At 72.5% G+C, this 56,604-nt stretch carries 51 protein-coding genes (2 of these 51 running past the window's edge); 28 read left to right on the forward strand and 23 right to left on the reverse strand.

The features are described 5' to 3' along the window. A protein-coding gene (locus BJY16_RS39170) for a carbohydrate-binding domain-containing protein (protein WP_185044576.1) crosses the window boundary here: on the forward strand, positions 1-730 show its 3' portion. 1,094 nt of this gene lie to the left of the window's left edge; 730 of the gene's 1,824 nt are visible here — the last part of the coding sequence; its start codon lies beyond the left edge, outside the window; its stop codon occupies positions 728-730. A 216-nt stretch (positions 731-946) separates the two neighbouring features. Continuing rightward, positions 947-2,008, forward strand: coding sequence for an LCP family protein (locus tag BJY16_RS39175; RefSeq protein WP_239176903.1), 1,062 nt, complete (start codon positions 947-949; stop codon positions 2,006-2,008). Positions 2,009-2,233: 225 nt separating this feature from the next. On the opposite strand, the gene BJY16_RS39180 is transcribed toward BJY16_RS39175, so the two are convergent. The 3 genes from BJY16_RS39180 to BJY16_RS39190 form a co-directional block, all read right to left on the reverse strand. Beyond that, entirely contained in the window at positions 2,234-2,845 is a 612-nt protein-coding gene (locus tag BJY16_RS39180) for an MBL fold metallo-hydrolase (RefSeq protein ID WP_185044577.1), read from the reverse strand. Between the two features lie 250 nt (positions 2,846-3,095). After that, positions 3,096-3,581 (reverse strand): hypothetical protein, encoded by a 486-nt coding sequence (locus BJY16_RS39185; RefSeq protein ID WP_185044578.1) that lies wholly within the window; start codon positions 3,579-3,581, stop codon positions 3,096-3,098. A gap of 46 nt (positions 3,582-3,627) precedes the next feature. Then, positions 3,628-4,362, reverse strand: coding sequence for a class I SAM-dependent methyltransferase (locus tag BJY16_RS39190; protein WP_203758871.1), 735 nt, complete (start codon positions 4,360-4,362; stop codon positions 3,628-3,630). A 77-nt stretch (positions 4,363-4,439) separates the two neighbouring features. On the opposite strand from BJY16_RS39190, the gene BJY16_RS39195 reads away from it, so the two are divergent. Both BJY16_RS39195 and BJY16_RS39200 read left to right on the forward strand, forming a co-directional pair. After that, complete coding sequence (locus BJY16_RS39195) at positions 4,440-5,387, forward strand: phosphodiester glycosidase family protein (RefSeq protein ID WP_185044579.1); 948 nt, start codon at positions 4,440-4,442, stop codon at positions 5,385-5,387. A gap of 5 nt (positions 5,388-5,392) precedes the next feature. Next, on the forward strand, positions 5,393-6,451 hold the full coding sequence (locus BJY16_RS39200) for a glycosyltransferase (protein WP_185044580.1): 1,059 nt from the start codon (positions 5,393-5,395) through the stop codon (positions 6,449-6,451). Positions 6,452-6,512: 61 nt separating this feature from the next. Here the strand turns inward: BJY16_RS39200 and BJY16_RS39205 are convergent, their stop codons facing one another. Then, the gene (locus BJY16_RS39205) at positions 6,513-7,961 is read right to left on the reverse strand and encodes an MFS transporter (protein ID WP_185044581.1); all 1,449 of its coding nucleotides are present in this window, start codon (positions 7,959-7,961) and stop codon (positions 6,513-6,515) included. A 92-nt stretch (positions 7,962-8,053) separates the two neighbouring features. Between BJY16_RS39205 and BJY16_RS39210 the strand changes: the two genes are divergently transcribed. The 4 genes from BJY16_RS39210 to BJY16_RS39225 all read left to right on the forward strand — a co-directional run bounded on the left by BJY16_RS39210 (position 8,054) and on the right by BJY16_RS39225 (position 13,077). Continuing rightward, entirely contained in the window at positions 8,054-8,632 is a 579-nt protein-coding gene (locus tag BJY16_RS39210) for a TetR/AcrR family transcriptional regulator (protein ID WP_185044582.1), read from the forward strand. Between the two features lie 53 nt (positions 8,633-8,685). After that, positions 8,686-10,128 carry a GGDEF domain-containing protein gene (locus tag BJY16_RS48795; RefSeq protein WP_185044583.1) on the forward strand — a complete coding sequence of 481 codons (1,443 nt, stop codon included), beginning with the start codon at positions 8,686-8,688 and terminating at the stop codon, positions 10,126-10,128. 226 nt (positions 10,129-10,354) lie between these two features. After that, a complete protein-coding gene (locus tag BJY16_RS39220; RefSeq protein ID WP_185046419.1) occupies positions 10,355-11,425 on the forward strand; it encodes an IS110 family RNA-guided transposase in 1,071 nt (356 codons plus the stop codon). Positions 11,426-11,859: 434 nt separating this feature from the next. Next, positions 11,860-13,077 carry an IS110 family RNA-guided transposase gene (locus BJY16_RS39225; protein WP_311775344.1) on the forward strand — a complete coding sequence of 406 codons (1,218 nt, stop codon included), beginning with the start codon at positions 11,860-11,862 and terminating at the stop codon, positions 13,075-13,077. Positions 13,078-13,146: 69 nt separating this feature from the next. Here BJY16_RS39225 and BJY16_RS39230 read toward each other — a convergent pair whose 3' ends face one another. From BJY16_RS39230 to BJY16_RS39240, 3 genes are read right to left on the reverse strand one after another with little or no spacing between them, the layout of a single operon-like run. Then, complete coding sequence (locus BJY16_RS39230; protein ID WP_185044584.1) at positions 13,147-14,256, reverse strand: 5-methyltetrahydropteroyltriglutamate--homocysteine S-methyltransferase; 1,110 nt, start codon at positions 14,254-14,256, stop codon at positions 13,147-13,149. 21 nt (positions 14,257-14,277) lie between these two features. After that, positions 14,278-14,766, reverse strand: a complete 489-nt coding sequence (locus tag BJY16_RS39235) for an SRPBCC family protein (RefSeq protein WP_185044585.1) — start codon at positions 14,764-14,766, stop codon at positions 14,278-14,280. After that, positions 14,763-15,101 (reverse strand): ArsR/SmtB family transcription factor, encoded by a 339-nt coding sequence (locus BJY16_RS39240; protein ID WP_185044586.1) that lies wholly within the window; start codon positions 15,099-15,101, stop codon positions 14,763-14,765. The genes BJY16_RS39235 and BJY16_RS39240 overlap by 4 nt, the downstream gene beginning before the upstream one ends. A gap of 54 nt (positions 15,102-15,155) precedes the next feature. On the opposite strand from BJY16_RS39240, the gene BJY16_RS39245 reads away from it, so the two are divergent. Both BJY16_RS39245 and BJY16_RS39250 read left to right on the forward strand, forming a co-directional pair. After that, positions 15,156-15,989 (forward strand): DUF1028 domain-containing protein, encoded by an 834-nt coding sequence (locus BJY16_RS39245; RefSeq protein ID WP_185044587.1) that lies wholly within the window; start codon positions 15,156-15,158, stop codon positions 15,987-15,989. Between the two features lie 146 nt (positions 15,990-16,135). Then, on the forward strand, positions 16,136-16,720 hold the full coding sequence (locus BJY16_RS39250; RefSeq protein ID WP_185044588.1) for a peptidase associated/transthyretin-like domain-containing protein: 585 nt from the start codon (positions 16,136-16,138) through the stop codon (positions 16,718-16,720). A 796-nt stretch (positions 16,721-17,516) separates the two neighbouring features. Here the strand turns inward: BJY16_RS39250 and BJY16_RS39255 are convergent. After that, positions 17,517-18,161, reverse strand: a complete 645-nt coding sequence (locus tag BJY16_RS39255; RefSeq protein ID WP_221503267.1) for a response regulator — start codon at positions 18,159-18,161, stop codon at positions 17,517-17,519. A gap of 998 nt (positions 18,162-19,159) precedes the next feature. Then, a complete protein-coding gene (locus tag BJY16_RS39260; RefSeq protein WP_185044590.1) occupies positions 19,160-20,407 on the reverse strand; it encodes a sensor histidine kinase in 1,248 nt (415 codons plus the stop codon). Positions 20,408-20,517: 110 nt separating this feature from the next. On the opposite strand from BJY16_RS39260, the gene BJY16_RS39265 reads away from it, so the two are divergent. Together BJY16_RS39265 and BJY16_RS39270 are read left to right on the forward strand one after the other, a co-directional pair. After that, positions 20,518-21,261 carry an ABC transporter ATP-binding protein gene (locus tag BJY16_RS39265; protein WP_185044591.1) on the forward strand — a complete coding sequence of 248 codons (744 nt, stop codon included), beginning with the start codon at positions 20,518-20,520 and terminating at the stop codon, positions 21,259-21,261. Continuing rightward, a complete protein-coding gene (locus BJY16_RS39270) occupies positions 21,258-23,552 on the forward strand; it encodes an ABC transporter permease (RefSeq protein ID WP_185044592.1) in 2,295 nt (764 codons plus the stop codon). Before BJY16_RS39265 ends, BJY16_RS39270 begins: the two co-directional genes overlap by 4 nt. Before the next feature lie 44 nt (positions 23,553-23,596). Here BJY16_RS39270 and BJY16_RS39275 read toward each other — a convergent pair whose 3' ends face one another. Then, positions 23,597-24,799 carry an EAL and HDOD domain-containing protein gene (locus BJY16_RS39275; protein ID WP_185044593.1) on the reverse strand — a complete coding sequence of 401 codons (1,203 nt, stop codon included), beginning with the start codon at positions 24,797-24,799 and terminating at the stop codon, positions 23,597-23,599. A gap of 151 nt (positions 24,800-24,950) precedes the next feature. Between BJY16_RS39275 and BJY16_RS39280 the strand changes: the two genes are divergently transcribed. The 8 genes from BJY16_RS39280 (at position 24,951) to BJY16_RS48800 (ending at position 35,639) form a co-directional block, all read left to right on the forward strand. After that, entirely contained in the window at positions 24,951-26,498 is a 1,548-nt protein-coding gene (locus BJY16_RS39280) for a long-chain-fatty-acid--CoA ligase (protein WP_185044594.1), read from the forward strand. A gap of 160 nt (positions 26,499-26,658) precedes the next feature. Then, positions 26,659-27,966 carry a GlnX family signal transduction membrane protein gene (locus BJY16_RS39285; RefSeq protein WP_185044595.1) on the forward strand — a complete coding sequence of 436 codons (1,308 nt, stop codon included), beginning with the start codon at positions 26,659-26,661 and terminating at the stop codon, positions 27,964-27,966. Further along, entirely contained in the window at positions 27,966-28,952 is a 987-nt protein-coding gene (locus BJY16_RS39290; protein ID WP_185046888.1) for a glutamate ABC transporter substrate-binding protein, read from the forward strand. The genes BJY16_RS39285 and BJY16_RS39290 overlap by 1 nt, the downstream gene beginning before the upstream one ends. Further along, positions 28,949-30,142, forward strand: coding sequence for a hypothetical protein (locus BJY16_RS39295; RefSeq protein WP_185044596.1), 1,194 nt, complete (start codon positions 28,949-28,951; stop codon positions 30,140-30,142). Before BJY16_RS39290 ends, BJY16_RS39295 begins: the two co-directional genes overlap by 4 nt. Beyond that, the gene (locus BJY16_RS39300) at positions 30,139-32,475 is read left to right on the forward strand and encodes a serine/threonine-protein kinase (RefSeq protein ID WP_185044597.1); all 2,337 of its coding nucleotides are present in this window, start codon (positions 30,139-30,141) and stop codon (positions 32,473-32,475) included. Before BJY16_RS39295 ends, BJY16_RS39300 begins: the two co-directional genes overlap by 4 nt. A gap of 17 nt (positions 32,476-32,492) precedes the next feature. Next, a complete protein-coding gene (locus BJY16_RS39305) occupies positions 32,493-33,725 on the forward strand; it encodes a PP2C family protein-serine/threonine phosphatase (protein ID WP_185044598.1) in 1,233 nt (410 codons plus the stop codon). A gap of 10 nt (positions 33,726-33,735) precedes the next feature. Then, complete coding sequence (locus tag BJY16_RS39310) at positions 33,736-35,001, forward strand: vWA domain-containing protein (RefSeq protein ID WP_185044599.1); 1,266 nt, start codon at positions 33,736-33,738, stop codon at positions 34,999-35,001. Continuing rightward, positions 34,998-35,639: a double zinc ribbon and FHA domain-containing protein gene (locus tag BJY16_RS48800; protein WP_185044600.1), complete on the forward strand. Its 642-nt coding sequence runs from the start codon at positions 34,998-35,000 to the stop codon at positions 35,637-35,639. Before BJY16_RS39310 ends, BJY16_RS48800 begins: the two co-directional genes overlap by 4 nt. Here the strand turns inward: BJY16_RS48800 and BJY16_RS39320 are convergent. Continuing rightward, positions 35,620-36,138: a snapalysin family zinc-dependent metalloprotease gene (locus BJY16_RS39320; RefSeq protein ID WP_185044601.1), complete on the reverse strand. Its 519-nt coding sequence runs from the start codon at positions 36,136-36,138 to the stop codon at positions 35,620-35,622. The two genes, BJY16_RS48800 and BJY16_RS39320, sit on opposite strands and share 20 nt — an antisense overlap. A gap of 120 nt (positions 36,139-36,258) precedes the next feature. Between BJY16_RS39320 and BJY16_RS39325 the strand changes: the two genes are divergently transcribed. The 3 genes from BJY16_RS39325 (at position 36,259) to BJY16_RS39335 (ending at position 40,863) form a co-directional block, all read left to right on the forward strand. Further along, positions 36,259-38,490, forward strand: a complete 2,232-nt coding sequence (locus tag BJY16_RS39325) for an ATP-binding protein (RefSeq protein ID WP_185044602.1) — start codon at positions 36,259-36,261, stop codon at positions 38,488-38,490. A 100-nt stretch (positions 38,491-38,590) separates the two neighbouring features. Beyond that, entirely contained in the window at positions 38,591-39,424 is an 834-nt protein-coding gene (locus BJY16_RS39330) for an alpha/beta fold hydrolase (protein ID WP_185044603.1), read from the forward strand. 179 nt (positions 39,425-39,603) lie between these two features. Continuing rightward, positions 39,604-40,863, forward strand: coding sequence for an MFS transporter (locus BJY16_RS39335; protein WP_185044604.1), 1,260 nt, complete (start codon positions 39,604-39,606; stop codon positions 40,861-40,863). Positions 40,864-40,911: 48 nt separating this feature from the next. On the opposite strand, the gene BJY16_RS39340 is transcribed toward BJY16_RS39335, so the two are convergent. Next, positions 40,912-41,709, reverse strand: coding sequence for an inositol monophosphatase family protein (locus BJY16_RS39340; RefSeq protein WP_185044605.1), 798 nt, complete (start codon positions 41,707-41,709; stop codon positions 40,912-40,914). Between the two features lie 100 nt (positions 41,710-41,809). Between BJY16_RS39340 and BJY16_RS39345 the strand changes: the two genes are divergently transcribed. The 3 genes from BJY16_RS39345 to BJY16_RS39355 are packed head-to-tail and all read left to right on the forward strand — an operon-like array spanning position 41,810 to position 44,592. Then, positions 41,810-42,427: a TetR/AcrR family transcriptional regulator gene (locus tag BJY16_RS39345; RefSeq protein WP_185044606.1), complete on the forward strand. Its 618-nt coding sequence runs from the start codon at positions 41,810-41,812 to the stop codon at positions 42,425-42,427. Then, positions 42,424-44,202 (forward strand): AMP-dependent synthetase/ligase, encoded by a 1,779-nt coding sequence (locus BJY16_RS39350; RefSeq protein ID WP_185044607.1) that lies wholly within the window; start codon positions 42,424-42,426, stop codon positions 44,200-44,202. The genes BJY16_RS39345 and BJY16_RS39350 overlap by 4 nt, the downstream gene beginning before the upstream one ends. 9 nt (positions 44,203-44,211) lie before the next feature. Continuing rightward, on the forward strand, positions 44,212-44,592 hold the full coding sequence (locus tag BJY16_RS39355; RefSeq protein ID WP_185044608.1) for a VOC family protein: 381 nt from the start codon (positions 44,212-44,214) through the stop codon (positions 44,590-44,592). Between the two features lie 3 nt (positions 44,593-44,595). On the opposite strand, the gene BJY16_RS39360 is transcribed toward BJY16_RS39355, so the two are convergent. After that, complete coding sequence (locus BJY16_RS39360) at positions 44,596-44,970, reverse strand: nuclear transport factor 2 family protein (protein WP_185044609.1); 375 nt, start codon at positions 44,968-44,970, stop codon at positions 44,596-44,598. An 80-nt stretch (positions 44,971-45,050) separates the two neighbouring features. Here BJY16_RS39360 and BJY16_RS39365 point away from each other — a divergent pair, with 80 nt between their 5' ends. Further along, the gene (locus tag BJY16_RS39365) at positions 45,051-45,569 is read left to right on the forward strand and encodes a TetR/AcrR family transcriptional regulator (protein WP_185044610.1); all 519 of its coding nucleotides are present in this window, start codon (positions 45,051-45,053) and stop codon (positions 45,567-45,569) included. A 1,522-nt stretch (positions 45,570-47,091) separates the two neighbouring features. On the opposite strand, the gene BJY16_RS39370 is transcribed toward BJY16_RS39365, so the two are convergent. The 4 genes from BJY16_RS39370 to BJY16_RS39385 all read right to left on the reverse strand — a co-directional run bounded on the left by BJY16_RS39370 (position 47,092) and on the right by BJY16_RS39385 (position 51,882). Next, entirely contained in the window at positions 47,092-47,445 is a 354-nt protein-coding gene (locus BJY16_RS39370) for an STAS domain-containing protein (RefSeq protein ID WP_185044611.1), read from the reverse strand. Continuing rightward, positions 47,442-48,272 carry an ATP-binding protein gene (locus tag BJY16_RS39375; RefSeq protein ID WP_185044612.1) on the reverse strand — a complete coding sequence of 277 codons (831 nt, stop codon included), beginning with the start codon at positions 48,270-48,272 and terminating at the stop codon, positions 47,442-47,444. The genes BJY16_RS39370 and BJY16_RS39375 overlap by 4 nt, the downstream gene beginning before the upstream one ends. 164 nt (positions 48,273-48,436) lie before the next feature. After that, the gene (locus BJY16_RS39380; protein ID WP_185044613.1) at positions 48,437-49,126 is read right to left on the reverse strand and encodes a HEAT repeat domain-containing protein; all 690 of its coding nucleotides are present in this window, start codon (positions 49,124-49,126) and stop codon (positions 48,437-48,439) included. Beyond that, positions 49,123-51,882: a DEAD/DEAH box helicase gene (locus BJY16_RS39385; protein ID WP_185044614.1), complete on the reverse strand. Its 2,760-nt coding sequence runs from the start codon at positions 51,880-51,882 to the stop codon at positions 49,123-49,125. The genes BJY16_RS39380 and BJY16_RS39385 overlap by 4 nt, the downstream gene beginning before the upstream one ends. Before the next feature lie 85 nt (positions 51,883-51,967). On the opposite strand from BJY16_RS39385, the gene BJY16_RS39390 reads away from it, so the two are divergent. Beyond that, entirely contained in the window at positions 51,968-52,693 is a 726-nt protein-coding gene (locus BJY16_RS39390) for an HAD family hydrolase (protein ID WP_239177857.1), read from the forward strand. Between the two features lie 4 nt (positions 52,694-52,697). Here the strand turns inward: BJY16_RS39390 and BJY16_RS39395 are convergent, their stop codons facing one another. From BJY16_RS39395 to BJY16_RS39420, 6 genes are all read right to left on the reverse strand, one after another. Further along, the gene (locus tag BJY16_RS39395) at positions 52,698-52,883 is read right to left on the reverse strand and encodes a hypothetical protein (RefSeq protein ID WP_185044615.1); all 186 of its coding nucleotides are present in this window, start codon (positions 52,881-52,883) and stop codon (positions 52,698-52,700) included. A 48-nt stretch (positions 52,884-52,931) separates the two neighbouring features. Then, positions 52,932-53,831, reverse strand: a complete 900-nt coding sequence (locus tag BJY16_RS39400; protein ID WP_185044616.1) for a diacylglycerol/lipid kinase family protein — start codon at positions 53,829-53,831, stop codon at positions 52,932-52,934. Positions 53,832-54,020: 189 nt separating this feature from the next. Next, entirely contained in the window at positions 54,021-54,989 is a 969-nt protein-coding gene (gene tatC / locus BJY16_RS39405) for a twin-arginine translocase subunit TatC (RefSeq protein WP_239177856.1), read from the reverse strand. Positions 54,990-54,998: 9 nt separating this feature from the next. Continuing rightward, on the reverse strand, positions 54,999-55,367 hold the full coding sequence (gene tatA / locus BJY16_RS39410) for a Sec-independent protein translocase subunit TatA (RefSeq protein ID WP_185044617.1): 369 nt from the start codon (positions 55,365-55,367) through the stop codon (positions 54,999-55,001). 136 nt (positions 55,368-55,503) lie between these two features. After that, positions 55,504-55,746: a hypothetical protein gene (locus BJY16_RS39415; protein ID WP_185046891.1), complete on the reverse strand. Its 243-nt coding sequence runs from the start codon at positions 55,744-55,746 to the stop codon at positions 55,504-55,506. Positions 55,747-55,796: 50 nt separating this feature from the next. Continuing rightward, positions 55,797-56,604 carry the 3' portion of a helix-turn-helix transcriptional regulator gene (locus BJY16_RS39420; protein ID WP_185044618.1) on the reverse strand. The gene runs 149 nt beyond the window's last position, so 808 of the gene's 957 nt are visible here — the last part of the coding sequence; its start codon lies off the right edge, out of view; its stop codon occupies positions 55,797-55,799.

The following is a 56,604-nucleotide window of genomic DNA, read 5'->3' on the forward strand; positions in this document are numbered from 1 at the left end:
GCTCGACGTCACCACGGCCACCGAGGGCCTCGAGGCGGCCGACTTCATCCTCAACGCGGGCACCGTGCGCGTGCACTCCAGCGACGACGGCATCAACGCGGCCGGCGGGTCCGGCACCACGACCGACACCGGCGGCAACCCGGACGGCGGCTTCGGCGGCGGGCGCGGCGGGGGCGGCGAGGAGGTCGGCCCGTACAAGTGGACGGTGAACGGCGGCACGCTGATCGTCGACGCGGGCGGCGACGGGCTGGACTCCAACGGGACCGCGTCGATCACCGGCGGCACCGTGGTGGTCAACGGGCCGGAGGGCAACGGGAACGGGGCCCTCGACGTCAACGGCACCTTCACGGTCAGTGGCGGGACGCTGCTGGCGGCCGGCAGCGCGGGCATGGTGGTCTCCCCGAGCACCGACTCCGAGCAAGGCTGGCTCTCCGCGTCGCTGGACAGCCCGGTGGCGGCCGGCACCACGATCCAGATCGCGGACCGTGACGGGAACCTGGTCGCCACCTACGTCACCAGCAAAACCGCGCAGAGCGTGGTGTTCTCCTCCTCCAAGATCACGAGCGGGTCCACCTACACCGTCCACACCGGCGGCAGCGCGAGCGGCAGCAGCACGGGTGGGCTGGCCGCGTCGGGTTCGCTCGGCTCGGCGACCAAGATCGCCACGGTCACCGCGGGGCAGGCCGCTGCCGGGGGCGGCGGGTTCGGGGGTGGGCACGGTCCACGCTGATTGCGGTACGCGACGGGCCGCTCTCGCCACGCGGGAGAGCGGCTCCCGGCGTACCCCGATCCGCTCGTGATCTGTCGGCCGCAACCCTCGCGGACCGCAACCGATGGCCGCCTCCGTCGCGCGAAACGGTGCAGGCGTCGCGATGCCGCCCGCCGGAGCCGGTCGGCGTGCGACCATCCGCTGGCTGGACAAAAGCGGATATTCGGGAGGACACGGGTGGGAAGGATCGGGAAACGCCGCACACCGTTGTGGGCACGGCTCGGAGTGGCGGTCGGCAGCCTCCTGCTGGCGCCGGCGCTGGTCGTGGGGCAGGCGACGCCCGGCCTCAGCGGACCGAGAACGATCGCCGGACCGTTGAACCTGCTGCTGGTCGGCATCGACCCGCGCGACGACCACACCGCCCCGCTGGCCGACTCGATCGTCGTGGCGCACGTCCCGGCGGACCGGCACGGGATCGTCCTCTTCTCGATCCCGCGGGACCTCGTCGTCACCATCCCGGCGTTCGCGAAGTCCGGCACGCCCGCCCAGCGCAGCAAGATCAATGCGGCGATGGGGCTGGGCAGCCGGCTCGGCGGCGACCGGTACAGCGCCGCGCAGGGCTACGAGCTGCTCGCCCAGACCGTCGGCGAGGTCACCGGGATCCGGCGGTTCGACGCCGGCGCGGTGCTCAACTTCGGCGGCTTCACCAGGATGGTGCAGGCGGTCGGCGGCCTGTCCATGCCGATCGACCAGACCGTCGTCTCCGAGCACCGCAAACCGGACGGCACGCCGCGGGACCGGCTGGCCGAATGCCCCGGCCACGACAACTGCCACCGGCCCTACATCGGGCCGCAGAAGATCTACCCGAAGAGCGACACCCCGGTGCACTTGGAGCCGTGGGAGGCGCTCGACTTCGTCCGGCAGCGCTACGGCCTGCCCCGCTCCGACTACGACCGGCAGCGGCACCAGCGCCAGTTCCTGAAGGCCCTGGCCAAGAAGATGAAGCGGAAGATCCTCAGCACCCCGGACGGCCTGGTCCGGACCACCACCGCGATCGGCGACTCGCTGACCTTCATCGGTGGCGGCCATCGCCTCGCCGACTGGGCCGCCGAACTGAAGGACCTGCACCTCAACGCCATGACCGGTGTCGGCCTGCCGGGCGGCCCCCTCTTTGAGAACGGCGTCTACCGCGGCGAGCAGCTCTCCCCGGCGGTCACGCCGTTCTTCACCGCGGTCGCCACCGACACGGTCCCGCAGTACCTCCTGTCCCACCCCGGCGTGGTCACCCTCGACAGCTGACCCCGCTCCCACCCCGGCCCGCACCCCGCTCACGGCCCGGCCGGCTGTGCCCCACGGGTGTCTCAAGGGTCTTGAGACACCCGTGGGGCACAGCCGAACAACCGCAAGACGCGCGGGCGGTCCGGACCATGACGCGCCTCGCGGCCGGTCGGCTGGCTCCCACGGGTGTCTCAACAGTGTTGAGACACCCGTGGGAGCCAGCCCGGGGCCGCGAGCGGGTGGCGGTCAGGCCGCGGGCTGCTCGGCAGCGATGGTGGTGTCGGGGCCGTGGCCGGTGTGCACGACCGTGTCACCAGGCAGCGGGAACAGCTTGGCGCGGATCGAGGCGACGATCAGGTCGGCGTCGGAGTAGGAGCGGCCGGTGGCGCCCGGGCCGCCCTGGAACAGGGTGTCGCCGGTGAAGACGCAGCCCAGCTCGGGGGCGTGCAGGCAGACCGCGCCCGGGGCGTGGCCCGGGGTGTGCAGGACGGTCAGGGCGGTGCCGGCCACCTCGACGCGGTCGCCGTCGGCCAGGTCCTTGTCCCAGGTGACCTCGGTGCCGTGGGTGAGCTCCCAGAGCGGCCGCTCGGCCGGGTGCAGCAGGATCGGGGCGCCGGTGCGCTCGCGCAAGGCCGGGGCGACCCGGACGTGGTCGTCGTGGGCGTGGGTGCAGACGATCGCGGTGACCCGCCGGTCGCCGACGACGGCGAGGATCGCGTCGACGTCGTGCGGGGCGTCGATCACCACGCACTCGGTGTCGTCGCCGACCACCCAGACGTTGTTGTCGACGTCGAAGGTCTGCCCGTCGAGGCTGAACGTTCCGCTGACCACACCGTGATCCACTCGCGCCTGCTGCATGCCCCCGATTCTGCCCTGCCGCCGGCGCCCGGTGCGGGCCGGCCGCGCGGAAGTCCGGGGCGACGGCGGAAAGCGCCGAGCCGGCCGCGCGGAAGTCCGGGACGACGGCGGGAAAGCGCCGGGCCGGCCGTGCGGTAGTCCGGGGCGACAGCGGGGAAGGCGCCGGGCCGGCCGCGCGACAACGCGGGGCGACCGCGCGACAGTGCCGGGCCGGCCGCACTGTCGCGCGGCCGGCCCGGAGCGGAGCGGATCAGGCGGCGCAGGCCGCCTTGAGGTCCTTGATCGCCGCGTTCAGCTCAGCCTTGCTCGGCGCCTTCTTCGGGTTCTCGTTCCACGCCTTGTCGAGGTCGTTCATGGCGGCCTCGACCTTGCCGGCCGCCGCGGCGACCGTCTCGTTGGCGCCGATCGAGTAGGCGGTCATCGCGGTCGAACCGGCGATGTACTGGGCGGAGACCGCGATGTAGCCGGCCGGCGGGCCGATCTTCTCGGCGCTGGCCGCCTTCTTGACCGTGTCGTCGACCGCCTTGAGCAGCTCGGTGCACGCCTTCTTGGTCGCCGCGTCGGCGGTGGCCGCCTCGGTCGGCGCGGCCGAGGTGGCCGTGGCGGCGGCCGCCGGGGCGGAGGCCGCGGTGGCGCCCGCGGCCGGACCGGCCTCGGACTCGGTGGCCGGGTCACAGGCGGTGAGCGCCAGGACGGCCAGGACGGACGGAACGATTACCCCGTGGATACGTCGCACTACATTCCTTACTTTCAATGGCAATTCCGCCGGAGAAGGTAGCAGATCATCGCTCGGCCAGCAGCGAGAAGGCGTTCGGCAGCCGGCCCTCCCAGGCGGCCGCCCGCAGGTCGCCCCAGCGCCAGAACGGCTCGGCGTACTCGGCGAGGTGCCGGATCGTGAAGCCGGCCCGGATCAGGGTGGTGACGATCTCGCCGAGGGTCCACTGCGTCTCGACGGCGCCGTTGGCCGGGAAGGTGTCGTTGACGAAGGACCGGGTGAAGTAGCTGCGGTCCGGGCGGATCCGCGGCTCGTCGGTGTCCCAGGTCCACAGCGGCACCGCCGGATGCCCCTCGTAGATGAACAGATGACCGCCGGGCCGCAGCACCCGGTGCAGGTCGCGGGCCCAGGCGTCCAGGTCGCGCATCCAGATCAGCGCGCCCTTGCCGGTGTAGACCAGGTCGTAGTCGCCGTCCTCGACCGGCAGGCCGGGCAGCGTGCCGACCAGGTAGCGGACCGGCAGGCCGGCCTGGTCGGCGCGGCGCTGCGCGGCGGCCACCGCCCGCGGGCTGTAGTCCACCCCGAGCACCGACCGCGCCCCGGCCCGGGCCAGCGCGATGTCGTCGGCGCCGTCGCCGCTCTGCGGGTGCACCACCGCCGGCGCGGCGGCCAGGATCTCGGCGAGCACCTCCCGCTCGGCCGGCCACAGCGCCTGCTCGCTCAGCGCGAAGGCGAGGATCTCGTCGGATTCGTCCTCGTACTTGCCGGCGACGGCCTCCCAGGCCTGCTGTGTCTGGTCCACGCCGCGGACGGTAGTCGACAGAGGGTGGACGGCCGCAACACAGTTACGGCACAAGGAAGGCCGCTTCACTCGGCGTCGTGACCAGTGCGAACACTTCCGAGAAGCGACTGTCCCGACGCGGTTTCCTGGGCGGTGGCCTGGGCGTTCTGGCCGCCGCCGCGGGTGCCGGCGGATGGGCCCTGAATCGTTATGTGATCGACCACGTCGAGGTGTCCGGCGCCTCCGCGCTGACCGCCGCCAACGTCGTCGAGGCGCAGGCTGCGGGCGACGGCACGGCGACCGCGACCTCCTACACCAGCGACACCGCCGCGATCGCGATCAGCACGGTGAGCACCGGCTCGGGCAGCGACAAGGTGACCTGTTTCGTGGCCGACATCAAGATCAAGGACGCGACCATCGTACGGTCGGCGTTCGCTAACGATCAGTTCGGCGAGAACATCACCGCGAACCCGTCGGTGATCGCCACGAGCGTGCACGCGGTGCTCGCCATCAACGGCGACTACTACGGGTTCCGGGACACCGGGATCGTGATCCGCAACGGGGTGAAGTTCCGGGACGCCGGGGCGCGGCAAGGGCTGGCGTTCTACGCGGACGGCACCGCGAAGCTCTACGACGAGACGGCGACCAGCGCGGACGAGCTGATCGCGGCCGGGGTGTGGAACACCCTGTCGTTCGGGCCGGGGCTGGTCGAGGACGGCAAGGTGCTCGACGGGATCGACCGGGTCGAGGTGGACACCAACTTCGGCAACCACTCGATCCAGGGGAACCAGCCGCGCACCGGGGTCGGCCTGATCGACGCCAACCACCTGCTCTGGGTGGTGGTCGACGGGCGCAGCAGCGGGTACAGCCGGGGCGTCACGATGACCGAGTTCGCGCAGATCTTCGCGGACCGGGGCGCGCAGGTGGCGTACAACATCGACGGCGGCGGGTCGTCGGCCATGGTCTTCCGGGACAGGCTGGTGAACAACCCGCTCGGCACGGGCCAGGAGCGCGGGACCAGCGACATCCTCTACGTGGCCGGGTGATCGGGATGCTCGTGCTGATCCCCGCCTACCAGCCGGACTCGCGGCTGGCCGACCTGGTCCGCGCGCTGGACCGGCATCACGTGCTGGTGGTGGACGACGGGAGCGGTCCGGCGTACGCCGCGTTCTTCGACGCGGCGCGCTGGGCCGGCGCCGAGGTGATCACGCTGGACCGCAACCGGGGCAAGGGGTTCGCGCTGCGCGCCGGCTTCACGCACGCCGCCGCTCACTACCCCGGGCACGACGTGGTCTGCGCGGACAGCGACGGCCAGCACCGGCCGGCCGACATCGAGGCGGTGGCCGCCCGGGTCGGGGTGACCGAGGCGGCGATGGTGCTCGGGGTGCGCCGGTTCACCGGGCCGGTGCCGGCCCGCAGCCGGTGCGGCAACGCCGCGACCCGGGTGCTGTTCCGGCTGGTCACCGGCCTGGCGGTGACCGACACCCAGACCGGGCTGCGAGGTTATCCGGCGCGGATGCTGGGCTGGCTGGGGCAGGTGCCCGGCGACCGGTTCGAGTACGAGCTACGGCTGCTGCTGCGGGCGGCGCGGGAACGGCTGGCCGTCGACGAGGTCGGGATCGCGACGGTCTATCTCGACGGGAACCGGTCGTCGCACTTCCGGCCGCTGCGCGACTCGGCCCGGATCTACCGACCGCTGCTCGGGTTCGCGGCGTCCTCCCTGCTGGCCTTCGCGGTGGACGTCGGGCTGCTCGCGGCGCTGGCGGCCGTCACCGGTCAGGTCACGCTGTCCGCGGTGCTGGCCCGGCTGGTCAGCGCCACGCTGAACTACTCGGTGAACCGGTCCGCCGTCTTCGCCCGGGTCCCGCACCGCCGGGCCGCGCCGCGCTACGCCGCCCTGGCCCTGCTGTCGCTGACCGCGAACGTGCTGCTGCTCGGCTGGCTGACCGGCGTCCTGGGTTCGCTGCTGCCGGCCAAGCTGCTCACCGAGGCCACGTTGTTCGCCGCCGGGTTCGCCGCGCAGCGCGCGTTCGTCTTCGGTCAGGGCCGCCGGACGCGAGACGGGCGGACGGTACCGGTGCGCGACGCCGCCGTGGCCCGGAACGGGTGATGCGGCCGGTGCTTGGCCACCGGCCGCATCACGTTCCGGCTTACCCAGGAGGCGGCGCCGGTTACTCCGGCAGGGCGGCGTCGGCCGTGGCCGAGTGCTTGGGGATGAGCAGCGCGAGCCCGGCGGCGAGCACCGCAGCCCCGGCGCACAGGCCGAAGAGCAGCTGGTAAGCACCGAGGGTGGGCAGCTCGTGCCCGCCGAGGTCCATCGTCTTGGCGGCCAGCACCGCGCCGCCGATGGCGCTCGCCAGGGAGCTGCCGACGCTGCGGAACAGGGCGTTCAGACCGTTCGCCGCGGCCAGCTCGGAGAGCGGGGTGGCGTGCGAGATCAGGCCGGGCATCGCGGCGTAGGCGATGCCGGTGCCGGCGCCCGCGATGGTGGCGCCCAGGATCACCTTGAACAGGCTGTCGGTCAGGACGATCCGGGAACCGAAGCCGAGCGCGATGATCAGCGAGCCGATGATCAGCGCGGTGCGCGGGGCGAGCTTGGCCGACAGCGGCGAGAGCAGCAGCATGATGATGCCGCCGGGCAGCATGCACAGGCCGCCGACCAGGATCGACTTGCCGAAGCCGTAACCGGTGACGGCCGGCATCTGCACGTAGGTCGCGGTGCCGATCAGCGTGGCGAACAGGGCGAAGCCGACGAACAGCGACGCGATGTTGGTGAGCAGCAGGGCCGGCCGGGCCGTGGTGCGCACGTCCACCAGCGGCGACGTGATCCGCAGCTCGACCAGCACGAAGACCACCAGCAGCACGGCCGCGGTGACCAGCAGGCCAATGGTCAGCGGGTCGCCCCAGCCCCATCTCGACCCCTGGGCGAGCGGGAGCAGCAGGGCCAGCATCGCGGCGCCGAGCAGCACGGTGCCGAGGTAGTCCATCCGGCCCTGGCCGGCCCGGGGCGGGTCGGGCACCAGGGCGACGATGCCGGGGAGGGCGAGGATGCCGCCGGCCACACAGATCCAGAACAGGAGGTGATAATCCGCGTACTCCGCGATCAGGCCGGAGAGCGGCAGGCCGAGCGCGCCGCCGACCCCGAGCATGGCGCTGATCAGCGCGATGCCGGCCGCCGAGTGCTCGCGGGGCAGGATCACGCCGACCAGACTGATGCTCAGCGGGACGGTGGCGACCGAGAGGCCGACGATCGCCCGGCCGACGATCATCGGGGCGAGCGAGTCGGAGAGCGCGCAGACCAGCGAGCCGATGACCAGCGCGCCGAGCGACACGAGCACCATCAGCTTGGTGCCGAACAGGTCGCCGAGGCGGCCGAAGGCGGGCACCGCGACCGCGCCGACCAGCAGCGTCGAGGTGAGCAGCCAGGCGATGCCGTCGCTGCTCGCCCGCAGGTCGACGCCGAGCTCCGACATCACCGGGACCAGCAGGGACTGGGTGAGCGACACCATCAGCGCGGCGGTGCCGATCACCAGCAGGACGATCAGCTGCTTGCCGGTCCAGGAGGATCTCGGCGGGGTGCCGGACTCCGCGGACCGCGCCACAGCGGCGGCTTGGGACATGAAGGCTCCTTCAAGCTTTCGTGGCAGACTGTGCCACGAGGCAGAGCCTGCCACGAAACTGTCGCTGAGTGGCGTCGGGAAGAATGCTTGAGATGGGGATCACCAGCCTTCGGGACCGCAAGCGCGAGCAGAACCGGATCGCCACCGTGCGAGCCGCGTGGACGCTGTTCATCGAGCGGGGCTACGACCACGTGACGGTCGGCGACATCTGCGTGGCGGCGGAGATCGCCCCGCGCACCTTCCACCGCTACTTCGCGAGCAAGGAGGACGTGGTCGCGGAGCCGGTCCGGGAGATGACCACGATCGTCACCGAGTTCGTCACCGGCGCGCCGGCCGGGCTGAGCGACCGGCAGGTGCTGCACGAGGCGATGGTCCGGGTGGCACGCTACGTGGTGGAGCGCCGCGACCTGCTGATCGCCCTGCGCACGGTGGCCCAGCAGTCCAGCCACCTGAAGGCCTCCCAGGTGGCGGTCCGCACCGACGTCGAGCCGGACGTGGCCGCTCTGCTCGACGCCCGGCACCCGGACGGCGAGCCGGGCCAGTGGCGGCGCCGGCTGCTGGTCGGCTGCACCACCGCGGCGTTCCGGGTGTGGTATGAGGACTTTCTCCGCGGCGACCTGCCCGACCCGATCGGCCACCTCGAGGAGATCCTGGCGGCGATCGGCTCCTGAGTCGCACCCGGGCGGATCCGGCCCGGTCACCGCACCGGTCCGACAGTTGCCGGGTGACGACTAGACGGCCGCCCGCATGGACCCTCGCGCTCGCCGCCGCCCCGGTGGTGATCGCGATCTACTACTGGCTGGTGGCGCTCGATCTGTGGCCGGGCGCCCAGGTCGGGCTCTACGTCAGTGCGAACGCCGCGTTCGCGGCCGCCTGCCTGGTCGTCGCGGCGCGCAACCGCGCCCTGCGCCCGGTGATGCTCTGCCTGGCCGCCGCGGCCGGCTGCGGGGTCGCCGCCGACCTGCTCTTCTACGTCCTGGCGCTGGTCCACGACGAGGTCGCCTACCCGAGCGTCGCCGACATCGGTTACCTGGCCGCCTACGTGACCATGGCGGCCGGCCTGCTGATGATCGTCCGGCGGCGCACGCCGGGCTGGGACGGCGCCAGCGGCATCGACGCGGCGATCGTCGCGGTCGGCGCCGGCTACCTGGCCTACGAGTTCCTGATCGCCCCGACCATCAACGTGACCAGCGGCAACCTGACCACGCTGGTGTCCGTCGCCTATCCGCTCGGCGACCTGATGCTGATCATGGTGGGGGCCCGGCTGGTGCTCGGCGCCGGTCCGCGCAGCCCGTCGCTCTACCTGATCGCCGGCTACCTGGGCTGCGGCCTGTACGCCGACACGGCCTACACGATCCAGTCACTGGACGGGACCTACCAGCCGGGCAACTACCTGGACGCCATCTGGATCGCCGGCAGCTACCTGTTCGCGGCGGCCGTGCTGCACCCGTCGGCAGCCAAGATGATCGCGCCGTCCCAGGTCACCACCCCGGACGCCACACCGGCCCGGCTCACCGTGCTGGCCATCGCCGCGATCACCGCGCCGACCTCGATGCTGGTCCAGTACGCCCGCGGCGGCGAACCGCACGTGATCGCCGCCGGGATCGCCTGCAACGCGCTGTTCCTGCTGGTCCTGGCCCGGATGGCGGGCCTGGTCCGGGCGCAGCGGCTGGCCGCGATCACCGACGGGCTGACCGGACTGCGCAGCCGGCGGTACTTCGAGGAGACGCTGCGGCACGAGGTGGACCGGGCCGCCCGGCACGGGGAGCCGCTCGGGCTGCTGCTGCTCGACATCGACCACTTCAAGAAGGTGAACGACACGTACGGGCACGGCGGCGGGGACCGGGTGCTGATCGAGGTCACCCACCGGCTGAGCCAGCTGGTCCGGCCCGGTGACCTGGCGGCCCGGTACGGCGGCGAGGAGTTCGCCATGCTGCTGCCCGGCGCCGGCCCGGAGGAGACCATGGAGATCGCCGAGCGGATCCGCCGCGGCGTGGCGGCCGCCCCGATCGCGGTGTCCGACGGCGTCCTCTGCCACGCGACGGTGTCGATCGGCGCGGCCGGCGTGCCCGCGCTGCGCGGCGTGGACGAGCTGGTCCTGGCCGCCGACCGGGCCCTCTACGCGGCCAAGAACGCCGGCCGCGACCGGGTCGCCGCCGCCGCCTGACAGAGATGATGTTGGTGAGCACCTCCCGCCGGGGTCTGACCCTCCGCCTGACTGACTTCGGGTCCTTAACGGGATTTGTCGACCCTGGCCGGGAGGTGCTCATGCACTCATCAGGCGTGGCGTTGTGACTTCATAGGAGCCTGGCTAGAGGCCCCATCTCTGTCTTGTCCGCGTTGCCCGGCTGGTGCGTGCCGCCCTGCACCCAGTCACGAACGACAGGACGACGATGCCTTCCATTACACCTGATGACACTGTGATCGAGGTCTTCGGTGGCGTCGACACTCACCAGGACACCCACACCGCCGCCGTGATCGACCAGGTCGGCCGGGTTCTCGGCACGCATGAGTTCCCCGCCACCGCGGCCGGCTACGCCGATCTGCTGGCCTGGATACGCGGGCACGGCCGGCTGAGCCGGGTCGGGGTCGAGGGCACCGGCGCCTACGGCGCGGGCCTGGCTCGCCTGCTCCGCGACGAGCACGCCGACGTGATCGAGGTCGACCGGCCAGACCGTAAGACCCGCCGCTTCCAGGGAAAATCCGACCCGATCGACGCGATCCAAGCCGCCCGGGCCGCGCTGGCTGGTGAACGCACCGGCACCCCCAAACAGCGCGACGGGCGCGTCGAAGCGTTACGTAACCTGCGCGTGGCCCGGCGCAGCGCGGTCGAACAGCGCGCCGACACCCAGCGCCAGATGAAGACCCTGATCGTCACCGCTCCCGACGAGCTGCGTGCCCGGCTACGCGGCCTGAGCGTCAAACAGCTGGTCGTCACCTGCGCGAACCTGCGCCCCGAGCGGGCTGACGCCGCGACCCCGCTCACCGCCGTCAAGCTCGCCCTGCGCAGTCTGGCCCGCCGCCATCAGCAGCTGTCCGCCGAGATCACCGACCTCGACGAGCTGCTCGAGCCGGTCGTCGCCGCGATCAACCCTGGCTTGCTGGCCGCTAACGGTGTCGGCGCCGAGATCGCCGGGCAGTTGCTGGTCAGTGCCGGGGAGAACCACGACCGGCTCGCCTCCGAGGCGGCGTTCGCCATGCTCTGCGGCGTTGCGCCGATCCCGGCCTCGTCCGGCAAGACGACCCGGCACCGGCTCAACCGTGGCGGCGACCGACAGGCCAACGCCGCCCTCTACCGCGTCGTGCTCTGCCGCCTGCGCTGGGATCCCCGCACCCGCGACTACATGCAACGACGCACCAAGGAAGGCATGTCGAAGAAAGAAATCATTCGATGCCTTAAGCGATATGTCGCCCGCGAGCTCTACCAACTCATCAGAATGAACGATCTTGAACTCGCCGCTTGACATCCATAGGAGCATCCCCGCCCGCCGACCGCGGCCGCCCGAGGCCCGCCGGCCGCGCCGCCACCTGAGGCAGTCCGGCGGCCGGACCCGGTCATCCGCCGCGGACGTGTGGACTTCCGATGCTCACCGCATCGGGGTCCACACGCTGGTTTTGATCTCCGGGACCACCCGCGGACAGTGCAGGGGCCGCCGATCGTTCTGGACGCGCCAGCGGCCAGATCGGCGGCCCCGGCCCGCGCTACTTAAAGAGAATTGATGTACGACCGCGGCCCGGCCAGGCTTGGTCGAGGTGATCGGTAGGGATTCTCAGGCCCGCGCTGCCCACTCAGATGGCGGGGTGTGGCTCTCTCCCGGCTTGGACCCTGCCGGTCACCGTGGCGCGGAGTGGCTGAAGAGGGGTTTGCCCAGCTGTAAGTAGCGTTGCCCTCCCGCCGGTGTGGTTCTGCCGCGACGACGGGAAGGTCAACGGGTACATGGGTCAGCTGATCATTGGGGTCGATCCGCACAAGCGGTCCGCGACGATCGAGATCATCAACGAGCGTGAACAGGTCCTGGGCACCGGCCGGTACGGCACCGACACCGGTGGCTACCAGGCGATGCTGGCCGCCGGCCGGCGCCATCGTGACCGCGTGTGGGCGGTCGAGGGTTGCAACGGCATCGGCCGGCACGTGGCGCAGCGGCTGGTCGCCGACGGCGAAACCGTGCTGGACGTCCCGGCGAAACTCGCCGCGAAAGCCCGCACCTTCGACACCGGGCACGGCCGTAAAACCGATCCGCACGACGCCCACCACATCGCCGTGACCGCGCTACGCACCCCGGACCTGCGCCGCGTTCACGCCGACGGCGCCACCGTCGCGCTGCGGCTGCTGGCCGACCGGCGTGACCAGCTCGGTGTCGCCCGCACCGAGACCGTCAACCGGCTGCACCAGCTGCTGCTCGAACTGATTCCCGGCGGCGCGAAGAAGAACCTGACCACCGACCAGGCCCGCGCCCTGCTCGAACGCGTCAGCGTCCCGGCCGGCGACATCGCCGCGATCACCCGCCACCAGCTCGCCGCCGAACTCATCGACGAGCTCACCGTTCTGGACGCTCGCATGAAAACCGCCACCCGGCAGCTGAAGACCGTCCTGGCCACCACCGGCACCCAGCTGATGAGCCTCAACGGCATCGGGCCTTCCGGCGCTGCCCGTCTGCTCGGCGACATCGGCGACATTCACCGCTTCCCGACCCGCGGACACTTCGCCACCTGGAACGGCACCGCCCCCATCGACGTGTCCTCCGGCGACCATCACCATCACCGGCTCAACCGGGCCGGGAACCGGCGCATCAACCGGGCCCTGCACATCATGGCCATCACCCAGCTGCGCTACGACACCCCCGCACGCGCCTACTACCAGCGCAAACAAACCGAAGGCAAAACCGCGATGGAAGCCATGCGCGCGTTGAAACGACGCCTGTCCGACACCGTCTACCGCCAAATGATCAAAGACGACCACACGGCACAACAGACAGCGACGGGTCCGGGAGGACACACGGGGGCGACTCTGAACTCCAGCGCGGCCGACCCCAACCCCAAGATCGACACTTCGGAAAAGTCACAACCCGGACCCGCCAACCACCACCCTAAAACATCCCCCACACCAACCCCTTGACAGAGGGGTGCCGGGAGCATGCGATCCGCACCCCAGCGGACCTGCGTCAAGGAAGGTCTTGATCTTGCCTTATCCCCAGACCTCGGCGGCCGTCTCGACGATCAGCCGCAGCTTGGCCACCTGTTCGTCGTAGGTCAGGACATTCCCCTCGACGGTCGACGAGAAGCCGCACTGCGGCGACAGGCAGATCTGGTCGAGCGGCACATATTTCGCCGCCTCGTCGATCCGTCGCTTCAGCGTGTCCTTCGCTTCCAGCGTGCCGCGTTTCGTGGTCACCAGTCCGAGAACGACCATCTTCCCGGGCGGCACGAAGCGCAGCGGCGCGAACCCACCCGATCGATCGTCGTCGAACTCCAGGAAGAACCCGTCGACCGCCAGCTCGCTGAACAGCGCCTCGGCGACGAAGTCATACCCGCCCTCCGCCGCCCACGACGACCGGAAGTTGCCCCGGCACATGTGTGTGGTGACGCGCAGGTCAGCAGGCCGGTCGGCGATCGCCGCGTTGATCTGCCGGATGTAGCGCAGGTGCTGGCGCTCGGCGTCGTCGCCCCGGTCGGCGAGCAGCCGGCGCTGGTCCGGGTCGTTGAGGTAGGCCAGGCTGGTGTCGTCCAGCTGCAGGTAGCGGCAGCCGAGGGCGTGCACCCGGCGCACCTGCTCGGCGTAGGCGGCGCTCAGATCTGTCCAGAACTGATCCTCGTCCGGATACACCCCCGGGTCGATCGCCGCCCGGCCGCCGCGGTAGTGGACCATGCTCGGCGACGGGATGGTCAACTTGGCCGTGACCGCCGGGTCGGTCACCGCGTCGAGAAACCGGAAGTCGTCCCCGAAGATCGTCTCGGTGAGCCGGATCGGCGCGTCCACCGCGAGCGCCGCCGACTCGAAGTCCAGCTCCCCGTCCGCGTTGCGGAAGTGGACCTGGATCTTCTCGTCGGTCGGATGGATGCCGCCCAGGCGGTAGATGAAGTCCATGTGCCAGGCGGTGCGGCGGAACTCGCCGTCGGTGGCCGAGCGCAGGCCGACGTCGCGCTGCATCCGGACCACGTCCCGGATCGCGTCGTCCTCGATCGCGCGGAGCTGGTCCGCGTCGATCTCGCCGGTGGCACGCCGGGAGCGGGCGTCCAGGAGCTGGGGCGGGCGGAGCAGGCTGCCGACGTGATCCGCCCGGAACGGTGGGGTCATCCCCCCACTCAACACCCCGGCTCAGCTGTTGGAAAGAACTTCGTCGATCTGACCGAGGGCCAGCCGCATGCCCTCCTCCATGCCCATCTTGGTCAGCCGCTCCAGGTGGGCGAGGTCGGCGAAGTGACTGACCACGGTCATCCGGGTCCGGCCGCCGGCTTCGGCGAGCGTGACCACGCCGTGCACCGGCTGGTCGTCGGCGATCGGCTCGCCGTGCTTGTCGGCGAACCCGTCGTCGAACTCCAGCCGGGACGGCTCGTCGATCGACGTGATCGTCCACCAGGCGTGCGACTTCGTGCCGTCCGGGCCGGTCATGTGGTAGCGCACGGCGCCGCCGGCGACGAACTCGTAGCGGGTGAAGGTGGCCGGCCAGGTCGGCGGGCCCCACCAGCGCTCCAGCTTGCGCGGATCGGCCCAGACCTGCCAGACCCGGTCGATCGGCGCGGCGAAGTCGGTGACGAAGGTGAGGGTCAACGCCTCGGTGTCCTTGATCGTCTCGGTGACGGTCACGATTCCTCCTCCAAGATCTCGGTGATCCGGCCGGCCCGCTGCCGCCAGATCCGCTCATAGGTGTCCATCAGGCCGCCGACCACGCTGCGCAGCGCGTCCGGCTTGCCGTGGACGATCTGCTCCCGGCCACGCCGCTCCTTGGTCACCAGGTCGGCCCGCTCCAGGATCGCGACGTGTTTCTGCACCGCCGCGAAACTCATCGGGTAGAGCTGGGCGAGGGCGGAGACGGACTGTCCGTCTCTGATCACCCGCGCCAGGATGTCGCGCCGGGTCGCGTCGGCGAGCGCCTGGAAGACGCGGTCCGCGCCGTCCTCAACGTTCTCACCTACAACCATGTGGTTGTACGTTACTCGTCCCCCTCGGTGATCGCAAGGGGCTATCGTGCGGCCATGACGTTCTCGATCGTGGGCCGATCCGCCGACGGCACGGCCCTGGGTGTGGCGGTGGCCAGCAAGTTCCTCGGAGTGGGCGCGGCGGTGCCGGCCGCGCTGGCCGACGTCGGCGCGGTGGCCACCCAGTCCTACGCCAACCTCGCCTACCGGCCGCAGGGCCTGGCCCTGCTCGGCACCGGGGTGGCCGCGCCGGAGGTGGTCAAGGCGCTGATCGCCGGGGACGCCGGGCCGGTCGGGCACCGGCAGGTCGGGGTGGTCGGGCCGACCGGGCCGGGCGCCACCTACACCGGCGCGGACTGCCACGACTGGGCCGGCGGGACGGCCGGCGACGGCTACGCGATCCAGGGCAACATGCTGGCCGGGCCGGCCGTGGTCGGCGACATGGAGCGCGGGTGGCTCGGGTCCGCCGACGAGTCACGGCTCGCCTCCCGGCTGGTCGCGGCGCTGCGCGCCGGGGACCGGGCGGGCGGGGACCGGCGCGGGCGGCAGAGCGCGGCGTTGCTGGTGGTGGCCAAGGGCTTGGGGTACGGCGGGACCAGCGACGTCCTGGTCGACCTGCGCGTGGACGACCACCCGGATCCGGTGACCGAATTGGGTCGGCTGCTCGAGATGCACGCGCTGTATTTCGAGCACCCCGATCCGGCGACGTTGCAGCCGTTGACCGGCGCGCTCGGCGACGAGGTGCGGGAACGGCTGGCGACCCGCGGGCACGCCGACGCGGACCTGGACGAGGCGCTCGCCTCCTGGGCCGGGGTGGAGAACCTGGAGATGCGGATCGTCGCCGGGGCGATCGATCCGCTGGTGCTGTCGCACCTGCGCGCGCTTTCTTGAGAGGACCATTTCCGGTACGGCACTCGCCGTACCGGAAATGATTATCCGCTGCAACGTGAGCTATTACGGCAAAAAGCCCATCTAATCCTTTCCGTCCTGCGATGATCATTTATGGGACGTAAGTGGTCGGGGACGATGGGACGAAAATGGGACATGAGGAGCGGACCGGCGCGCCGGTACTGAGCCGTCGCAACATCATCACGCTGGACTTCCCGGGGCCGGTGCCGGCCGTCTGCCAGCTGCGCCCAGCCGGGCCGGACCCGTTCCCCACCGACCGGTTCGTGGTGCGGCGCGAGCTGGCGCCGGCCCACACCGGCGTGCCGATGATGCTGCGGGTCCGGGTCCTCGACGCGGTCGACCGCCCGCTGCCCGGCGCCGTCCTGGAGGTCGTGCACCGCGCCCCGGACCCGGCGGCCGCCGCGCTGCACGGGGCGCAGGTCACCGACCCGCACGGTTACGCCGAGTTCAAGACGGTCTTCCCGGGCTGGTCCGCCGAGCAGGCGGCCGGCATCGACGTGACCCTGCATCTGGCCGGCACGCGGGACACCGGCCGGTTCCACTTCCCGTCCCAGGTGACGTCTCAGGTGGCGGTGCTGGCGGCCTATCGGGCCAACCCCGGCCCACTGTCACCGCCGGACCAGCCGGCCGGGATTCCGCACGTGGTGCCCCGCGACCGCTACGACCTGGCCGCCGGCTTGCTGGCCACGATCAACGCGGTCACCGAGCGCTGACCCGGACCGGCACGGCCGGTGCCGCCTTCGCTCCGCGCACGCCGGGCCGGCACGGCGTCAGGCGCCACACGGACTGCAGCCTCCACCCAGCGCCCGCCAGCCGGCACAGCACCAGACGCCACAGAGACTGCAGCTTCCACCCAGCGCCCGCCCGGCCGGCACGACACCAGGCACCACGCCGACTCCAGCTTGCACCCAGCGCCCGCCCGGACGGCACGACACCAGGCGCCACGCGGACTGCGCTCCGCTCAGCGCCCGCCCGGACGGCACGACACCAGGCACCACGCGGACTGCAGCCTCCACCCAGCACCAGCCGGGCCGGCACGGCACCAGGCGCTGCGTGGATTGCAGCCTCCGCTCGGCGTCCGTCGGGCGGGCAGGACGCCAGGCGCCACACCGACTGCAGCGTCCACTGAGCACCCGCTGGGCCGGCATGACACAAGCGCCACACGAACTGCAACCTTCACTCAGCTGCCCGCCTGGGAGCAGACACGCCGGAACCACAACATCGGGAAGATGAAGCTGACGCCGGCCGCAACTCCGATGCACAGAAAGCGGACGCCTTTGCCGCGAATCCGATGCGCAAAGGTCGGACATAACTCGCAATCGCGACGTTCCGGCGGTGGGAGTGACTCCGGCATGCGGAAGCGGAGGATGCGGGCCCCGGCACCGGGCGGACCGAGAGGGGATGCCACGCGAGCCACCGCCGAGTGCGAGGCGGTGCGGCGCTGGGCGTATCGAAAGTGGCGGTCCGGGATGAATCGAACCGCCTTGTGGAAGGCGTGGCCGGCTCCTTTCAGCCTCGGAGGTAGGCGAGGACGGCTCGGACTCGGCGGTGGTCGCCGGCGTCCGGCGGGAGGTCCAGTTTGGTGAGCAGGCTGTTGATGTGCTTGGCGACGGCGGCTTCGGAGACGACCAGGGTCTTGGCGATCGCGGCGTTGGACCGGCCCTCGGCCATCAGGCCGAGCACCTCGCGCTCGCGAGCGGTCAGCCGGTGCAGCGGGTCGCGGCGGCGGGAGAGCAACTGGCGGACCACCTCCGGGTCGACGACGGTGCGGCCGGCGGCCACCGCGGCCAGCGCGTCGACGAACTCGGTGACCTCGCCGATCCGCTCCTTCAACAGGTAGCCCACGCCGGCGGCGGCGCGGCCGGAGTCGAGCAACTCGGCGGCGTAGGTCTGCTCCACATACTGACTGAGCACCAGCACCGGCAGCTCCGGGTCGGCGGCGCGCAGCTCGATCGCGGCCTGCAACCCCTCGTCGCTGAACCCGGGCGGCATCCGCACATCGGTGACCACCACGTCCGGGCGGTGCTCGCGGACCGCGGCGCGCAGCTCGTCGGCGTCACCGACCGCGGCCACCACCTCGTGGCCGAACCGCCGCAGCATCCCGGCCACCCCTTCCCGGACGATCACCCCGTCCTCCGCGATGACCACCCGCAGCCCGTCACTCATCCCCGCACCGATCTCCACTCGCAACCAAACCTCACCACACCGATCTCCACTCGCAACCGGACCTCACCACACCGATCTCCACTCGCAACCAAACCTCACCACACCGATCTCCACTCGCAACCGGACCTCACCACACCGATCTCCACTCGCAACCGGACCTGACCACACCGATCTCCACTCGGCACCGAATCTCATCGCACCGATCTCCACTCGACACCGCGCCACATTGATCTCCACTCGGCACCGGACCTCACCGCACCGACCTCCGCCCGCAACAGCGACTCACCATCGCACCGCCGGGAACGACGTCCCACCGGCAGTCCGCCGGTCACCGCCAGGCTGGGCGTGAAGGGTGTTTCAAGGGTGTTGAAACACCCCTGAGCGCCAGCCCGAACCCGGAGCCGCCCCCCACCGGCAATCCGCCACTCACCCCCCGGCTGGGCGTGAAAGGTGCTTCAAGGGTGTTGAAACACCCCTGAGCGCCAGCCCGAACCCGGAGCCGCCCCCCACCGGCAATCCGCCACTCACCCCCCGGCTGGGCGTGAAAGGTGCTTCAAGGGTGTTGAAACACCCCTGAGCGCCAGCCCGAACCCGGAGCCGCCCCCCACCGGCAATCCGCCACTCACCCCCCGGCTGGGCGTGAAAGGTGCTTCAAGGGTGCCGAAGCACCCCTGAGCGCCAGCCCGAACCCGGAACAACCTCCCCACCGGCAGCCCGCCACTCACCGCCCGGCTGGGCGTGAAAGGTGCTTCAAGGGCGTTGAAGCACCCCTGAGCGCCAGCCCGAGCCGTGACGGTCACGACGGGCCGTCGCCGAGTGAGACCCCGAGCGGCGGCACGGCGGTCATGGCGGGACCTCGGCGAGCGAGACCCCCACCGGCGGCACGGCGGTCGAGGCAGGGCCTCGGCTGGCGAGACCCCCGAGTGGCGGCACGACGGTCATGGCGGGACATCGGCTGGCGAGACCCCCGAGTGGTGGCACGGCTGTCATGGCGGGACCTCGGTGAGGGGGACCTCGACGCGGAGGACGGTGGGGCCGCCCGGAGGGCTGGCCAGCGCGACCGTGCCGTCCACCACGGACACCCGGTCGGCGAGGCCGACCAGGCCGGTGCCGGCGGACGGGTCGGCGCCGCCGCGGCCGTCGTCGCGGATCTCGACGATCAGGCGGGACGCGGTCACCTCGCCGGAGATCCAGGCCCGGGTGGCGCCACTGTGCTTGGCCACGTTGGTGAGGGCCTCGACGATCACGAAATAGGCGGTCACCTCGACCGCGGCGGGCAGCCGGCCGGGCAGCCGGAAGTCCAGCTCGACCGGGAGCGGGGCGGTGGACGCCGCCTCGCCGGCCGCAGCGGCCAGGCCGCGGTCGGTCAGCACCTTGGGGTGCACGCCGCGGATCAGCTCCCGGAGGTCGGTCAGCGCCTGTTTGGCCAGGTGGTGGGCCTCGGCGACGGACTCGGCGGCGGGGCTGCCCGGGGGGAGCTCGAGCCGGGCCAGGCCGAGCTGCATGCTCAGCGCGACCAGCCGCTGCTGGGCGCCGTCGTGCAGGTCACGCTCGATCCGGCGGCGCTCCACCTCGAACGCGTCGACCAGCCGGGCCCGGGACCGGGTCACCTCGATCAGCCGCGCGTCGGTGTCGTGGGCGCGCGGGGCCAGGATGGCCCGGGCCATCGCCGCCCGGGCGCCGGCCCACGCGGTGACCGGCCAGGCGAGCACCACGGTCAGCGGGATGCCGGCCAGGAACAGCGCCCAGCGGTGGCCCTCGGGCTCGTCGGACATGTAGAGCGGGGCGCCGAAGGTGGTCAGCACCTCGTAGATCACCCCACCGACGACCAGCGCGTCCATCCAGCAGAACAGGGCGGCGGACATCATCGTGTAACCCAGCTCGCGCCAGGTGGCCTGCTCCCGCAGCCGGACCAGCAGCCAGGCGCGCAGCCCGGCCCGCGGTGGTGGCCGGTGCGGGTCGGGCAGCTCGTCGAAGTCGACCAGGCGCAGCCGGCGCCGCTCCAGCCGGCCGACCGCGACGCCGGAGAGCACGGTCGCCAGGTAACCCGCGAAGCCGATCACCACGATGGACAGCAGCACCCCGGCCACCAGCATGCCGACCACGGCGAGGATGGTGGCGAAGCCGAGCAGCGCGCCACCGGCCAGGTAGGCCAGCGAGCGCCACGGCCACGACGACCGCAGGAACACGGTCGGTCGCAGGGTGAGCGCCTCGAGCGCGTTGCGAGCCGGCATGCCCCGCAACCTACCCGGGCGGTCCGACAGAAGCGGTAGTGCTGGCGTTACCCCCGATCGTCAATCCCGCGTGACTGTGCCGGGGCCGTCCAGCCGGTTGTCTGTGAGGCATGACGATCCGACATGACACAGCCGCCGTCGAGCTGCGCGGGGTGACCCGCCGGTACGGAACCATGGTCACCGCGCTGGACGCGATCGACGCCCGGTTCGAGCGGGCCACCTTCACCGCGGTGATGGGCCCGTCCGGTTCCGGCAAGTCCACGTTGCTGCACTGCGCGGCCGGGCTGGACCGGGCCGACGAGGGTGAGGTGATCATCGACGGTGAGCCGCTGTCCGGCCTCTCCGAGCGGGCGCTGACCCGGCTCCGGCGCCGCCGGGTGGGCTTCGTCTTCCAGGCGTTCAACCTGGTTCCGGCGCTGACCGCGGCGCAGAACGTGGTGCTCCCGCTGCGCCTGGCCGGCCGCAGGCCACGGCCCGGAGAGGTGGCCGCGATGCTGGCCGAGGTGGGCCTGGCCGACCGGGCCGGGCACCGGCCGGCGGAGCTGTCCGGCGGGCAGCAGCAGCGGGTGGCGATCGCCCGGGCGCTGGTCAGCCGGCCGGCGGTGCTCTTCGCCGACGAGCCGACCGGCGCGCTGGACGCCCGGTCCGGTGCCGAGGTGCTGCGGCTGCTGCGGTCGGCGGTGGACCGGCACGGGCAGACGATCGTGATGGTCACCCACGATCCGGTGGCCGCGGCGCGCGCCGACCGGGTGGTGTTCCTGGCCGACGGACGGGTAGTCGACGACCTGGCCGGGCCGGTCGGCGCGGAGAAGATCGCGGTGCACACCGCCCGGCTCGAGGAGTCGGTCCGATGATCGCCTGGGCGATGGTGCGGCACCGGTTCGCGAGTTTCGCCGGGACGTTCGTGGCGGTGCTGCTGGGGGTGGCGGTGGTGGCCGGATCGGTGACGCTCTACCTCTCCTCACGACCGCAGCCGCCTGAGCGATATCGGTCGTCGCCGGTGATGGTGCAGGCGCCGTCGGTGGGCACGAACGACTTCGGCGAGCCGGAGATCCGCTCCTGGACCACGACCGAGATGAGCAAGATCTCCGACAAGTTGCGCCAGGACGCGCGGATCACCGCCGTCATCCCCGACCCGGTCTTCTACGTCCAGGAGGACGGCGTCGAGGACGAGGGCACCGCGAAGATCGACGGCCACGCCTGGTCGTCGGCCGCGCTCGGCGGTTATCACCTGAGCGCCGGGAGAGAACCGGGCAAGCCCGGCGAGGTGGTCGCCGCGAGAGCGGTGAACAGCCGGCTCGAGGTGCTGACCGCCAGGGGCCCGGAGACCTGGACCGTGGTCGGCACCACGGACGGCCCCGGGTTCTACGTGACCGACGACGACGCGCTGGGCAGAGCTTCCGGCGTACGCGTCATCGGTCTGCTCTCGACCGGCGATCCAGCGGATGTGGCAAGCGGCGCGCAAGCCCTGCTCGGCGCGGCCGGAACGGTCCGCGCCGGACCGGACCGCGCCGCCCTGGAGCCGAACGCGGTCACCCGGATCCGCTGGATCGGCGCCCAGCTGCTGATCGCCCTGGTCACCCTGGGCGCCTTCGCCACCGTCTTCGTGGTCGCCTCGACCTGCGCGCTGACCGCCGCGCAGCGCCGCCGCGAGCTGGGCCTGCTGCGCGCCGCCGGCGCCACCCCGGGCCAGGTGCGCCGGATGCTCTACGCGGAGACCGCGCTGATCGCGCTGATCGCCGGCCTGGTCGGCGCCCCGCTCGGCACGCTGCTCGCCCCACTGCTCGCCGAGCCGATGGTCGATTTCGGTCTGGAACCGCCCGGTTACCAGGCCACCTGGCAACCCGCCGCGGTCGGTGGCGCGATCCTGCTCGGCCTGCTCGTCGCGCTCGCCGGGGTGGCCGTGGCGGCCCGCCGGGCGAGTAAGGTGCCGCCGCTGGCCGCGTTGCGCGAGGCGGCCGCCGAGACCCGCGCGATGACTCCGGCCCGGTGGGTCGCCGGCCTGCTCGTCCTGGCCGCCGGCGGCGCGCTGCTGGCCGCCATGCCGGGGATGCCGACGGAGAGCAAGACCACCACCGGGATGGGCGCCGCGATGCTGCTGCTGACCGCGGCCGCGCTGCTGGCGCCGGTGGTGATCGGCCCGCTGGTGCGGCTGGCGACCGGTCCGTGGCGCGGCTCGGCGACCGGGATGGTGGTCCGCGAGGGCACCCTGACCGGCGTCCGGCGGGTCGCCTCGACGGCCGCTCCGGTGCTGGTCACGGTCGGGATCACGGTGCTGCTGACCGGCATGATCGCGACCATCGAGGAGGCGGCCGGGATCGACGGGACGGCGGAGATCCCGGCGGCCACCGTGCTGGCTCCGGACGGCACGCCCGGGCTGTCCGAGGCGGCCGTGCAGGGTCAGCCCGGCACCTCGCGCCTGGCCACCCGGGTGCTGATCACTCGCGGTCAGCAGACCGTCGGCGAGGAGGCGGCAGGCGTGCCCGGCGCGCCGGTCACGGTCACCCCGGAGGCGGGCGTCGCGCTCGGCGCGCCTCTTCAGCTGCGGTGGGCGGACGGCACGACCCAGACGCTCACCGTACGCCGGATCGACCCGGACGCCGTCGCCCCGATCGTGCTCCCCCGCGAGCTGGTCCGCGGGCACGACCCGGACGCCCTGACCGGCATGGTGGTGCTGACCGGCGACCCGCATCCGGCGGCCGGCGCCCGGGCGCTGACCGCGCGCGACTACGTGCAGGAGGAGATCGACGAGGAGGGCCGGCTGGTCGACCTGTTCCTCTGGGTGCTGATCGGGCTGACCGCCGGGTACACCGCGATCGCCGTGTCGAACACGCTGCTGATGGCCACCGCGGCGCGCCGCCCGGAGTTCCGGGCGCTGCGACTGGCCGGCGCCGGGCTCGGTCAGGTCCTGCGGATCACCACGGCCGAGGCGGTGCTCGCCGCGGTGACCGGGGCGCTGCTGGGCGGCGCGGTGGGCGGGCTGTCGCTGACCGGGGTGCGCGCCGCGGTCGAGGACGAGCTGGGCCAGGACGTGGCGCTGGTCATCCCGTGGGATGCCGCGCTCGGGGTGGCGGCGCTCTGCGCGCTGCTCGCGGTGGTCGCCACCGCGGTGCCGGTGCTACGCCGGCGGGCGCTCGCCGGCTGACCGGGTGGATCGCCGATCGCCGGGGCGCGTGGCGCGTCCCGGCGTCAGCGTGGCCGCTGCGGGTTGAAGCGGTGCGCGGCGGTCAGCGTCCGGGTCGACCAGCGCATCGCGTCCAGCGCCGGCACGGCCAGGTCGGCCGAGCCGGCCTCGCCCTTCTCGTACGCGCTGACCGCGTTCAGCACCTGGCCGAGCCGGCCGGTGCCGCTGGTCAGCGCGTCCGCCACGTCGGCGGTGAGCGGCAGCTGCTCGGCCATCGCCGCCGGGGTGCTGCCCATCAGCCGGGCCATGCCGGTGACCAGGCCGGCCACGAACGCGGCACCCTGGTCGGCGCCGAACCGGGCGGCCAGGTTCTCGCAGAGCCGGGCCTGGGTGAGCGCGGTGAGCAGCTGCTCCTCGGGGGCCTCGGCGACGTCGTCGACCACCATCAGGGTGGCCCAGCGGCGGATCCGGGTCAGCCCGACCAGCATCACCGCCTGGCGGACCGAGGAGATCCGGCTGACCACCCCGGCCGCGACCGAGTTGCTGACCCGCAGCACCCGCAGGGCCAGGGCCGGGTCGCTGACGATGATCGAGGTGATCTTCTCGAGCGGGACGTCCGGGGACATCAGGGCGGCGACCAGTTCCAGGCGGCGCAGCCGGGACGGGGACAGGCTCGGGGTGCTGAGCACCTGGGGACGGCTCAGCCAGTACCCCTGGCGCAGCTCCATCCCGTAGTGGTCGGCGATGGCGACCTGTTCCTCGGTCTCCAGCCGCTCGGCGACCAGCTGCAGTCCCGGGTGCAGCCGGCAGGCGGCGACGATCTCGTCGAGCCGGCTCAGGTCGCCGTCCAGCAGGTCGAGCTTGACGTAGGAGGCCAGCCCGAGCAGTTGCTCGTGGCCGGAGCCCCAGACGAAGTCGTCCAGGGCGATCCGGTAGCCGGCGGCGGCCAGCGCGGTGATCCCCTCGATCACCTCGTCGTCCACCGCGACCGTCTCGAGGACCTCCAGCACCACCTGCTCCGGCCCGAACGGCAGGGGCAGCCGGCCGGTCAGGAACTCGCGGGTGAGGTTGATGAAGCACGGCCGGTTGCCGGCCACCTCGGCGATCCCGAACTCGGTGAAGGCGTTGATCATGACAGTGCTGGTCGCATAGGTGTCCTGCCGGCCGGACGCGACGGAGTCCATCCGGCCACGGAAGAGCAGCTCGAAAGCGACCACCGCGCCCTTGGCGTCGAAGATCGGCTGACGACCGACATGCACCGCATCCATCACCGGGATTCCCACGTCGCTGCCATCGGCACAAATCCGGGCGACCTGACGAATCCGGACCGGGAAACAAAACCGAAACGGCCGGTTCCCCTTATCGACCGCTCATGTTGGGATGAGACAGCCGTCACAGCGCGTGAAAGGGAACCACCTGATGCTCAACCTCTCCATCCTGCTGGAGGACAGCGCCCGCCGCTACCCGGACCGCGCCGCCGTGGTGCTCGGCCCGCAGCGCCTGAGCTACGCCCAGGTGGATGCGGCGGCCAACCAGGTGGCGGCCATGCTGGTGGCCCGGGGCATCCAGCCCGGCGACAAGGTGGCGCTGTCCTGCCCGAACCTGCCGTACTTCCCGATCGTCTACTACGGCATCCTCAAGGCCGGCGCGGTGGTCGTCCCGCTGAACGTGCTGCTCAAGGGCCGGGAGATCACCTACCACCTGAACGACTCGCAGGCCAAGGCGTACTTCTGCTTCCAGGGCACGCCGGAGCTGCCGATGGGCGCCGAGGGCAAGACCGGGTTCGACGCGGCCGAGGGCTGCGAGCACTTCTTCCTGATCACCGCGGACCCGGCGGCCGCGTCGCCGATCGACGGCGCCGAGACGCTGGGTCAGGCCCTCGCCGGGCAGTCGCCGGTCTTCGAGACCGTGCAGCGCGCCGAGACCGACGCCGCGGTGATCCTTTACACCAGCGGCACCACCGGCCAGGCCAAGGGCGCCGAGCTGTCCCACTCGAACCTGGTGCTCAACGCGCTCACCTGCAACCGGCTGTTCGGCTCGCAGCCGGCCACCGACACCCACCTGCTGGTGCTGCCGCTGTTCCACTCGTTCGGCTCGACGGTGAACATGAACGCCGGCTTCTCGGTGGCGGCCACCCTGGTGCTGCTGCCCCGGTTCGAGGCGAACGCCGCGGTCCAGCTGCTGCAGAGCGAGGACGTGACGTTCTTCGCCGGCGTGCCGACCATGTACTGGGGCCTGCTCAACGCGCTGAACGAGAACGTCGACGTGGCGCGGATCGCGCGGAACATGCGGGTCGCCGTGGCCGGCGGCTCCAGCCTGCCGGTCGAGATCATCAAGGCGGTCAAGGAGCGTTTCGGGGTCACCATCCTGGAGGGCTACGGCCTCTCCGAGACCTCCCCGGTGGCCACCTTCAGCGACCCGGACGCGGAGCCCCGGCCCGGCTCGATCGGCATCCCGATCTGGGGCGTCGAGGTCAAGCTGATCGACCCGAACTGGAACACGATCGGCGGCGCCGACGAGATCGGCGAGATCGCCATCCGCGGCCACAACATCATGAACGGCTACTACAACCGGCCGGAGGCGACCGCCGAGGTGATGCGGGACGGCTGGTTCCGGACCGGTGACCTGGCCCGCCGGGACAAGGACGGCTACTACTACATCGTCGACCGGGCCAAGGACATGATCATCCGGGGTGGCTTCAACGTCTACCCGCGGGAGATCGAGGAGGTGCTGCTCACCCACGAGGCGGTCTCGCTGGCGGCGGTGATCGGCGTGCCGCACCCGAGCCACGGCGAGGAGGTCAAGGCGTTCGTGATCCTCAAGCCGGGCGCCAGCGCCACCGAGGACGAGCTGGTCGCCTGGGGCAAGGACCAGATGGCGTCGTACAAGTACCCGCGGATCGTCAGCATCGTCGAGTCGCTGCCCATGACCGCGACCGGCAAGCTGCTCAAACGCGAACTCAGCTGACCTTCACACAATCGCAGCGAAACCGGCGCCCGGCGGGATACCCGCCGGGCGCCGCCGCTCCATAGACTCGCACCAACACCCGCCCGGCTGGGGTCGATGATCGCTTGCATCGGTGACGCACAGTGGACGGGCAGGCACCCCTGGCGTACGGAGGCACAGCGTGACCACAGCCCTGGCGCACCGGTCCCCGGCGACCTCGAGCACCACCCCGCCGGTGGACGGTCTGCTGCGCCGGGTCGGCCACCTCCGGCACCACTCCCCCGGCCGCCTTCAGCTGATCCTCGCCGCGCTGCTCGCGCTGAGCCTGCTCACCGGTCTGGTGGCCGGCCTGACCGCGCACGCCGCCTCGTCCGGCACCACCGACCTGGGCAGCCGGGCGCAGCCGCTGCTCGCCGAGTCGGAGCAGATCTACACCTCGCTGGCCGACGCGGACACCACGGCTGCCCAGGCGTTCCTGGCCGGCGGCCTGGAGCCGGCCGAGCTGACCCGGCGCTACGAGGACGACCTGGCCCGGGCCGGCACCGCGCTGACCCGCGCGGCCCGGCTGGTGCCGGCCGACAGCGAGGCCGGCAAGGCGGTCGAGGCGCTCTCCACCGGCCTGGCGCGCTACGCGGCGCTGGTCGCCACCGCCCGGGCCACCAACCGGCAGGGCCTGCCGATCGGCGCGTCCTACCTCTCCACCGCCTCCCAGCTGAACCGGGACACCCTGCAGCCGCAGGCCCAGCAACTGTTCCGCACGGCCGGCGCGGAGCTGGGTGACAGCTACGGCGCGGCCCGCAGCTCGTGGTGGCTGATGCTGCTGCTGGTGCTCTTCGTCGGGCTGGGCGTCGCGCTGTTCTGGACCCAGGCCTACCTGAGCCGCACCACGCACCGCACCTTCAACATCCCGCTGGTCGCCGCCACCGCCCTGATCGGCGTGCTGGTCGTGCTCACCGGCGGCATCTTCGCCAACCAGCGGGCCCACCTGGCGGCCGCCGACGCGGAGGGGTCGCGCCCGGTCGCGGCGCTGGCCGAGCTGCGCATCCTGATGCTCAGCGAGCGGGCCGACGAGGCGCTCACGCTGGCCGCCCGGGGCGCCGCCGACCACGAGGCCGACTTCACCACCGCCCGGGACGCGATCGACTTCAACGATCCCCGGCTGAGCCACGCGCGGGCGCAGGTCTTCGAGGCCGCCCGCCTGCACCGGGAGTACCTGACGCTGCACGACCAGGTGCGGCGGCTCAACGAGGGCGGTGACTACGAAGGGGCGGTCAAGCTGGCGATCGGCGAGCAGACCAGCAAGCGGTTCACCGACCTGACCGCGACGATGGACGCCGCGATCGACGAGCGGACCGACGCCTTCACCGGCCAGGTCGAGGACGCCGGCGCCGGGCTCGGCCTGCTGACCGTGCTCGGGCCGCTGCTCGCGCTGGCCGCCTGCGCGCTCTCCGTGATCGGTATCCGTGCCCGCCTGGAGGAGTACCGGTGATGCGTAACCGTCTCGCCCTGATCGCCACCGTCGCCCTGCTGCTGGGCGCCGCCGGTTGTGCCGGCGACTCGTCGCCGCGCTACGACGCCACCACCCCGCCCAAGGCGATCGGCCAGGGCACCGAGCAGGGCGCCGCGCCCGCCGGGACGCAGCCGGCGCCGGCCGGGGAGCAGACGTGCAACCCGCGGGCCAGCCTGCGCCCGTCCGGCGCGCTGCCGCAGCCGGGTCGGATGCCGGCCGGCACGCTGATGGCGGACATCCAGAAACGCGGCCGGCTGATCCTCGGCACCAGCCAGGACACCCTGCTGTTCAGCTCGCGGAACCCGTTCAGCGGCAAGATCGAGGGCTTCGACGTGGACATGGGCCGGCTGATCGCCAAAGCGATCTTCGGCAGCCCGGACAAACTGCAGATCACCGTCATCGGGTACGACCAGCGGGTCAACTCGGTGCTGCAGGGCAAGGTGGACGTGGTCGCCGACACGATGACCGCGAACTGCGACCGGTGGAAGGACGTCAACTTCTCCTCCATCTACTACGAGGCCGGGCAGAAGGTGCTGGTCAGCAAGGATTCGCCGGCCAAGCGGCTGGAGGACCTGGGTGGCAAGAAGATCTGCTCGGCGGCCGGCTCGACGTCGTACGACAACATCGGCAAGGTGAAGAGCAACCCGCCGCCGGTCGCGGTGTCCCGGGCCAGCTTCGGCGACTGCCTGGTGGCGTTCCAGCAGAACGAGGTGGACGCCATCTCCACCGACGACACCATCCTGGCCGGGATGGCCGCCCAGGATCCGTACGCGAAGGTGATCGGCCCGCGGCACACCGAGGAGCCGTACGGGATGGCGCTGAACCGGGACCATCCTGAGTTCACCCAGTTCGTCAACGCGGTGCTGGAGCAGGCCCGGCGGGACGGCATCTGGAAGGCGACGTACGAGAAATGGCTCGGCAGATTCGGACCGGCCCCGCAGCCACCGGCGGCCCAGTACCGATGACGGCCCCTTCGGTAGCCCCCGCCGACGCCGAACTGGCGCGCCTCGAAACCGCCGTGCAGGTGATCTCCCGCAATCTCGTCGAGCTGGACGAGATGCCCGCCCGCAAGGACCTGGACGGCAAGCACCTGACCGGCCGGACCGCGCAGGAGTGGGCCGACGCCAGCGTCGCGATGGCCACCCTGTGGGACGGCTACCGGATGCTCAGCGAGTCGATCGTGCGCGCCCAGTCGCTGCGCGGGCAGCGCCGGTTCAGCGACGCCGACCGGGCGAAATACCTGCACGAGGTGCTCGGCTCGTCGATCCTGCTGTCCACCACCACGGTGCCGCTGGCCCAGCGCGGGCTGCTCGGCGCCGGTCAGATCACCACCACCTGCACGCCGGCCGAGCTGCTGGCCGCGATGGAGCGGTCGTTCACCACCGCGGTCGACGTGGCCACCCGGGCCGCCGAGCGGTGGCAGAAACTCCTCCCGGCGGCCGCGGACGCGGCCGCCGCGCTCGACCAGGCGCGCGAGCTGTCCCGCCGGGTCGGCGCCCCGACCACCCTGCTGGACCAGGCCGACCGGCTGCTCGGCGACCTGACCGGCACGCTCGCCACCGACCCGCTCGGCACCGACCCTGCGATCCTGGACCGGGTGCGCGATTTGATCCGCCGCTCCGACGCCGAGCGCACCTCGGCCACCGAGCTGCGCGACTCGCTGCACCGGCGGCTGGCCGAGGCCCGCGACCGGGCCGACGAGTTGGACCGGGCCGCCCGGGCCGCGCAGGAGGCGCACGAGCGGGTCAGCGGCCGGTTCCCGGCCACCCAGATCGCCACGGTCCGCGCGATGAACCTGCGGCCCGACCTGGCCGCGGTCGAGGCGCTGGCCACCGCCGGGCAGTGGGCGCTGATCAGCCCGCGGCTGGCCCAGTGGTCGCGGGCCGCCCGGGAGCGGCTGGCCGCGCTCTCGGTGGTCACCTCGCACAACGACAAGCTGCTCGCCGAGCGCGACGAGCTGCGCGGCCGGCTGAGCGCCTACCAGGCCAAGGCGCTGCGGCACGGCCTCGGCGAGCATCCCCGGCTGACCCCGCTCGCCGAGCGGGCCCGCACCCTTCTACACACCGCGCCGTGCGAGCTGGACCAGGCTCGGGCGGCCGTCAACGCGTACCAGGAAGCGCTCACCGCCACGATCGCGAAGGATGCCCGGTCATGAAATGCCAGCGGAACTGCCCCGGGACCATCGAGGACGGATACTGCGACACCTGCGGGATGGCCCCGGCCGCCGCGAGCCAGGCCGCGCCGGCCGCGCCGGTGCCGGCCGCGCCGCCCGCGCCCGCCGCGCCCGGCCGGTGCCAGCGCGACGGCTGCGGCGGCACCATCGAGGACGGGTACTGCGACACCTGCGGCCTCGCCCCGGTGCAGAAGGCCACGCCGGCGGTGCCCAAGCCGCGGTCGGCGACCAGTAACACCGGCACGCAGAGCTCGACCCGCAGCAGCGCGCTCTCCACCCGGACCGGGGGCAGCCGGCGCGGCAGCGGCCGTACCGGCTCGACCCGCCGGTTCGGCAGCGGCCTGGTGGAGATCGCCCCGATCGCCAAGGTCGACCCGGCCAGCACGATCATGGTCGACGCCCAGGTGCCGGAGTCGAAGCGGTACTGCGCGAAGTGCACCAACGCGGTCGGCCGGTCGCGCGGTGACCGGCCCGGGCGCACCTCCGGCTTCTGCCCGCACTGCGGCGAGGCGTTCAACTTCACCCCCAAGCTGGTCAAGGGTGACGTCGTCGGCGGGCAATACGAGGTGGCCGGCGCCCTCGCCCACGGCGGTCTGGGCTGGGTCTACCTGGCCGTCGACCTGAACGTGTCGAAACGCTGGGTGGTCCTCAAGGGCCTGCTCAACTCGCAGGACGAGGACGCGCTCGCCGCCGCCCTGGCCGAGCAGCGGTTCCTGGCCGAGGTCGAGCACCCGAACATCGTCAAGATCTACAACTTCGTCGAGCACGACGGCGCCGGCTACATCGTGATGGAGTACGTCGGCGGCAAGTCGCTCAAGGACATGCTCAAGCAGCGCCGCGAGGCGAACGGCGGGAACTCCGACCCGCTGCCGCTGGACCAGGCCCTGGAGTTCCTCATCGAGATCATGCCGGCGTTCAGCTACCTGCACGAGCGCGGCCTGATCTTCTGCGACTTCAAGCCGGACAACGTGATCCAGTCCGGCGACCAGATGAAACTGATCGACCTCGGCGGCGTCGTGCACATCGACGACGAGGAGGCCGCCATCTACGGAACGGTCGGCTACCAGGCGCCGGAGATGGCCACCGACGGGCCGTCGGTGGCCTCCGACCTCTACACCATCGGCCGGTCCCTGGCGGTGCTGACCACCGACTTCCGCGGCTACCAGACCACCTTCAAGGAGAGCCTGCCGAGCCGCAACGAGTTCGAGGTCTACACCCGGCACGAGTCGTTCTACCGGCTGATCGACCGGGCCACCCGGCCCCGCCCGGACGAGCGGTTCGTGGACGCCGCCGAGATGCAGGAGCAGATGCTCGGCGTGCTGCGTCAGGTGGTGGCCGCGCAGGGCTCGCCGAAACCGGCGCCGTCCAAGGTGTTCACCGGCGAGCTGCGCACCGACCTGAAAGCCGGGGCGCCGCGCTGGCAGGACCTGCCCACCCCGCTGATCGACCTGGCCGACCCGGCGGCCGGCTTCCTCGCCTCGATCACCCTGACCGACCCGTCCGAGGTGCTCGCCCTGCTCAAGCACGCCCCGCAGGAGACCGTCGAGGTGCGGCTGCGGGCGCTGCGGGCGGAGATCGACCTGGGCACCCGGCACGGCTTCTTCGACGACGCCCGGCAGGCCCGCGACCGGTTCGCCGCCCGGGACGGCGCCGACTGGCGGCTGGCCTGGTACGACGGGCTGCTCGCGCTGGCCACCCAGGACTGGACCACGGCGCGCGCCCGGTTCGACGCGGTCTACTCGGTGCTGCCCGGTGAGCTGGCCCCGCAGCTGGCGCTCGGCTTCACCGAGGAGCTGGCCGGGCGCCCGCAGGTCGCGGCCGGGTACTACGACGTGGTGAGCCGGACCGACCCGGCGTACACCACGGCCGCGGCCGGGCTGGCCCGGTGCCGGCTGGCCGGCGGTGACCGGACCGGCGCGGTGGAGGCCTACCAGCGGGTCCCCGGCACCTCCTCGGCGTACGCGAGCTCCCAGGTCGGCGCGGTCCGGGCGCTGGTTCACGCGCACCCGGGCGCCACCGTGGACGTGCAGGCGCTGACCGACGCGGCGGCGCTCATCGAGCGGCTCGAGGTGGAGCGGGCCCAGCTCGCCGAGCTCCGGGCCGAGCTGCTGAAGCAGGCACTGTCCTCGATGCGCGGCGGGGTCAAGGTGCCGGCCGCGGTGCTCGGCGGCGGCCGGACCGGCGACACCGGGGAGAAGGACGTGCGGTTCGCGCTGGAGGACGCGTACCGCGAGATGGCCCGCGCCGCACACGGCCCGGAGAAGATCCGCCTGGTCGACATGGCGAACGCGGCACGGCCGCGGACCCGCACCTGAGAGCGAGAGAAGGCACGTTGATTCTGACCGAGTGCGACTCCTGCGCCGAGGGGCGCGCCACCGGCGCGTCGTTCTGCGAGGCGTGCGGGCGCCGGCTGACCGAGACCGCGTCGGTCGGCTCGGCCGGGGCGGAGGCCGGCGCCGACGCCGGCGAGACCGAGGCGACGGAAGCGGACGCCCCCGGGCCGGGCCGGAGCACCGGCCTGGCCGGCCGGGACTGCCCGCACTGCGCCGCGGTGGGCGCGGTCGCCGCCGACGGCTACTGCGAGGAGTGCGGGATGCTCGCCGGGCGCCCGCGCGACCACACCGAGGCGGACGGCGACCTGGTGGCGGCCGCGGTCAGCGACCGGGGCCGGCGGCACCACCGCAACGAGGACGCGATGTGGCTGGCGGTCGGCACGGACGCGGCCGACGTGGTGGTCTGCGACGGCGTCTCGTCGTCGTTCGACCCGGACGTGGCCTCCGAGGTGGCCGCCAAGACCGCCGGTGAGCTGCTGGCCCGCGCCCAGCACCCGGGCGGGCCCGCCGAGCCGGCCGGGACGGACGCGGAGACCGCGGCGCAGCCGGCCGACGAGGACGCGACCGAGCCGCTCGAGCCGGCCGAGCCGGCGCTGCCGATCGCCGAGGTGGTCGGCCGGGCGATCCAGGGCGCCGGCGAGGCGGTCGCCCAGCTGGTCGGCACCGGCGACCCGCGCCGGACCACCTCCAACCCGGCCTGCACGATCGTCGCCGCCGCGGTGCGCGGCCCGCACGTCGGGTTCGGCTGGGTCGGCGACAGCCGGGCCTACTGGATCGCCGCCACCGGGCCGGCCGAGCAGCTCACCGAGGACGACTCGTGGGCCCGGCACGTGATCGCGATGGGCGCCGACCCGCGGGTCGCGATGAACGATCCGAAAGCGCACGCGATCACCGCCTGGCTGGGCGCGGACGCCGGGGTGATCAAGCCGCGGGTCGGCGCGTTCACCGCGGGCGCGCCCGGGCACCTGGTGCTCTGCAGCGACGGGCTGTGGAACTACCTGACCGACGCGCAGGACTTCGGCGACGCGGTGCGGTCCGCGCTGCGCGTCGCCACGGGTCCGCGGCCGCTGCTGGAGGCGGCACGCGCGCTGGTGGCGTACGCGAACTCCGCCGGAGGCGCCGACAACATCACGGTCGCCATCGTGCCGGTGCCACCGCGGACCGAAGGGGAAGTGGCGGAAGCCGAAGGCGACGCCGAGATCAACCGTGACAACGAGACCAGCGAAGCATAAGGAGTCCCGAGTGTCCTACAGCGCCGAGGCCTTCCAGAACGAGTACCTCGCCATGGGCGCCAGCGAGGTGAACGCGATCGTGACCGTCTCCTCGTCGGGCGGCGAGGGCGGCCGCCGCAGCGCCGGGGCGACCGAGATCATCATCGTCGACGCGTCCGGATCCATGCAGGCCGAGGGCCGGATGGCGGCCGCCCGGCAGGCCGCCAAGGCCGCGGTGAACTGCATCGACGACGGCGTCCGGTTCGCCATCATCGCCGGGGTCAGCACCGCGCAGCAGCTCTTCCCGGACCCGGGTCAGCTGGCCGTCGCGTCGCCGCAGTCGCGGGCCGACGCGCTGCGGGCGATCGACCGGCTGCAGGCCAGCGGCGGCACCGCGATGGGCGCCTGGCTGCTGCTCGCCACCCAGCTGTTCGATCAGCGGCCGGGCGACATCAAGCACGCCATCCTGCTCACCGACGGTGACAACGGCGAGCGGTTCGGCTACCTGGAGAGCGTGCTGGAGCAGATCGCCGGCCGGTTCGTCTGCGACTGCCGCGGCGTCGGCACGAACTGGAAGGTCTCCGAGCTCCGCAAGATCGCCACGGCGATGCTGGGCACCGTCGACATCGTCGCCCGGCCGGAGGGGCTGACCGCCGCGTTCGAGCAGATGATCACCGGCGCGATGGGCAAGACCGCCGCGGACGTGCAGCTCAAGGTGTGGACGCCGGTGAACGCCTCGGTCCGGTTCGTCAAGCAGGTGGAGCCGCAGGTGATGGACCTGACCGGCAAGCGGGTCGAGGACGGGCCGCGGGCCGGGCGCTATCCGCTGGGCTCCTGGGGGCAGGAGAGCCGGGACTACCACGTCTGCATCGACGTGCCGGCCGGCAAGGCCGGCGACGAGATGCTGGCCGCCCGGGTCTCGGTGGTGGAGGGCGACACCGTGCACGCGCAGTCCCTGGTGCGGGCGGTGTGGACCGAGGACACCGCGCTCTCCACCCGGATCAACCGGCAGGTCGCGCACTACACCGGGCAGGCCGAGCTGGCCCAGACGATCCAGGAGGGGATCGCCGCCCGGGAGGCCGGCGACGAGCGGACCGCGACGATCAAGTTCGGCCGGGCCGCCCAGCTCGCCCACGAGAGCGGCAACAAGGCCACCGAGGACCTGCTCTCCAAGGTCGTCGAGATCGAGGACGCGGCGACCGGCACGGTCCGGCTGCGGCGCAAGGTGAACGCGGCGGACGAGATGGCGCTGGACACGCAGAGCACCAAGACGGTGCGCGTCGGGCGGTCGCAGTGAGTTCCTTCACCTGCCCGAACGGGCACGTCTCCATCGAGGCGGACTACTGCGACACGTGCGGCGCGAAGATCGGCGGCGCTGCCGAGGCTGCGGCCGCTCCGGCCGCTGCCGTCGCGGAATCGCCGAAGGGCGAGGACTGCCCGAATTGCGGCACGCCCCGGGCCGGCTCCGCCCGGTTCTGCGAGGACTGCGGGTACGACCACACCACCGGCAAGGTGCCGCAGCTCACCGAGGTGCTGCCGGAGCCGGTGGCGGCCGGCGAGTGGACCGCGACGCTCTTCGCCGACCCGGCGTACTTCGCGCTCAACGAGGTCGAGGGCGTCACCTTCCCGGCCGACACCGGGGAGCGGACCATCACGCTGACCCCGCCGCAGGTCCGGATCGGGCGGGGCAGCACGTCGAAGGGCACCAGCCCGGAGGTGGACCTGGCCGACACCGACCCGGGCGCCTCGCACAACCACGCGCTGCTCACGCTGAACGTGGACGGGGTGTGGCTGGTCACCGACCTGGGGTCGACCAACGGGACCTACATCAACGACGAGGATCAGCCGCTGACCGCCGGGCAGTCGCGGGCGCTCAAGGACGGCGACCAGGTCCACGTGGGGGTCTGGACGACGCTTACGATGCACGCTCCGTGAAGTAACCGGCCGGCACCGACACCGAGGTGCCGAACAGACGGTTGACGGTGGCCGCCTCGGTGCTGCTCGGATTCGCGTTCGTGCAGCTCACCGGGGCGCTGCTGCCGGACATCAGGTCGCTGCACAGCCCGGTGCGACGGTCCGGCAGGCCGAGGATGTGACCGAACTCGTGGGCGGCGATCCGCGGCGGGTAGTACCCGTCGTTCACCGCGTCCCGGCCCATGTACCAGCGGCCGTTGCCCAGCGAGGTGGTGTAGGTGCGGGGCCAGCCGTTGTCGGCGTAGACCCGGATGTTCGGCGACCGGCCGGCCGGGACCGGCTCCAGCCGCACGTTGCTGACCCGGCTGTTCCAGATCTGCGCGCCCTGGTTGACCACGGCGACGAACTCCTGTGCCTGACTGGCGTCGTAGTAGAGCACCCGGACCGCGGCCTGGGCGGGGGTGGCCCAGCCGAGCGCGAACACGAACACCAGCGCGGCGGCGACTCTTCTCCACATCATGTCTCGACGCTAGGCCAGACAATGATGAATCTCGATGTGTCGGCTCATATCACTTGGTGCCTCGCGCGGACGTGATGCCCGCCGCTGCGCGCGGGCGCCCCGGTGTGGTCTCGTCGTGCCGTGTCGGAGTTCGGAAGCAGGCTGCGCGAGCTACGGCGAGCCGCGGGACTGACCATGGAACAGCTCGCCGAGGCGTCCGGGGTGAGCGCTCGCGCGATCAGCGACATGGAACGCGGGCACAGCCGGGCCCCGCAGGCCCGCACCCTGACCGCGCTCGCCGCCGCGCTCGGGCTCGACCCGGGCGGCGAGCGCGACCTCGGGGAGACCGCCCGCCAGCAGCGCACCCCGGCGGCCGGCCGGCCCCGGCTGTGTGAGCCGCCGCGGGCGATCAAGGACTTCGTCGGGCGGGCCGACGAGCTGGACCGGATGCGCCGGCATGCCCTGGCCGGCCTCGGCCCGGCCGCGGTCGCGGTGGTGCACGGGCAGGCCGGGCTGGGCAAGACCGCGCTCGCCGTGCGCCTGGCCGACCAGCTGCGCGACCGCTACCCGGACGGCCGGTTCTACCTGGACCTGCGCGGCACCGACCCGGAGCCGATGCCGACCGGTGACGCCCTGGTCCGGCTGCTGCGCGCGCTCGAGGTGACCGCCCGGCAGATCGGCGAGACCGACGACGAACGCTCCAGCCAGCTGCGCGCCGTGCTGCGCGAGCGCCGCTGCCTGCTGGTGCTGGACAACGCCGGCAGCGAGGCCCAGGTCCGGCCGCTGCTGCCCAGCGAGGGCGAGAGCCTGGCCGTGGTGACCAGCCGCCGGGTGCTCGGCGGTCTGGAGGGGGTGGAGCGGATCGCGCTGGCCCCGCTGGCCCCGGCCGAGTCGGCCGCGCTGCTCCGGGCGATCGCGGTACAGGCCGCCGACCCGCGCGCGGCCGCCGAGGTGGAGGCGGTGGCCCGGCTCTGCGGGCATCTGCCGCTGGCGCTGCGGATCGCCGGCACCCGGCTGGCCACCCGCCCGGCCTGGACCGTCGAGCACCTGGTGACCCGGCTCGCCGACGCCGACCGGCGGCTCGCCACCCTGTCCACCGGCGACCTCGGGGTGGCCACCGCGTTCGCGCTGTCCCACGCGCAGCTCTCGCGCCCGGCCCGGGAGCTGTTCCGGCGGCTCGCGCACGTGCCCGGGGTGGACTTCGCGCCGGCCCTGGCCGCGGTGCTCACCGGCACCCGCCCGGACGACGCCGCCGACGGCCTGGACGAGCTGGTCGACCTGGGCCTGTTGCAGCAGTCCGGGCCGGACCGCTACCGCTTCCACGACCTGATCCGGCTCTTCGCGCAGGAGCGGCTGCGGATCGAGGAGCCGGCCGGCACCCGGGCCGCGACCGCCAAGCGGATGGCCGACTGGTTGCTGGAGACCGCGATCGTCGCGGGCCGCTGGTTCGAGCCGGGGTACGGCTGCCTGCCCGACGGCTACGCCGGCCCGGTCCCGCTGGCCACCGCCGAGGAGGCCGACGCCTGGCTGCAGGCGGAGCGGAACAACTGGCTGGGCGCGCTCCGCTCGGCGTCCCGCGGCGGGCAGTACCAGCTGGTCGTGGACGTGGCCGAGGCGATGCACTGGTACTCCGACAAGTACGTGCGGGCGGAGTACTGGTACGACGTCTACGGCCGCTCCCGGGCCGCCGCCGCGCGCCTGCCGGACCGGCGGCAGGAGGTCACCCACATCAACTACTTCTCCTGGGCGGCCACCAACTGCGCCCGCCGGCCGGACGAGGGCGCCCGGATCGCGATGGACGCCCGCCGGGTGGCGGTCGAACTGGGCGACGTCAAGGAGCAGGCGTGGGCGCTGCGCTACGCCGGGGACGCCTGGCGGCTGGCCGGCACCCCGGAGGCGGCACTGCCGGCGTACCGGGAGGCCGCCGAGCTGGCCGAGGCGGCCGGCGACCACGACGGCTACGTGCAGCTGCGGCCCGGGATCGCGCGGAGCCTGGCCGAGCTGGGCCGGGACGAGGAGGCGATCGCCGAGTGCGCGGCCGCGCTGGCCGAGATCGACGCCCGGCCGGTGGCGCCGCGGCCGGCGCTGGGCGCCCGGCTCAACGCGCAGCTCACCACGGCGTCGTCGCTGGCCCGGCTGGGCCGCTGGGCCGAGTCGCTGCGGGCGGCCGAGGAGGCGCTGCCGGTCGCGGTCGAGTACGGCTACGCCGGCTACCTGGCTGAGGTGCACCTCACCATCGGCCGGGCAAGGCTCGCCCTGGGTGCCCGGGACGCCGCCCGCCCCTCCCTGCATCTGGCCCGTGACCTGCTGCGGGACCTGCCGCACAGCGCGCTGCAGACGCTCGCCCGGGAGAGCCTGCGGTCCCTCGCCTGACAGTTCTGCATATTGTTCTGCGTGGTCCGCGGAAACTTCGGTTGCTTGCATGGAAGTACGGACACGCCGCCCGGCGTGGATCGGATGTGAAAGGACTCCCATGGGCTACGTGACCACCTCCGACGGCACGAACATCTACTTCAAGGACTGGGGCGCCGGCCGCCCGGTCGTGCTCAGCCACGGCTGGCCGCTGAACGCGGACAGCTGGGAGGCGCAGCAACTGTTCCTCGCGCAGAACGGCTACCGGGTGATCGCCCACGACCGCCGCGGCCACGGCCGGTCCGACCAGACCTGGCACGGCAACGAGATGGACACCTACGCCGCCGACCTGGCCGCCGTCATCGAGACGCTGGACCTGCGGGACGTCACCCTGGTCGGCTTCTCCACCGGTGGCGGCGAGATCGCCCGCTACATCGGCAACCACGGCACCGCCCGGGTGGCGCAGGCCGTGCTGGTCTCCGCGGTGCCGCCGCTGATGCTGCAGACCGACGACAACCCGGGCGGCCTGCCGATCTCGGTGTTCGACGGCATCCGGGCCGGCTCGCTGGCCGACCGCTCGCAGCTCTACAAGGACTTCGCGGCCGGCCCGTTCTTCGGGGCCAACCGTCCCGGCGCGCAGGTCTCGCAGGGCATGCAGGACTCGTTCTGGCTGCAGGGCATGACCGCCGGGCACCACAACACCTACGAGTGCGTCGCCGCCTTCTCGGCCACCGACTTCCGCGGCGACCTGGCCAAGTTCGACGTGCCGACGCTGGTCATCCACGGCGACGACGACCAGGTGGTGCCGTTCGAGGTGGGCGGCAAGGCGTCCGCCGCCCTGGTCAAGGGCGCCGAGCTGAAGGTCTACCCGGGTGCCCCGCACGGCATCACCGACACCCACAAGGAGCAGCTGGGCCAGGACCTGCTGGCGTTCCTGAACAGCTACGCGGCCTGATCGCCGCCGGGGGAGGCGCTATGCTTCCCCCGGCAACGTTCGTCGATGCGAAAGGGATGGGCATGCGCCTCGACATGGACACGGTCTCCGCCTCGCTGCGAGAGAGCGCCATCTAGAGCTTTTCCTCGCCGCGGGCGGTCTTTCCTCACGACCGTTCATCCTTGGCTCGAGGAGCACTTTTGCATGCCCTTCAGGGCCCGTTGCAGGCAACGGGCTTCGCACGACTCTGGACCGCCGCGGCGGTCTCCAACCTGGGCGACGGGGTCACCATGGTGGCCGGCCCACTCCTGCTCGCGGCGATCAGCGACGATCCCGCGCTGATCGCCGGCGGCGCGTTCGCCGGCCAACTCCCCTGGCTGCTGTTCGCATTGGTCAGCGGCGCCTTTGTGGACCGCCTGGACCGGCGGCGGCTGATCGTCACGGTCAACCTGCTGCGCGGCGCGGTGCTGGCCGTGCTGGCCGTGGCCGTCGCGACCGGGCACGTCACGGTGCCGCTGGTCTACCTGGTGGCGTTCCTGCTCGGGGTCGGTGAGACGCTCGCCGACACGGCGTACGGCGCGTTGCTGCCGTCGGTGGTCGCGCCGGAGGACCTGGACCGGGCCAACGCCCGGCTCGGCGCGACGTTCACGATCGCCAACCAGTTCGTCGCCAAGCCGTTCGGCGCGTGGCTCTACGGGATCGCCGCCGCGTTGCCGTTCGGCCTGGACGCGGCGTCCTTCGTGGCCGCCGCCCTGCTCATCGCCGGACTGTCCCGCACCGCGGCCCCGCTCCCGGGGAGCAGCTCACCGCCCGCGTCGGAGCCGGCCCCGGCCAGGCGCCGGGACCTGCGGGCCGAGATCCGCGAAGGCCTCCGCTGGCTGTGGAACCACCGCCTGCTCCGCACCCTGGCGCTGGCGATGGGCGTCGCGAACATCGTGTTCTGCGCGGCGTTCGCGGTCTTCGTCCTCTATGCCCGGGACCGCCTCGGCCTGTCCGAGGTCGGCTTCGGCTTCCTGCTGACCACGTTCGCGGTCGGCGGGCTGACCGGCGCCGGGCTCGCCACCAGGCTGTCCCGCCGCTTCGGCACCGGCCGGGTGCTGCGCGCCGGCCTGATCGTCGAACTCGGCACCCACCTGACCCTGGCGATCACCACCAACCCGGTGATCGCCGGGGCCGCCATTGTGATCTTCGGAGTGCACGCCATGGTGTGGGGCGTGCTGGTCACCACGATCCGCCAGCGAGCCGTCCCGGACCCGTTGCGCGGCCGGGTCGGCAGCGTCTACGCCCTCCTGGAGACCGGCGGCGCGGCCGTGGGCTGGCTGCTCGGCGCGATCATGACCCAGTTCTGGTCGGTCACCACCCCGTTCTGGTTCGCGGCGTCCGCGATGCTCGCGGTCACCGCCGCGGCCTGGCGTCCGCTCTCCAGGATCAACCCCGTTCCCGGTACGCCCACCGCCTGATCGCCCGGCGTGCCCGGCCCCCGCGGCCGGGCACGCCGGACCCCGGCGTCACGGTACGACCTGCGCGTTCTGCCCCCGGAGGAGATCCAGCGCCGAGTCCAGCAGCGCCGGGCTGCTCGCGAACACGAACGCCCCACTCCCCGGCCGCTCCTGCCCGTTCAGCCCGCGGAAGCACCCACCCGCCTCCGGGATGATCACCGAGCTGGCCGCGAAGTCCCAGATCTGCCCGCCGGTCTGCACCGCCACGTCCAGGTCACCCTGCGCCACCAGCAACGGCGGATGCACCGGCCACGGCTCCTCGGCCGCCACCGCGATCAGCGGCGCCGCGATCTCCCGCCCCCAGTCCAGCGGCACCACCCCGAGCCGGCTCCCGGCCACCCGGTCCGGCGCCGCCGCCACGTGGATCCGCTCCGCCGCGACGATCCCGCCGTCGACGACCTTCCCGCGGTAGGCCCCGGCCCCGCGCGAGGCCCACCACGCGAGCCCCTGCACCGGCACCACCTGCACCCCGGTGGTGACCTCCCCCTCCACCTCCAGCGCGATCAGCACCAGCCACCGCCCGTCGCCCTTGACGAACAACGCCGTCCCGTCGATCGGGTCGATGATCCATCGGCGCCCGTTCCGGCTGGTCGTCTCGCCGTGCTCCTCGCCGAGCACGGCGTCGTCCGGCCGCGCCTCGGCGAGCACCGCCCGGATCGCGTGCTCGACCGCGCGGTCGGCCAGGGTCACCACGGTGCCGTCCTTCTTGATCTCCTGCGGCAGGTCGGCGATCACCGCGAAGTGGCGGAGCGCCTCGGCGGCGCCGGTCAGTGCGGCCCGCTGGGCCAGTTCGAGATCCGTCTCCACGAATCCATCCTGCCGGGTCGGGGCTGCGGGGTTGCCCCATGACGAGGTAACGTCGTGGAAAGCTTGAAGTAACAAGGCGTACTCGAATAGGGAATGCGTGATGTCGGACCGGATCGCCAGCGGCGTGGTGTTCACCGTCCCGCCGTCGCTGCCCCGCGGCCGGCACGAGCTGCCCCGCGAGCAGGTGGTCGCCGCCCAGCGTGAGCGGATGCTGATCGCCGCCACCGAGCTGCTGGCCGGCGCCGGCTACCGCGGCTTCGGGGTGCGCGAGATCTGCGCCCGGGCGGCGGTGTCCCGGGCCGCGTTCTACGAGTGCTTCACCGACAAGGACGCCTGCGTCTACGCCGCCTACGACCGGTTCATCGCGGTCTTCCTGGACCGGCTCGGCACCGGCACCGGGGTCGGCGACTTCGTCACGTCGTACCTCAGCACTCTGACCAGCGATCGGGTCGCGGCCCGGGCCTTCCAGGTGGAGATGGACGCCCTCGGGCGGCCGGCCCGGCAGCGGCGCCGGCAGGCGATCGAGCGGCTCGCCGCGCTGGTCCGCGATCTGCTCCCGGGCGGCTCGGCGGTGCCGCTGAGCGCCTGCGTCGGGGCGATCTACGCGCTGCGGCAGATCGCCTCGGACGGGCTGGACAGCGACGACGATCCCGACCTGGTGGCGCTCGCCCCGGAACTGACGACCTGGTTGACTCGGATGGTGGAGGACCCCGCATGACCCCGACCTGCACCGCGCCGACGGCCGAGGACGCGCTCCTCGCCGAGCTGCGGACCGCCGAGCCGGCCTCGTTCGGCGCGATGTTCCTGGCCCGCGCGCGGGAGCAGCCGGCGGCGACCGCCTACCTGCGGCCCGGCCCGGACGGCACCTGGCAGGCGCAGACCTGGGCGCAGACCGCCACCGCGGTCACCGAGATCGCGGCCGGGCTGCTCGCCCTCGGGCTGCGGCCGGAGGACCGGGTGGCGATCGCCAGCGGCACCCGGGTCGAGTGGATCGAGGCGGATTTCGGGGTGATGTGCGCCGGCGGGGCCACCACTACGGTCTACCCGTCGTCCTCGCCGGACGAGGTGGCGCACATCCTCACCGACTCGGGCAGCCGGTTCGCGGTCGCGGAGAACGCCGGCTTCCTGGCCAAGCTGCTCTTCGACGGCACCCCGGTCGAGCGGGTGGTGCTGATCGACGGCGACGCGACCGGCGATGCCCGCGTGCTCACCCTCGCCGAGCTGCGCGAACTCGGCCGGGACAGCGCGCCCGCGACGGTCGAGGCGGCGGTCGCCCGGGTCCGGCCGGACGACCTGGCCACGCTGATCTACACGTCCGGGACGACCGGCCTGCCGAAAGGTGTCCGGATCGCCCACCGCGCCTGGGTGTACCAGGGCCTGGCGATCCGGGCGATGGGCATCGTGCACCCCGACGACCTGGGCTACCTCTGGCTGCCCCTGTCCCACGCGTTCGGCAAGGCGTTGTTGAGCTGCCAGCTCTCGGTCGGGTTCCCGTTCGCGGTGGACGGGGACGTGAGCAGGATCGTGCAGCGGCTCGGCGAGGTGCGGCCGACCATCATGCCGGCCGTCCCGCGGATCTTCGAGAAGGTCTACGCCGCTGTCAGTGGTGCTTCCGGCGTACAGCAAAAGCTCTTGACCTGGGCCGTGCGCGTGGCGGCGGACCGCAAGTCGGGATGGCGGTTCCGCATCGCGGACCGCCTGGTGCTCACGAAGATCCGGGCGCGGTTCGGCGGCCGGATGCGCTACTTCATCTCCGGCGCGGCGGCGCTGTCGCCGGACATCGCGCGGTGGTTCGACGCGATCGGACTGCCGATCGCGGAGGGTTATGGCCTGACCGAGTCGTGCGCGACGACGATCTTCAACCGGCCGGACGACCCCGAGTACGGCACCGTCGGCCGGCCGCTGCCCGGCACCCGGGTGCGGATCGCCGAGGACGGGGAGATCCTGCTCAGCGGGCCGGGCATGATGCAGGGCTACCACGGGCTGGACTCCAGCGCCACGCTGCGGGACGGCTGGCTGCACACCGGGGACATCGGCGAGATCACCGAGCGCGGCTCGCTGCGCATCACCGACCGTAAGAAAGACCTGATCAAGACGTCGAACGGCAAGTACGTCGCGCCGCAGGCGATCGAGGCCCGGTTCAAGGCGATCTGCCCGCTGGCCGGCGCGTTCGTGGTGCACGGCGAGAAGCGCAAGTTCATCACCGCGCTGATCGACCTCGATCCGGACGAGGCCCGGAAGTGGGCCGCGGCCCACGGCCTCGGCGACGCCACGCACGCCGACATCGCCCGGTCCGCCGCCCTCCAGGAGGCGATGGCGGGGTACGTCGAGCAGCTCAACGCCGGCCTCAACTCCTGGGAGACGATCAAGAAGTTCGCGGTGCTGGAGCGGAACCTCGGCGTCGAGACCGGTGAGCTGACGTCGTCGCTGAAGCTGCGCCGGCGGGTGATCGAGGAGCGTTATCGCCCCCTCCTGGACGATCTCTACGCGTAAGGTCGGCCTATGCATCGAAGCCGGTTGTTCGGAGTCCTGATCGACACCCCGGCGAAGGAGGCCGACGCCGCGGTCTCCTTCTGGGCCACCGCGCTGGGCGGCAGCGCCCGGCCGGCCCCGGGCGAGCCGGAGTACACCGGGATCACCGGCGCGGTCCCCGGCACGGCGGTGGTGGTGCAGTCGGTCGACGACGCGCCCCGCTACCACATGGACATCGAGACGGACGACGTCGAGGCGGAGACCGCCCGGCTGCTCCGGGCCGGCGCCACCGTGGTCACCGACAACGGCGAGCACAAGATCCTCCGGGCGCCGGGCGGTCACCTGCTGTGCGTGGTGCCGGTGCAGAGCTCCGAGCACCTCTTCGCCACCGACGCCAAGGTGTGGCCCTGACCGTCACCGCCGCAGGGCCGCCGCGATCGCCGCGTGGTCGTGATAGTCACGGGACTCCACGATCAGGCCGTCCCTGATCCGCAGCACCTGGACGTTCGCCATCCGGAAGTCCGGTCCGGCGTAGTCGTACTCCGCCACGATCACCTCGGGATCGGCCGTCTCGTGCACCCGCACGTTGTCCGGGCTGAGCGTGATCGGCAGCGCCGCCGCCGCCGCGAAGTGCCGGGCCACCTCGTCGCGCCCGCGCAGCCGAGTCCGCCGCGGGTCGAACGGCATCGTCACCACCGCGTCCGGCGCGTAGAGCTCACCGAGCGTGTCCCACTCGCCGCGGCCGATGCCGCCGGAGAGCCGGGCGAAGACCTCGCGGGGTGTTTCCATGGTCCACCTCCGTGCAGAATAGGAGTGCGTACTCCGTTTCGAGCATACGGAGTACTCACTCCGTTTAGGAAGGGGTTCGGGTGCCACGTGCCGACGCCCAGCGCAACCGGGCGCGCCTGCTGCAGGTCGCCGAGGAGGTCTTCGCCGAGCGTGGCCCGGCCGTCGCCACCGAGGAGATCGCCCGGGCGGCCGGGGTCGGGATCGGCACCCTGTTCCGGCACTTCCCCACCAAGGAGGCGCTGCTCCAGGAGGTCTACCTGACCCGGCTGCGCCGCCTCGCCGACGACGCCGCCGCGTCCCCGACCCTGGCCGGCTGGATCCGCCGCGCCGTCGAACAGTCCCGCGTCAAGAACGCCTTCGCCGACGCCCTCACCGAGGCCGGCCTCGACCCGCGCGGCGTGGCCGGCGACGTCCACCGCGACCTGCTCGCCGCCATCGACACCATGCTCCGCCGCGACCAGTCGGCCGGCGCCGTCCGCGCCGACCTGCGGGTCCCGGACGTCATCGCGTTGCTGGCCGGCGCCTCCCGGGCCGTCGAGGTCTCCCCGGACAGCCAGTCCCGCGTCCTGGACGTCCTCTTCACCGGCCTCAAACCCTGACCGGCGCGGGGTGCGCTGTCCCGCCCTTTCCGGTACGCCCAGGCCGCGGCCCCTGCGGACTCAGCGTCCCACCATCCGCATCAGGGCGTCGTCCACAGCGGGACCGCGCGATCCGGGTCGTGGCCCCTCGGTGCCCGGCAGCGACACCCCCTCAAACCCTGTCGCTTCGTCCGACCGCTCCCCCTGCCGCGTCCCTCACCGCCTGGCCGACCACACCGCACTCGACCGCTGTCGCACCGACTCGCCGCCCGACCGCTCCCCTGCCGCGTCCCTCACCGCCCGGCCGACCACACCGCACTCAACCCCTGTCGCACCGACTCGCCGCCCGACAACTCCCCTGCCGCGTCCCTCACCGCCCGGCCGACCACACCGCACTCAACCGCTGTCGCACCGCCTCACCGCCCGAGAAGTCCGCCGCGCCGCGCTGGCGCGTTGCGCTGGCGCGTTGCGCGCTCCCTGGCTCGAATCCGACGAGACCTCACCGCCTGCCCCTGCGGAGGCCGCTCCACCGCTTCACCCAGTCCCAACCCACCGGCTCCCTGCGACAATGCCCTTGGTCCTCGCTGCTCGGGTCCCCCCTCGGCGCCCGCACACACGCCTCCGAGCGCCACCGGCTGGCGCTCAGCGCCGACTCACCACCCCGAAAGAGGCTGGTCACCGGCCGGGAACAGGAGGACAGGCCGGACAGTTCGCGGGCGACGGTAACGGGGGCAAGCCAGCTGGCGTCCGGCGAGACTCGGCTGGCCGATTCAAGCCACCGCTGCCGACTCAGCGGGAGTTATCCACATCAGGACGTCGTCCACAGCCCAGCTCCGCGGGATGCCGCTCCCGGGTCACACTGTCTTCGGGCGGCTCCCCCTGGGAGGGCGGGGACAGGGAAGTTGCCGGGCCGCTGCATTGGCCAGAACGGCCGGGAGCGCCGTCACCACGGCCGAGGCACCCCTCACGACCAGCCGCTGGCGCGGAGCAGGAGTCCGGCATGGCGCCGTGCACCATGGCAGCGCCGGAACGGCGCGTCACCCGGCTCCGGTGGTGGCGAGACGGCGTCACCCGGGGTCCGACAGTGGACGAGGCGGCGCCACCCGGCTCCGACGGTGGACAAGACGGCGCCAACCCGCTCAGGCGGTGGACGAAACGGCGTCACCCGGGGTCCCCCGGTGGACTGGGCGGTGCCACCCGGCTCCGACGGTGGACGGAGGCGGCGCCACCCAGCTCCAACGGTGGACGAGACGACGTCACCCAGCCCGGGCGGTGCGCGAGGCGGGTCTGCTGCGGGCGTACCGGAAAGCGACCACCGCAAGCCGAAGCGGACCTCGCGCGTGCGGAAGCGGCCCGAGGCACCACGGACCGTGAGCCGGAACCGGCCCAAGACACCACGGACCGTGAGCCGGAACCAGTCCGAGGCACCACGGACCGTGAGTGGGGAGCGGCCCAGGCCGACGCGATCCCTGACGGCCAGCGGGAGAGGGCAGGCGGCGGGTGAGCCAGCGGGTCCGGGTGGCCGGGACGGGTGGAGCAGCCGTCAGTCGAGGCGGAACAAATCGCCGGCGCGGGTGGCGGTGAGGAGCCAGCGCAGGTGGGGCTGCGGGTTCCGCAGGTGGCAGGTGGCGTCGCGGGCGCCGGCCACGCTGCGCGCCGCGACCAGCATGCGCAAGCCGGCCGCGTCGCAGAAGTCGACGCGGGCCACGTCGATGTGGATGTGGCGGACCGGGACGGTGAGGCCGAGCACGTCGTAGACGCGGGTGAGATCGTAGAGCTGGGTTTGCAGCGCGGTCACCGACATCGCGTCCAGGCTGCCCCACAGTTCGATCATCAACCGGTCGCCGTGCCGGGCGCCGGCGATCCTGGTGCCCCCGAACGCGGGATCAGGGCTCATGACGGCACCTCCGGCCGGTTGCGCAGGATCGCCCATACCAGTTTGCCGCCCCGGGCCGGCATCGCGCCCCACGCCGACGCGGCCGCCGAGACGATCCGCAAGCCGAGGCCGCGGTCGGTGAGCGACGGCCCGAGCGGTCCCGGCACCGGGTCGCGGATCTGCGGCAGGGCCGGGTTCCCGTCGTAGACCGCCAGGTGCAGCGCGGCCGTGGCGCCCTCACCGCGCGGCGACACGATCACCTCGATGTCCGTGCCGGCGTGCTCGGCCGCGTTCACCACCAGCTCGGAGGCGACCAGCCGGCCGCGTTCACCGAGGTGCGGCAGGTCCCAGCCACGGCAGGCGTCGCTGATCAGCGAGCGGGCCAGGGACGCGGCGGCCGGGTCGGGCGGCAGCGCCAGGTGCATCCGGTCGATCAGCGGGCGCCGGTGCGCGAGGGCGGTCCGGGTCTGCTGCACCGACGCATTCATGACCAGCCAGTCCCGGGCGCCGAGCCGGCGTAATCGGCGGGCCAGCGGGATCGGCGCCGGCAGGCACACCCCGATCGCGATCGGCGGCTGCATGGCGGCGCCCTGCGCGCACAGGGTGAGCCAGAGCGGCGCGCTGACCGCCCGCGGGTCGCTGAGCCGGTGCAGGTCGACGATCATCCCGGTCGGGTGCTCGGCCAGGCACTTGTCCAGCACCGTGCGGGCCTGCCAGGACAGCTGCCGGTCCCACGGCCCGCGCAGGGTCAGCTCGATGACCGCGGTGTCCGGGTCGATGACGGCGCGCACCGTCTCGGCCGGTGCGCTCGCGGACCAGCCGATCAGATGCGGCGAGTCCGTGGCCATGACCCCTTCCCCGGGCGAACGCACTCAGTGCCATCGATGCTGCCGCCGCCATTCTTGAATTGCCCCAAAGACACCGTCAACGGAGATTCACCATCCGCGATGAGCGCCCGGCGGCTGCTCTCAGTGAACCAAAGGCTCCGGCGGGGCACGACCGGCCAGACGGCTCAGTGCGCCAGCCGCTCCCGGAGCGCCCGGGCAGCCGGCCCCCGATAGCTCTCCGCGAGCACCTCGGCCAGCACCTCCCGCACCTCCGGATCCGGGTGCTCGGCCAGAAAAGCGAAATCCCTGACCTCACCCCGCCCCCGCAGACAGCCCACGGCGAAGTAGACCTCGTCCGGGTCGTCGGAACGCAGCTCGGCCAGCACCCGCGCATAGGACCAGGAGTCATCGCCCTCGCCCTGACGCCGCCGCAGCCGTGCGGCCCCGAACTCGCCCCGGCTCAGGCACCCGGGGCAGGCACACGGGCGGCGGCCGTGCGCGCCCGGCAGATAGCGCCAACCGGTCAGCCGCGGCGCGGGGCGGACGGTGCGCACCTCACCGGCGGTGACCCGGCGCGGCACGATCACCTCGAACCCCCGCGGGTCCGGCATGGCCCGCAGCGTCGCCACCGCCTCCGCCGCGGTGACCCGCTCGGGTGGCTTGCCGTAGTGCCCGACGTCGACCGGCTCGGCGTCCGGCAGCACGAAGGTGACCGCGACGAACTCGCGGGTCCCGCGGCGGCGCAGCTCACGCGCCCATTGATAGGTCAGCGTGTGCGAGGGCAGCACCGGGAAGCAGTAGACCGGGGCGCCGACCCCGGCGCGGCGGACCGTGGCGGTCAGCCGCGCCGGGGTCAGGTGCACGAAACGGCTCACAGCCCGCCCTGATAGGCCAGGACACCGCGGTTGACCGCGGCGATCGCCTTGCGGGCGGTCTCCTTGACGCCGGGTGACGCCGCGGACGCCTCGCGGATCTGGCCGAGCAGGTCGAGCACCTGCCGCGCCCAGCGGACGAAGTCACCGGCCGGCATGTCCGCGTCGTAGTTGTGCCCGCTGGCCAGCACCCGGGCCAGCGGCTCGCCGCGCGCCCAGCGGAACATCGGCCAGACGAAGCCCGGGTCGGGCTCGCGGGTCAGCGACAGCCCGTGCTCGCTCTCCTCCATGGCGATCTCGGACCACAGCTTGGCGCAGGCGTCGACCGCGCCGCTGATCGGGCCCTTCGGCACCGAGGCGCGGTCCTCCCCCTCGCGGCGGGACTCGTAGAGCACCATGGAGACCGCGGCGGCCAGCTCGTCCGGCTCCAGACCGTCCCAGACGCCCTGCCGCACGCACTCGGCGACCAGCAGGTCGGCCTCCGACCAGATCCGGCCGAGCATCCGGCCGGCCTCGCTGACCTCGCCGTCGGCGGACAGGTAGCCCCGGGCGGTGAGTACCGCGCAGACCTGGTCGAAGGTGCGGGCCAGCGAGCCGGTCCGCCCGGCCACCTTGGCCCGCAGCGCGTCGGTGTCGCGCTCCAGCCGGTGCCGGCGCTCGGCCCACCGGGCGTGGTCCTCGCGCTCCGGGCAGGCGTGGCACGGGTGCTGCCGCATCTGCACCTTGAGCAGGGCGATCTCGGCGTCCTCGCCGGGGCTGGCCTTGCTGCGCCCGGACCGGCGGCGGTCCGGGTGCCGGTCCAGCCCGGTGGCGCTGACCTGGGCGGCCAGGTCGCGGCGGGCGCCCGGCGAGCGGTGGTTGAAGTTCTTCGGCACCCGGACCCGGGCCAGCACCTCGACCTCGCCGCCGAAGTCGGCCGGGCTGACCCGGCCGGCCCAGCGGTCCTGGGTGAGCACCAGCGGGCGCGGCTCGCCGAACCCGCCGGCGGCCGGCTCGAGCACCACGGCCAGGCCGGCCCGGCGGCCCTGCGGCACCCGGATCACGTCACCGATCCGCAGTTTCGCCAGGGAGTCGTTGGCGGCCGAGCGGCGCTGCGCGACACCCTGCCGGGCCAGCGATTTCTCCCGGTCGGCGATGGCCACCCGGAGCGCGAAGTACTCGTCGAAGTCGCCGTGGTGACAGGCGGCGTCCTCGCCGTAGGACTGCATGGTGTCGACGTTGCGCTGCACCTGGCGGGCCAGCCCGACCACCGAGCGGTCCGCCTGGAACTGGGCGAACGACGACTCCAGCAGCTCGCGGGATTTCTCCGCGCCGACCGAGCCGACCAGGTTGACCGCCATGTTGTAGGACGGGCGGAACGAGGAGCGCAGCGGATAGGTGCGGGTGGAGGCCAGGCCGGCCACGTGCCGTGGGTCGACCTCCGGGCTCCAGAGCACCACGGCGTGCCCCTCGACGTCGATGCCGCGCCGCCCGGCCCGGCCGGTGAGCTGCGTGTACTCCCCCGGGGTGAGGTCGACGTGCGCCTCGCCGTTGAACTTGACCAGCCGCTCCAGGACCACGCAGCGGGCCGGCATGTTGATCCCCAGGGCCAGCGTCTCGGTGGCGAAGACCGCCTTGACCAGGCCGTTGACGAAGCACTCCTCAACCGCCTCCTTGAAGGCGGGCAGCATGCCGGCGTGGTGCGCGGCGATGCCCCGCTCCAGGCCGTCGAGCCACTCCCAGTAGCCCAGCACGGAGAGGTCCTCGGCCGGGATCGCGGCGACCTTGGCCTGGGCGATCCGGCGGATCTCGGCGCGCTCGTCGGCGTCGGTGAGCCGCAGCCCGGCGCCGAGGCACTGCTGCACCGCGGCGTCGCACCCGGCCCGGCTGAAGATGAACAGGATGGCCGGCAGCAGCCCGGCGCGCTCCAGCCGGTCGATCACCTCGGTGCGCGGCGGTGGCAGCCAGCGGCGGCCACGGCCACCCCGCCCGTTCCACCCGCCGGCCCGCTCGCCCAGGTCGAGGCGGCGCTCCATCTCCCGGGTGTAGCGCAGCAGCTCCGGGTGCACGTCGTGTTTCTTGGCCGCGTCGGCGTCGTGGAACAGGTCGAACATCCGGCGGCCGACCAGCATGTGCTGCCAGAGCGGCACCGGCCGGTGCTCGCTGACCACCACCTCGGTCTCGCCGCGGACGGTGACCAGCCAGTCGGCGAACTCCTCGTAGTTGCTGACCGTGGCGGAGAGCGAGACCAGGGTGACCGAGGCCGGGAGGTGGATGATCACCTCTTCCCAGACCGCGCCGCGGAACCGGTCGGCGAGGTAGTGGACCTCGTCCATCACCACATAAGCGAGGTTTTTCAGCTGGGCGGAACCGGAATAGAGCATGTTGCGCAGGACCTCGGTGGTCATCACCACCACCGGGGCGTCCGCGTTGATCACGTTGTCGCCGGTGAGCAGGCCGACCTTCTCCGGGCCGTAGCGCTCGACCAGATCGTGGAACTTCTGGTTGGACAGCGCCTTGATCGGGGTGGTGTAAAAGCACTTGCGCTCACCCGACCGCAGCGCCAGGTGCACGGCGAACTCGCCGACGACCGTCTTGCCGGCGCCGGTCGGCGCGCACACCAGCACGCCACTGCCCCGCTCCAGCACCTCGCACGCGGCCCGCTGGAAGTCGTCCAGGTCGAAGCCGACGTCGAGCATGAAGTCGTCGAGCGCCGGGAACTCGGCGACTCGCGCCGCCCGCCGCTTGGATTCCGCATACCGTTCGGCGGGACTAGTCATGACCACAGGCTAGTTCGGCCGTATGACATTTCGCGACAAGGTATGGGCCGTCGGTGCGGTCAAACGGCATCGGTAAGGTGCACGAGTGCCGCATGCCACCGAACCTCCCCAGTCCGCGCGGCTCGTGGAAGCTGTGCTGTTCGACTTCCACGGCACTCTCGCCCAGGTCGAAGACCCGGTGACCTGGGTCATGGCGGCCGCCGCGGCCTGCGGCACCGAGCTCGAGCGGGCCAAGGCCACGATCCTGGCCGACCGGCTGGTCACCGCCGGGCGCGCCGGCGGCCCGCTGCCGCACCGGGTGCCGCCGCAGCTGGCCGAGCACTGGGCCGACCGGGATCTCTACGCGCACAGCCACCGGGCCGCCTACACCGGGCTGGCCGCGACCGTGCACACCGACGTCGAGGGGCTGGCCGACGCGCTCTACGACCGGCTGCTGGTGGCCGACGGCTGGTTGCCGTACCCGGACACCGAGCCGACGCTGCGCCGGCTGCACGACGCCGGGATCAAGGTCGCGGTGGTCAGCAACATCGGGTTCGACATCCGCCCGCACTTCGCCCACTGGGGCCTGAACGGTCTGGTCGACGCGTTCGCGCTGAGCTACGAGGTGGGCCGGACCAAGCCGGACCCGGCGATCTTCCTGCGCGCCTGCGGGATGCTCGGCGCTGATCCGGAGCGGACCTTGATGGTGGGTGACACGCCCGCCGACGCGGGCGCGGTCAAAGCCGGTTGCGCGGCCCTGGTGCTGCCCGCCGCGGAGGCCGGCCGCACCAACGGGCTGGGCGCCACGCTGGCCCTGGCCGGCTGCGCCTGACCGGTCAGAGGTAGCGGTCGAGGATGGTGCCGCGGCGGCCCTTGCCCGCGGTCGCCTCGGCCGGCGCCGGGGTGCCGGGCTCGGTGCTGACCGCGGCGTCGGCCATCGCCTTGAAGGCCTGGCGGGCGTTGCCGAGGACCGAGGTGGCCATCGACGCGAGCGAGGACGTGTTGCCGGAAACCGTGTTCATCGCCATGTCCTCAGGTTCGGGCCGTCGCCGGGGAATCTGACGGTCAACTCAGCGGAGCAACCGGATCGCACCCGGCACAACTTTCATGTCGATCGGCAGCGGGCCGAGCCGCTCGCCGTCCGCGTACCCGATGATCCCCTCGGCGTGCACCCGCACGTGCCGGCCGCGCCGCAGGGTGACCCGCGGGTCGGTGACGTGCGTGCCCTCCCGCAGCCGCGGCTTGAGCCGGACCAGGCCGCCGCGGCCGAGCGGGCTCGCGTAGATCACGTCGAGCAGGCCGTCGGCCGGGTCCGCGTCCGGCACGATCCGCATCCCGCCGCCGTAACTGGCCGCGTTGCCGACTGCGACCACCTCGGCCGGCACGGTCAGCGTCTCGCCGTCGATCTCCAGCGTGTAGCTGCGCGCCCGCAGCCGGGCCAGTTCCAGCACGATGGCCAGGTCGTAGCGGCGCGGGCCCCGCGGCCACCGCATCCGGTTGGCACGCTCGTTGACCAGGGCGTCGAACCCGGCGGCCAGCACCGCGCAGAACCAGCGTTCCCGCCCGGCCGCGTCGGCCGCCAGGGCGGCATCGATCCGCTGCGCACGGCCCGCTTCCAGACTCGCGGCGATCCCCGCGGCCGCTTCGATCGGCTCTCCCGGTACGCCCACCGCACTCGCGAAGTCGTTCCCTGTCCCAGCAGCCACCACCCCGAACCCGACGTGCTGCCCCGCGGCGGCCTGCAGCACCCGATGCACGGTGCCGTCCCCACCGACCGCGACCAGCGCCACCGCCCCGTCCGCGACCGCCCGATGACACGCCTGCTCCGCGCCGACCCCGCTGTCCGCCTCCAAGAGCCGCACGGGATGCCCCGCGGCACCCAGCGCCTGCAAGACCCCCGGAAGCAAACCGCGGTGCCGGCCACGCCCCGCCCGGGCATTGGCCAGCACCGCGATGAAGTCCCCTTCCACAGCCCGAGACCGTACCGGGTAGGCCGTTGAACCGTCACGGCGGTGAGCCCTACACAGTCCCGCAAAACGCCGCCGGTGACGGGGCACGTGACTTCTCGACGCCCGCGGGGTTTGCGGGCGGCGGGAAGTCACCTGCCCCGTCACCGGTTACCAGGCGTTTTGCCGCGGAGCGAAGCGGAGCCAGCCAGCTCAGGTCATGTCGTCGAATCGGCGCTCGATCGGCCGAGGGCCGTCGACCGACGTGGGCGCGTCGATCGGGGTGGGGGCCGCGATCGGGTCGGAGGCGCCGACCGGGACTCGCTCCTCCTCGAGGGTGGAGATCGCGTCGTCGTCGAGACCCTCGTAGAGCTCCTTGCCGACGCCCTTGCGCTTGTCGTTCAGGAACGCGACACCGACTGCCACGAAGTACAGCAGCGCCATGCAGGCGGCCAGCAACGTCATGCCGAACGGCCCCGGGTCGGGCGTCGCGATCGCGGCGAACGCGAAGCACAGGAAAACCACCGCGCGCCACCAGCTGAGCAGCCGCTTGGCCGTGACCACGCCGGTGAAGTTCAGCATCAGCAGGATCAGCGGGAACTCGAACGCCACCCCGAACAGCAGGATCATCGTGGTGACAAACCCGATGTACGCGGTGACCTCGAGTTGCTGCGACGATCTCAGGACGCCGGCCTCCATGATGAATTGGAGGCTGTGCTGGACCACGAAGTAGGCGAGCACGGCGCCGCCCATGAAGAGCGGGGCGGCGATGGCGACGAAGACATACGCCCATTTGCGCTCGTGGCGGTGCAGGCCCGGCGCGATGAACGCCCACAGCTGGTACAGCCAGACCGGGGCGCCGACGATCAGGCCCACCCAGAGCGCGAGCTTGAGCCGGATGATCAGACCGTCGGTGGCGGCGAGCGTCAGGTACTTGCACTCCAGCTTGCCCTCGGCGTTCAGCGCCCAGGACGTCTTGAGATTGCAGTACGGCCCACTGAGCAGGTCGAAGACCCAGTCGGAGATGATGAAGCCGACGATCAGGCCGGCCACCACGCCGAGCGAGGCGATGAAGAGCCGGTTACGCAGCTCCCGGACGTGCTCGATGAGCGTCATCGAGCCGTCGGCCGCCTGCTCGAACTTGCTCGGCCCCTTGTTGCGGCGCAGGCTCAGGGAAGCCATCGTCCTAGGTCAGCGGTCGTTGGTGCGCTGCACCGGGTCGACGAACGGCTGCGCCGGGGGCTGCTGCGGCTGCTGGAAGCCCGGCTGCGGCTGCTGGTAGCCACCCTGCGGGGGCTGCTGCTGGTAACCCGGCTGCGGCTGGTAACCCGGCTGCGGCACGTCGCCCTGCAGCGGCTGGCGCGAGTACTGCGCGTCAGCCTTCTCCGCCAGGTTGTCGTCGCTCTTGCCCTCGTCGACGAGGCCCTTGGTCTCCGCCTTGATGATCCGCAGCGAGCGGCCGAGGGAACGTGCCGCGTCCGGCAGCCGCTTCGCGCCGAACAGCAGAACGAGCACGACAACGAGAAGAATGAGGTGCCATGGCTTGAAGGCGCCGCTCATGGGATGACTCCAGACGGTGGGATCAGGTTGCGGGGTCCATCGTACGTGTCAATTCCGGCGATGTTGCATGCCGGAACCCGCGAGATTCTTACGTATCCGGTTTACATCCTGGACAACGGGGCCGGAACGGCCCAGTTCATCTGCCGAGCCCGGCCTTGATCTGTTCCACCTGCTCCTGGGCCTGCTCGGCACGCTGCTGCAGGCCCAGCATGGTCTGCTCCAGTTTCGCCGCCCCGGCCTGCAGGCGCATCGCCTCCTCCTGGCGACGCTGCAGCCGGCCGGCCGCCCGGCGCAACTCGGACAACCGGCCCAGCAGCCGCACTGCGGCGACGACCAGGATGATCAGCGCGACCGCCACCACGGCGATCCAGACCCACATCAGCACAGCGGCCACCCTATCCGGGAGCGGCCGTCTCCGCCGCGCACGGTTCAGCCCGGCGCGGCGTACTGGTCCAGGGCCTCGTGCGCGGCGGCGCGGATCTGCTCGACCAGCTCGGGCGGCCCGGCCACGGTCACGTCCGGGCGGCCGACCAGGAAGCGCCGCGCCCAGACCAGGTCGGTGACCCGCATCGTGACCAGCCACTCCCCCGGTTCCTTGACCACCTGCTCGACCGGGTAGTACTCGGTGATCCACCGGCCGCCGCGACCCACCCGCAGGGTGACCAGCGGCAGCTCCGGGCCGGGCCGGAAGACGCCGTCGGTGACGTCGTGCGGGACCGCCTCGACCGGCGGCCGGGCCGGCTCGTCCAGCTCGGTGAACGCGTCGATCCGGTCGATCCGGAACATCCGGGTCGCCTCGGCCCGGCGGCACCACGCCTCCAGGTAGGCGAACGTGCCGACGGTCAGCATCCGCATCGGGTCGACCACCCGGTCGGTGGTCTCGTCCCGGGCGGCCGTGTAATACGTCAGCCGCAGCGCGTGCCCGGAGTCCACCGCGGCCCGCACCTTGGCGAGTTTCTCCTGGTTGGCCGGGAGTTTCACGGCGACCGGGGCGTCCGCCAGGTCACCGGCCGCACTCTCGATCTTGGCGAGGGCCCGCTCGATCGCGTCCCGGGAGCCGATTCCGGGCGTCTCGGCGAGCATCCGCAGCGCCACCACCAGGGCGAGCGCCTCGTCCGGGTTGAGCCGCAGCGGCTTGTCGATGCCGGCGTCGTGGCTGATCGTCACCCGGTCGCCGTCGAACGCCATGTCGATCAGGTCGCCGGGGCCGTACCCGGGCAGCCCGCACACCCAGAGC

It is taken from the genome of Actinoplanes octamycinicus (assembly GCF_014205225.1).
GTDB classification, from domain to species: domain Bacteria; phylum Actinomycetota; class Actinomycetes; order Mycobacteriales; family Micromonosporaceae; genus Actinoplanes; species Actinoplanes octamycinicus.

What these genes read in the sequence shown, in the direction of transcription:
- BJY16_RS39265 (WP_185044591.1), top strand. Translation starts at nt 20,518, where the DNA reads ATGACGATCCGACATGACACAGCCGCCGTCGAGCTGCGCGGGGTGACC.
- BJY16_RS39250 (WP_185044588.1), top strand. Translation starts at nt 16,136, where the DNA reads ATGGGACATGAGGAGCGGACCGGCGCGCCGGTACTGAGCCGTCGCAAC.
- BJY16_RS39230 (WP_185044584.1), bottom strand. Translation starts at nt 14,256, where the DNA reads ATGACCCCACCGTTCCGGGCGGATCACGTCGGCAGCCTGCTCCGCCCG.
- BJY16_RS39180 (WP_185044577.1), bottom strand. Translation starts at nt 2,845, where the DNA reads ATGCAGCAGGCGCGAGTGGATCACGGTGTGGTCAGCGGAACGTTCAGC.
- BJY16_RS39345 (WP_185044606.1), top strand. Translation starts at nt 41,810, where the DNA reads ATGTCGGACCGGATCGCCAGCGGCGTGGTGTTCACCGTCCCGCCGTCG.
- BJY16_RS39385 (WP_185044614.1), bottom strand. Translation starts at nt 51,882, where the DNA reads ATGACTAGTCCCGCCGAACGGTATGCGGAATCCAAGCGGCGGGCGGCG.
- tatA (WP_185044617.1), bottom strand. Translation starts at nt 55,367, where the DNA reads ATGAGCGGCGCCTTCAAGCCATGGCACCTCATTCTTCTCGTTGTCGTG.
- BJY16_RS39280 (WP_185044594.1), top strand. Translation starts at nt 24,951, where the DNA reads ATGCTCAACCTCTCCATCCTGCTGGAGGACAGCGCCCGCCGCTACCCG.
- BJY16_RS39205 (WP_185044581.1), bottom strand. Translation starts at nt 7,961, where the DNA reads ATGTCCCAAGCCGCCGCTGTGGCGCGGTCCGCGGAGTCCGGCACCCCG.
- BJY16_RS39330 (WP_185044603.1), top strand. Translation starts at nt 38,591, where the DNA reads ATGGGCTACGTGACCACCTCCGACGGCACGAACATCTACTTCAAGGAC.
- BJY16_RS39240 (WP_185044586.1), bottom strand. Translation starts at nt 15,101, where the DNA reads ATGGTTGTAGGTGAGAACGTTGAGGACGGCGCGGACCGCGTCTTCCAG.
- BJY16_RS39220 (WP_185046419.1), top strand. Translation starts at nt 10,355, where the DNA reads ATGCCTTCCATTACACCTGATGACACTGTGATCGAGGTCTTCGGTGGC.
- BJY16_RS39295 (WP_185044596.1), top strand. Translation starts at nt 28,949, where the DNA reads ATGACGGCCCCTTCGGTAGCCCCCGCCGACGCCGAACTGGCGCGCCTC.
- BJY16_RS39395 (WP_185044615.1), bottom strand. Translation starts at nt 52,883, where the DNA reads ATGAACACGGTTTCCGGCAACACGTCCTCGCTCGCGTCGATGGCCACC.
- BJY16_RS39415 (WP_185046891.1), bottom strand. Translation starts at nt 55,746, where the DNA reads ATGTGGGTCTGGATCGCCGTGGTGGCGGTCGCGCTGATCATCCTGGTC.
- BJY16_RS39245 (WP_185044587.1), top strand. Translation starts at nt 15,156, where the DNA reads ATGACGTTCTCGATCGTGGGCCGATCCGCCGACGGCACGGCCCTGGGT.
- BJY16_RS39370 (WP_185044611.1), bottom strand. Translation starts at nt 47,445, where the DNA reads ATGAGCCCTGATCCCGCGTTCGGGGGCACCAGGATCGCCGGCGCCCGG.
- BJY16_RS39275 (WP_185044593.1), bottom strand. Translation starts at nt 24,799, where the DNA reads ATGGATGCGGTGCATGTCGGTCGTCAGCCGATCTTCGACGCCAAGGGC.
- BJY16_RS39360 (WP_185044609.1), bottom strand. Translation starts at nt 44,970, where the DNA reads ATGGAAACACCCCGCGAGGTCTTCGCCCGGCTCTCCGGCGGCATCGGC.
- BJY16_RS39210 (WP_185044582.1), top strand. Translation starts at nt 8,054, where the DNA reads ATGGGGATCACCAGCCTTCGGGACCGCAAGCGCGAGCAGAACCGGATC.
- BJY16_RS39350 (WP_185044607.1), top strand. Translation starts at nt 42,424, where the DNA reads ATGACCCCGACCTGCACCGCGCCGACGGCCGAGGACGCGCTCCTCGCC.
- BJY16_RS39290 (WP_185046888.1), top strand. Translation starts at nt 27,966, where the DNA reads ATGCGTAACCGTCTCGCCCTGATCGCCACCGTCGCCCTGCTGCTGGGC.
- BJY16_RS39260 (WP_185044590.1), bottom strand. Translation starts at nt 20,407, where the DNA reads ATGCCGGCTCGCAACGCGCTCGAGGCGCTCACCCTGCGACCGACCGTG.
- BJY16_RS39300 (WP_185044597.1), top strand. Translation starts at nt 30,139, where the DNA reads ATGAAATGCCAGCGGAACTGCCCCGGGACCATCGAGGACGGATACTGC.
- BJY16_RS39355 (WP_185044608.1), top strand. Translation starts at nt 44,212, where the DNA reads ATGCATCGAAGCCGGTTGTTCGGAGTCCTGATCGACACCCCGGCGAAG.
- BJY16_RS39320 (WP_185044601.1), bottom strand. Translation starts at nt 36,138, where the DNA reads ATGATGTGGAGAAGAGTCGCCGCCGCGCTGGTGTTCGTGTTCGCGCTC.
- tatC (WP_239177856.1), bottom strand. Translation starts at nt 54,989, where the DNA reads ATGGCTTCCCTGAGCCTGCGCCGCAACAAGGGGCCGAGCAAGTTCGAG.
- BJY16_RS39270 (WP_185044592.1), top strand. Translation starts at nt 21,258, where the DNA reads ATGATCGCCTGGGCGATGGTGCGGCACCGGTTCGCGAGTTTCGCCGGG.
- BJY16_RS39375 (WP_185044612.1), bottom strand. Translation starts at nt 48,272, where the DNA reads ATGGCCACGGACTCGCCGCATCTGATCGGCTGGTCCGCGAGCGCACCG.
- BJY16_RS39200 (WP_185044580.1), top strand. Translation starts at nt 5,393, where the DNA reads ATGCTCGTGCTGATCCCCGCCTACCAGCCGGACTCGCGGCTGGCCGAC.